Genomic DNA, 57671 nt, shown 5'->3' on the forward strand with positions numbered 1-57671 from the left:
CTTCGGCGATGCACAACGAAACACCTATCCCGGCAAAGTGACCTGGATTTCCGAAGAAGCCGAATTCACCCCGAAAACCATCCTGACCGATGACGAACGCGCCAACCAGGTCTATGCCGTCAAGATAGCCGTCCACAACGACGGCCACATCAAACTGGGAATGTACGGCGAAGTCAAATTCTGAAAGAAGCACATAAATGGAAACCCTTATTGAAGTCAGCCACGTAAGTAAAAACTATGGAAAGGTACAGGCCCTGCGCGACGTATCTTTCCAGGTGAAACAAGGCGAACTGTTCGGCCTCATCGGTCCCGACGGCTCCGGAAAGAGTACGCTCTTCCGCATCCTGACCACTCTACTGAAGCCGGACCAAGGAACGGCTCATGTACTGCATGCCGACGTACTGGACGACTTCCGCACCATCCGACGAAGCGTGGGCTACATGCCGGGACGTTTCTCCTTATACCAAGACCTGACCGTGGAAGAAAACCTGCGTTTCTTTGCCACCGTCTTTCACACCACTGTGGAAGAGAACTACGAACGGATTAAGCCGATTTACGAACAGATTGCTCCGTTCAAAGACCGGCGAGCCGGCGCCCTGTCGGGAGGTATGAAGCAAAAGCTGGCATTGTGTTGCGCGCTGGTTCATGCTCCCCAAATCCTGTTTCTGGATGAGCCGACCACCGGAGTAGACCCTGTATCCCGTCGGGAATTTTGGGAAATGCTGGCCCGTCTCCGTCAGGAAGGCATCACCCTCGTGGTATCCACCCCCTTCATGGACGAAGCCCGACGATGCGACCGCGTGGCCTTCCTGTATGAAGGAGAAATCAAAGGCATCGACCGCCCGGAAACCATTCTGACACGGTTCAGCGACATTCTGTGTCCTCCCGGACTGGAACGAAAAGCAGCAGTCGGAAACGCCGCCCCCCTCATTCAGGTAGACAATCTGGTCAAACGGTTCGGCACTTTTACTGCTGTCGACCATATCTCTTTCTCGGTACAGCGAGGAGAGATTTTCGGCTTTTTGGGAGCCAATGGGGCCGGAAAGACCACCGCCATGCGTATTCTCTGCGGACTCAGTCTGCCTTCCGAAGGGAAAGCGGAAGTAATGGGGTTCGACGTCCGGACACAGAGCGAGGAAATAAAACGACGAATCGGCTACATGAGCCAGAAGTTTTCGCTGTATGAAGACCTGACGGTCCGCGAGAATCTCCGCCTGTTCGGAGGTATCTACGGGGTCAATGCCAAAGAAATTACGACCCGCACCGAAGAGACCTTACGGCGTATCGGCCTCTACGAGGAGCAACATACCTTGGTCCGTTCCCTGCCGCTAGGCTGGAAACAACGCCTGGCCTTCTCAGTGGCCATTTTCCACCGCCCGGAACTGGTTTTTCTGGATGAACCGACCGGAGGTGTGGACCCGGCCACCCGCCGCCAGTTCTGGGAACTGATTTATCAGGCTGCCGACCAGGGAATCACCATTTTCGTCACCACGCACTACATGGACGAAGCAGAATATTGCGACCGCATTTCCATGATGGTGGACGGACATATCCGCGCCTTGGATACTCCCGACGGACTGAAAGCCCGTTTTCAAGCCCGAAACATGGACGAAGTGTTCCAGAAACTGGCCCGCGAAGCCCAACGGGGAGACGCGGCTTTTACTCACGCTCAAACCGAACGACCATGAAACAGTTTATCGCTTTTGTCAGAAAAGAATTCCATCACATTCTGCGCGACCGACGCACCATGCTGATACTGATAGGAATGCCGATTATACAGATTATCCTTTTCGGCTTTGCCATCTCTACCGAGGTGCGCAATGTCCAGACTGCCGTATTGGCTCCTTCCCTTCAGACGGATGTACGGAAACTGGTAGAGCAACTGGATGCCAGCGAGTATTTCACGGTGAAATATGTCGTCCAGTCCCCCGATGAGATTGAGCGGCTGTTCCGGCGCAACCAGATAGAGCTGGCAGTCATTTTCCCGTCCGACCTGCACCGTTTCCGCTTCAATTCTTCACAGATACAGATTCTGACCGATGCCACGGAACCCAATCTGGCAGTCACCCGGAGTACGTATGCTCAGACCATTCTCCGACAAGCCCTGCAAACCATCCGACCCGCTGACGCTTTCTCCTCCAAAGGAAGAACGGAAGGAATGCCGATTGTAGCCTACAACAAGCTGCTCTACAACCCGCAAATGAAGAGTGCCTACAACTTCGTGCCAGGGGTTATGGGACTGATTCTGATGCTGATTTGCGCCATGATGACTTCCATTTCCATTGTCCGCGAAAAAGAGACTGGTACAATGGAAGTGCTGCTGGTCTCCCCTGTCAATCCGCTGTTTGTCATTCTGTCGAAATCCGTACCCTATTTCGTACTCTCCCTGCTCAACCTGACTACCATCCTGCTGCTTTCGGTCTTTGTGCTCGACGTACCGATAGCCGGAAGTCTGACGGCCCTGCTGGGAGTCTCCCTGCTGTTCATCTTCGTATCGCTGGCACTGGGACTGCTGATTTCCTGCGTCACGCATACCCAGGTAGCAGCCCTGCTGGTCTCGGCCATGGTCCTGCTCATCCCGACCATTATCCTGTCGGGCATTATCTACCCGATAGAAAGCATGCCGGGCATCCTTCAGGCCATTTCCTGTCTCATTCCGGCACGCTGGTACGTGGCAGCAGTGCGACGACTGATGATTGAAGGCGTGCCCTTTATCTACGTCTGGAAGGAAGTAGCCGTGTTGTGCCTCATGGCCGTAATCCTGATTGCAGCCACCACCCGCAAATTCAAGAACCGACTGGAATAAACCGTAAGCTTATGATGTTACGCTATCTGATAGAAAAAGAATTCAAACAACTGAAACGCAACCGTTTTCTGCCCCGCCTCATCCTGCTGTTTCCTTGCGTGATGATGCTGGTGATGCCTTGGGCCGCCACACTGGAAATCGAGGACTTGCGCATTGCCGTCATTGACCACGACCATAGTCCCTCGTCCCAACGACTGGTACACCGCATCGAGGCCTCCCGTTACTTCCAGCTGACCGCCCTGCCTGCTTCCTATACACAAGGCCTGAATGCTATTGAAAAAGACCAGGTGGACATGCTGCTGGAAATCCCCCATGGATTTGAGAAAGACCAGGCCCGCGGCGTCAGTCCTTCCACCCTGATTGCCGTCAATACGGTCAACGGTACCAAGGGAGTACTAGGCAGCACCTACCTGCAACAAATTCTCAATCCGCAACCCTCACCCGCCTCCGTGCGCTACCAGTTCAATCCGTACCTCAACTACAAGGTGTTCATGGTACCCGCTCTGATGACCATGATACTGGTACTGCTCTGCGGCTTCCTCCCGGCCCTGAACGTGGTAAGCGAAAAAGAAGCTGGCACCATCGAGCAAATCAATGTCAGCCCGGTGAGCCGTTTCACCTTTACCCTCGCCAAACTGCTACCCTACTGGGCCATCGGCTTTGTGGTACTGAACCTGTGCATGCTGCTGGCCTGGCTGGTCTACGACCTGACACCCGAAGGAAACATCCTCACCATCTATCTGGCCACGCTGATTTTCGCGCTGGTCATGTCGGGGCTGGGCCTGGTCATTTCCAATTACTCTTCCACCCTACAGCAAGCCATGTTCGTCATGTGGTTCTGCATGCTGATTTTCATTCTGATGAGCGGACTGTTCACTCCTATCAGCAGCATGCCGGAATGGGCACAATACATCACGTACCTCAATCCGCTGCGCTACTTCATGGAAATCATGCGCATGGTCTATCTGAAGGGCAGCCACATCGGCGACATCGGCTTCCAGCTTTCCATGCTCTCCACCTTTGCCGTTTTGCTATATGTATGGGCCATCCGCAGCTACCGCAAGCAGCAATAAGCTATCCCGTACTTGGCTTCTTACCTTGACACGAACGTGCAGCGGTCTCGTCACGTCCGTGTCAAGGTATTCCCGCAAAGGAATTTCCCTAAAAATGCCCCTAGCGAGGTCCAGAATTGTAAGTCAGTTATTTCCACCTTACAGAATTATTCAGTAACTTTGCCCGAATCTCTTTTACATAGGACCCATTTGAATATGAGCGAAGATACTTTTGACAAGGACGAAAAGGAAATGGCAAATCTGCCTGAAAAAGAAGAACACTCTGACTACAAACCTGTATCGACCACCGACGAGGCGGTAAAGCACCAGCTGAGCGGCATGTACCAGAACTGGTTTCTGGACTATGCTTCATACGTGATTCTGGAGCGTGCCGTACCCCACATCAACGACGGACTGAAGCCGGTGCAGCGACGCATTCTCCACTCCATGAAACGCCTGGACGACGGACGCTACAACAAGGTGGCCAACATCGTGGGACACACCATGCAGTTTCATCCGCACGGAGATGCTTCCATCGGAGACGCCCTTGTGCAACTGGGACAGAAAGACCTGCTCATCGACTGCCAAGGAAACTGGGGTAACATCCTGACGGGCGACAGCGCAGCGGCTCCCCGTTACATCGAAGCCCGGCTATCCAAATTCGCCCTCGACGTAGTGTTCAACCCGAAAACCACGGAATGGCAGGCTTCCTACGACGGAAGAAACCGGGAACCGGTCACCCTGCCGGTGAAATTCCCGCTGCTACTGGCTCAAGGGGTGGAAGGTATCGCCGTGGGACTTTCTTCCAAGATTCTTCCTCATAACTTCAACGAATTGTGCGATGCGGCCATTGCCTACCTGCACGGAGAGGACTTTCAGCTCTATCCGGACTTCCAGACAGGGGGCTCTATCGATGTATCCCGCTATAACGACGGGGAAAGAGGAGGCGTGGTACGCGTACGGGCCAAGATTTCCAAACTCGACAACAAGACCCTATGCATCAGCGAGATTCCATACGGGAAGACCACATCGTCTCTGATTGATTCCATTCTGAAGGCCATCGAAAAGGGAAAGATTAAAGTTCGGAAAGTAGACGACAACACGGCTGGAAAGGTGGAGATTCTGGTACATCTGACACCGGGGGTATCGTCCGACAAGACACTGGATGCCTTGTATGCCTTTACAGACTGCGAAGTGAACATCTCTCCCAACTGCTGTGTCATTGACAACAAGAAACCGCATTTCCTCTCGGTGAGCAAAGTGCTGAAGAAATCTGTCGACAACACACTGGCCCTGCTCCGGAAAGAACTGGAAATACAGCGGGACGAAACGCTGGAAACCTTGCATTTTGCGTCCTTGGAGAAAATCTTCATCGAAGAACGGATTTACAAGGACAAGCAATTCGAACAGGCAGAATCCATGGATGCGGCCTGCGAACACATTGACGAACGGTTGACCCCGTTTTATCCGCAGTTCGTGCGCGAAGTGACCAAAGAGGATATCCTCAAACTGATGGAAATCAAAATGGCGCGTATCCTCAAGTTCAACAAGGACAAGGCGGACGAGTTCATCGCCCGTCTGAAAGCCCAGCTGGAAGAGATTGACAACCACTTGGCACACATCACGGAATATACCATCGACTGGTACCAGCACCTGAAAGAGAAATATGGCAAGAATTTCCCACGCCGTACAGAAATCCGCAACTTTGACACCATCGTGGCTACCAAAGTGGCAGAAGCCAACGAGAAGCTGTACATCAACCGAGAGGAGGGCTTTATCGGTACGGGACTGAAAAAAGACGAGTATGTGTGCAACTGTTCCGATATCGACGATGTGATTATCTTCTACAAGGACGGAAAATACAAGATTGTACGCGTGTCCGACAAGCTGTTTGTCGGCAAGAACATCCTGTATGTCAACGTATTCAAAAAGAACGACAAACGTACCATCTACAACGTCATTTACCGTGACGGAAAGGATGGGTATTATTATATCAAACGCTTCAATGTGACCTCCATCATCCGTGACCGGGAGTACGATGTGACACAGGGTACGCCAGGCTCCAAGATTGTCTACTTCACGGCCAATCCCAACGGAGAAGCGGAAGTCATCCGGGTCATCCTGCGTCCGACACCCCGCATCAAGAAACCGACCTTCGAGAAGGATTTCAGTACCATCCACATCAAGGGCAAGCAATCGATGGGTAACCTGCTCACCAAGGCCGAGGTACACAAAATCAGCCTGAAGCAGAAAGGCGGTTCCACCCTCGGTGGCAGAAAGGTGTGGTTCGACCACGACGTGCTACGGCTCAACTACGACGGCAGAGGACAATACCTGGGCGAATTCCAAAGCGATGAAAGCATCCTGGTGGTTCAGAAAAACGGAGAATTCTACACCACGAACTTCGACCTGAGCAACCATTACGATCCAGATATCCTTTGCATTGAAAAGTTCAATCCCGACAAGGTATGGACAGCCGTACTCTATGATGCCGACCAACAGAATTATCCGTACCTGAAACGGTTCACCTTCGAAGCGACCAACAAGAAACAGAATTTCCTGGGCGACAACAAACATACACAGCTCATCCTGCTAACTTGTCAGGTGTACCCGCGCATACAAGTCGATTTCGGCAGACACGACAGCTTCCGGGAAGCACTCGTGCTGGAAGCCAGCGACTTTGTGGGCGTCAAGAGCTTCAAGGCCAAAGGCAAGCGCCTGACCACTTATACCGTCGACCGGATTACCGAACTGGAACCGACCCGCATGCCGGAGCCGGAACCGGAAGAACCGGAAAAGGATGAGGAAGACGGAACAGAAGAAGAGGACATCCAGGAAGACGACGGACAAATGAAACTCTTTTAATCGCATGAAACGAATTATCTTTCTACTCTATGCCTGCCTGTCTGTCCTCATGCTCCATGCACAGGAAGACAGTCTGCGTGCGACCCGCTACGTGATGCGTTCCGTACTCTACGGAGCAGGCGTGAGCAACGTACTCGACACGTATCTTTCTCCACTGGAATACAAAGGGCCGGAGGTACGTATCCTGCGTGAGAATATGCGCATGACCCGGCTGATGAACGGAAACGTATCGGCACAGAATCTGTTGCAGGCCCATGTGTCGTACACGCACAATCCCAGCAAGACAGGCTACATGTATGCCGGACTGCTGAACTGGAGTTATACTCTCCATTATCAGTTCCGTCTCAGTGAACGACTGAAGTTGCTGGCCGGCCCGACAATTGATCTGAACGGGGGATTCGTGTACAATACGCGTAATTCCAACAACCCGGCACAAGCCAAGGCGTACGGTAGTCTGGGCATCTCCGGTATGGCCATCTACAAGTTCCGTATCGGCCATTATCCACTGGTGGCACGTTACCAGGCCAACCTTCCGTTGCTGGGTGCCATGTTCTCTCCCGAATTCGGACAGTCATACTATGAAATGTTCTCCTTGGGACACAAAGGAAAGAATGTCCTGTTTACCTCCCTCCACAACAGTCCTTCCCTCCGTCAGATGATAACCCTCGACTTCCCTATCCGGAAGGTCACGATGCGTGTAGCCTATGTCTGCGACCTCCAGCAGGCCAAGGTCAACCACCTGAAATACCATACTTACTCACATGATTTCATGATTGGCTTCGTGAAGAATTTCTACCTGCTGAAAGGCAAGAACCGAATCACCATGCCTTCAAACGTTACTCCCTACTGATATGAAGAAAATATATCATTTCCACTTATACGGCCTCCTGCTGGTGCTGACCTGCGCCTTATTCTCTTCGTGTATCCGTGAAGACATACAGGGCAATACACCGGAAGCCAATTTCGAATCGCTCTGGAAAATCATCGACGAGCAATATTGTTTCCTGGATTACAAAAAGGAAGTGTATGGTCTGGACTGGGACGAAGTACACACCCGATATGCGAAACGGATTTCTCCGTCGATGAGCTGGGAAGCACTTTTTGAAGTTCTTTCAGACATGGTCAACGAACTCAGGGACGGTCATGTGAATCTGAGCAGTTCCTTAGGCAGCTCGCAATACCGGGAATGGTTTGATGCCTACCCGCGCAATTTCAGCGACAGCATCCAAAGCAATTATCTCAAAAAAGACTATATCATCACTTCCGGACTCACCTACCAAATTCTGGACAACAACATCGGCTATGTGTACTGCGAGAGTTTCTCAGACGGCATTGGCGATGGAAATCTGGATCAGATGCTGAAGAAACTGGAAATCTGCGACGGAGTAATTATTGACGTGCGCAACAACGGAGGAGGAAGCCTGACTACCGCCCAAAAACTGGCCGCCCGGTTCACCAACGAAAAGGTGCTGGTGGGCTACATCTGCCACAAAACGGGCCCCGGCCACAATGACTTTTCCGACCCGGAACCGGTGTATCAAGAACCGTCTAACAGTATCCGCTGGCAGAAAAAGGCTGTGGTGCTGACCAACCGACGTTCCTACAGTGCCACCAATGACTTTGTCAATACCATGCGGCAGTTTCCTAACGTAACCACCTTGGGAGATACGACCGGAGGCGGTTCCGGACTGCCGTTCAGCTCCGAAATCCCCAACGGATGGTCCATCCGTTTCTCGGCTAGCCCCATGTTCGATCCGGACATGAACCAGCTGGAGTTCGGCATCGAACCGGATATGAAAGTGGACATGACTAGCGAAGACATGCAACGAGGAAAAGATACGCTCATTGAAACCGCCATCAAAATACTAAAGAATTGACCCGCAGATTTGGAGAATCGGGAAATTATTTCTACCTTTGCCTCCGCAAATGCAGAAATCGTTTTCTGTATGCGCCTGTGGCGTAATTGGTAGCCGCGCCAGACTTAGGATCTGGTGTCGTGAGACGTGTAGGTTCGAGTCCTATCAGGCGCACATAGTAAAAATGGATTTAATAAACACGTGTTTATTAAATCCATTTTATTTTGTCATACACATAAACCATGCAGACCAGTTGCACGAAAGACCTCACTTCGGGAAATATCACCCAAAGCATGCTTTGTCTGGCTTATCCGCTCATCCTTGGCAACCTGCTTCAGCAGGGATACAACATTGCGGATACCCTGATTATCGGCCAGGCACTGGGAGCCAATGCGCTGGCTGCCGTAGGCTCCTCCTACACACTCATGGTATTCATCACCTCCATCTTTATCGGTTTGTGCATGGGATGCAGTGCCTTGTTCTCCATGCGCTACGGAGCTAAAGATTATGAACTTCTGAAACGTAGCCAAGCAGCCGCTCTACTCATTACGGGCATCGCTACCTTCCTCATTTTCGCTTTCGCCATCAGCTGCATCCGTCCGATTATCCAATGGCTGCAAACCCCGGAAGAGTTAGAGGAAATGACCTACGACTACCTGAAAATTACCTTTATCGGCATTTGGTTCGTCTACCTATATAATTATTATGCCTACCTTCTGCGGGCATTAGGCAATTCCTTTACGCCCTTGGTTTATCTGGCAATCTCCGTCGTATTGAACATCGTACTCGACCTGCTGTTTATCCTTCGACTCGGCTATGGTATCGCAGGAGCGGCCACAGCTACGGTCCTTTCGCAAGCCGTTTCCGCCATCGGACTTTGGCTGTACTGCTGGAGAAAAATTCCGGAAACACGGCTTACACGGAAAGACTTCAAGATAAGCCGTCCCCTCGTCAGACAGGTATTTTCGTATGCCTCGCTGACTTGCATACAACAATCGGTCATGAACTTTGGTATTCTAATGGTACAGGGGCTGGTCAACAGTTTCGGAACCTCCGTCATGGCTGCGTTCACCGCCGCCGTCAAAATTGACTCCTTTGCCTACATGCCCGTCCAGGATTTTGGCAATGCCTTTTCTACTTTCACCGCCCAAAACTACGGGGCCGGAAAGAAAGAGCGTATCCTACAAGGATTCAAAAAAGCGTTCTGGATGACTACGCTTTTCTGCCTGCTTCTCTCAGCGCTTATCTTTCTGACTGCTCCTTGGCTAATGCAGATTTTCATTTCATCGGAAGAAAAAGAAATTATCCGGATTGGGGTAGAATATCTCCGGGTAGAAGGCAGTTTCTACTTAGGCATCGGTTACTTGTTTCTATGGTATGGCTTTTACCGGGCGGTATGCAAGCCGGAAATGTCCATCATCCTGACCATTCTGTCCTTGGGAACCCGTGTAGCCTTGGCCTACCTCCTAGCATCCATTCCTTCCATTGGTGTACACGGTATTTGGTGGTCTATTCCTATTGGATGGGCATTGGCGGATATCTACGGACAGGTATATTACTGGAAAAAGAAGCGTTCCTTACTTACCCCTCCCACTGTTTCACAATAAAAGACACACTCTCCATCCGACACTTTTCCATCAAAGACAGAAAGGCAAGACCTGTCTACCATACCCAATCCCACCCATTCTCATACTCCCTCAGAGAAGCCCTTCTGTTCCTACATGTCCAGAGAAGAAAATCCACAGAAGATTGCTCGTATGCCACACATCAGCAAGCCCTCTCCACAGAAAAACCAAATAACCTGCATACAATGGAACCCATCAACTCCAAGTCCCCTAAAGACATAAAAAAAGGCCGTCTCTAAAGAGACAGCCTTTTCTTGTAAGTATGAGAAACTATTACTGACGCTGAGTAGCTGAATAGTTAATCTTCAAAGCGTATGCCTGACGAAGAGCCTGTTTTACTTCTGTTACGATACCCATCTTGGTATTTGCATCTACCTTCAGGGAAACAGTCATAAACGGTTTATCTTCCTCTTTCATGTTTTCACGTTCCTGATAGATGTAGTCCTGTACTTCTGAAGATTCAGCGAACTTATCGTTCAACTGGATACGGTCGGTAGTACCCATCTTTTTCTGGAACTCCGGCATCGGCTTACCGATGTAGATGAAAGACACCAAAGACTTCTTTTCAAGCTTTTCCAATTCTGTAGCTTGCGGTACCTTAAACTGAACCTTCAATGTAACTTCACGCATGGTTGTTACAATCATGAAGAAGAACAACATGGTAAAGATAAGGTCCGGCAGAGAAGAGGTATTCAACTCCGGCATGCCACGCTTACCTGTCTTATTAAATTTTCCCATGATTATTTTCCTCCATATTTTTTAGGTTCTGCTTCAGAAATCTTCTGCGGATAATAGTCTGTAATAGCTTTCTGCTCGTCTTCAGAACATTCAGCGAATGATTTACCAAACTGAGACTGAGCCAGTTCGTTACGCAGCTCATTATAAGCCGCTACCAATTCGTTCTGAACCTGAATATACGCATTGTAGCTAGTACCCACGTCATTCTGCACAGAGATTACATGCTTTTCTGTAACCATTACGTCACCGAAGAACGGAAGATGTTTTGCATGCTTTTCAGGCAAGTTCTCATCGTTATTCGGGTTGGCAATGAATTCTTTTGCCTTTTGTCTCAACTGTCTGATATCAGACCATTCTCCACCGACCATCAGCTGGTCGTCCTTGTTCAAACGAACCTGAAGAACGTTTCTTTCCTTTACAATAATATCATCTTTCTGATCCTTGTTTTCAGGTGGAGGCGGCAAACGTCTCGCCAAACCACGGTCAGTATCCATTGATGTTGTAATAAGGAAGAAAATAAGCAACATGAAGGCAATATCGGCCGTAGAACTTGAGTTGATTCCAGGCACTGCTCTTTTCTTTTTTGCCATTTGACTTACTCCTTATATTTTAATTAAACTTCAATGATGATATTATTTCTTCAAAATTCCAGACAAGTTGATCAAAGTACCAAGGGCAGCCAAGCCGAACAATACGTATGTAGAGTACAACAGCATGTCTGTTACCTTCAGCATAGTGACATTGGTATATTCTGTACCGCCACCCATAACAACTGTTTCTGAAGAACCGAGGTTATAAGTAACAATCAGCAATACAACCAACAGAATCAATCCAATCAATGATTTGATAGCTCCTTTCGGATTATCTTTCAATGCTCCGCCAAACTGTGCAATAGCTCCTACAAGAGTCGCGATGACAGTAATTGCAAACATACCATACATCAGGTACATCAGGGCCGGAGTATTAGCCGGTTCAACCAAACCAGCTGCATTTGTTTCGCTGTATCCTACTCCGTAGAACATGCCCAGCACTACCAAAATCAGTGCGATGCATACATAGAATACGTAGTATGATACTTTATATGATAATTTAGCCATTGTTCTTATTATTTTTTGTATTTCAAGTTGTACTTCATGATCATATCAAGCAATGTGATAGAAGAATCTTCCATCTGGCTTGTAATAGCTTCAATCTTAGACAGGATGTAGTTGTAGAATACCTGCAGAATCAAAGCAACGATCAAACCGAAGATAGTAGTAATCAAGGCCACTTTCATACCACCTGCAACAACTGTCGGAGAAATATCACCAGCCTGCTGGATTTGGTCGAACGCCATAACCATACCGATTACAGTACCCAAGAATCCCAGAGACGGAGCCATCGCGATGAACAATGTAATCCAAGAGCATCCTTTTTCAAGGTAACCAGCCTGAACACCACCGTAAGAAACAACTGAACGTTCAACTACGTCCAAGCCTTCGTCGATTCTCATCAAACCCTGATAGCAGATAGAAGCAACAGGACCACGAGTGTTACGGCAGATAGTCTTAGCACCTTCTACATCACCTTTTTCCAAAGCGGCTTCAACTTTAGCCATCAATTTCTTTACGTCTACTTCAGCCAAGCTCAAGTAAATGATACGTTCAATACAGAAAGCCAAACCAAGTACCAATGCGATAGCAACCAAAGACATGAAGCCTGCATCACCTTCGATAAACTTAGTCTTTAATTCTTTGTGCAAACCACCTTCTTCTACTACAGCCGGAGCTGCTGCATCGTCAGCTGCTGCTACTTCTTCTGTCTGAGCCGGAGCTGCTGTAGCTGTAGAATCCTGAGCCATAGCTGTCTGAGTCATTCCAAATGAGAGGACTCCCATCACTGCAAGAATTGCAAATAACTTTTTCATTGTGTGTCTAATTTTTAAGATTAATTAATTAATAGTTTGTTAATTGTTTTTCTCTTATATTGCGGAGAGAACGGGATTCGAACCCGTGATACGCTTTTGGCGTATACACGCTTTCCAGGCGTGCCTCTTCAACCACTCGAGCACCTCTCCTTTTTCCAATATCGGGAACAAGTTTTAAACACCCAAACCCCTTTGATTGATTTCAGTCACAAATGTATTCTTTTTTTTCGTCTTACATAACATCCAAACTGCAAAAGTTTTCGTTTAGACTCGAAATTAATAAACTTTAAAAACTTTTCTCCGCATTTGTGAAGACTTTTAAAGCATTTTCCGAGGTTTGGGCCGCAATTTCCGACAAAGGTATGCCATAAATTTCGGAAAGACGTTCGGCCACCTTTACCAGATAGGCGCTCTCATTCCGTTTTCCCCGATAAGGCACCGGAGCCAGATAAGGCGAATCGGTTTCGAGCACGACCCGGTTTAAAGGCACATTTTTCAACACTTCCGGAAGGCTACTTTTCTTGAAAGTCACCACCCCATTAATGCCGAGCATGAACGAGTCATACTCCAACAAATGGGCAGCTTCTTCCGATGAGCCGGTGAAACTGTGGAAAATTCCCCGTAAGGTCGTCTGCTTGTAAGGCTCGAGAATTTCCAGCAGTTCCGGATATGCCTCACGGCAATGGATAATTAAAGGCAAATCGTACTCCAAGGCCCAGTTCACCTGTTCCTCAAAGGCTTCCATCTGCTCCTTGCGGAAGGTCTTGTCCCAATACAAGTCGATTCCCACTTCGCCGATACCATAAAAGCGGTGCGGATCAGATATCAGCCACTGTTTCACCGTCTGCAAACGCTCCTTCCAGTTTTCATCGACCGAAGTCGGGTGAAAGCCAATCATCGGATAGCAACAGTCGTGTGCATCACACAGAGCCAGCATAGCCTCTACCGTGGTATCGTCAATGTTCGGCATGAACAGACGGGATACTCCAGCTTCTATCGCCCGAATCACAGCCAGTTCACGGTCCGTCTCAAACTCTTCGGTGTACAAATGGGTATGGGTATCAATCAGCGCATTCATCATCTTACAATTTACGGTCCATCAAACGGCAGACAAAAGCTTTCAGTTCTTCCTTGCGGGCCGGTTCCACATCCACCTGCTCCAACAAAGCCAAACCTTCCTTATAATACACATCAATACGGGCATTGCAACTATCAGCCACCCCCACCTTATTATATATGGACGTCACAGCCTTAATCTTTTCTTCCGGCGCATAGTCTTCCACATGAAGCCAGCCCAGCAATGCTTCCTTGTCATCCTCCTGAGCCTGTGCCAACGCCGTAATCAGCATAAAGGTCTTTTTATTACAGAGGATGTCGCCTCCGATTTTCTTACCGAAAACAGCCGGATCGCCATACACGTCGAGGTAATCGTCCTGCAACTGGAAAGCCAGTCCCATCTTCACTCCGAAATCATAGAGAAGTTCCGCATCTTTTTCGGGCGCCCCTCCCAGGATGGCTCCGATTTTCAAGGCTGCTGCCAGCAGTACAGAAGTTTTCAGACGAATCATTTCAAGGTATTGCTCAACCGTCACATCCGTCAGCTGTTCAAATTCCATGTCCCACTGCTGTCCTTCACACACCTCCAGTGCGGTACGGCTGAACACCTCCATCACCTTTCCCACATATTCCGCCGGACATTGCTGCATCATGAACTGATAAGACAAAATCAACATGGCATCCCCCGAAAGGATGGCCGTGTTCTCGTTCCACCGTTTATGTACGGTCGGCTTGTTGCGCCGCATATCAGCCTTATCCATCAAATCATCGTGCAACAGCGTAAAGTTATGATAGGTTTCAATACCAGCGGCCTGCGGAAAAATATGCTCCACATCATCCTTGTACAGATTATAAGCCAACAGCATCAATACCGGGCGCAGACGTTTTCCGCCCAGTCCCAACACATACTCTATCGGTTCGTACAACCCCATCGGTTTCCGCTTGTAAGAAAGCTGGCCGATGTATTCATGGATTTGCTGCAACAGTTGTTCGCTTGTATATTGTTTCATGGGAATAAGTTTTAATAAAAAGGGAAAAAAGAAAGGCTGCAAAAATGCAGCCTTTACTTCAATTTATACTATCAATAGATTACTGCAACTTAAAGGTTACAGGCACGGTGTACTTCACACGTACAGCTTTACCACGCTGCTTACCTGGTTTCCATTTCGGCATCATCTTGATTACGCGGAGCGCTTCCTTATCCAAGTACGGGTCTACACTACGCATAACCACCGGGTCTACGATAGAACCATCCTGGTTAACGACGAACTGGATGATTACACGTCCCTGTACACCGTTTTCCTGTGCGATAGTCGGATACTTGATGTTCTTGCTGATGAACTTCAAACATTCAGCCATACCCCCCGGGAATTCCGGCATCTCTTCTACGACCTGGAAAATCTGCTGTTCTTCCGGTTCTTCTTCTTCTACTTCAACCGGCACATACTTGATTTCCACAGCCTGATTGTTTTCCTCACTTGACTGGATAGTAGATTCTTCTACATTTGCATCATTTTCTGCAATCTGCAATACTTCTTCTACTTTCGGTGCTTCAGGAGGAGGTGGAGCCTGCTTCTGTTCTTCCTGTTCAGTAATAGGAATCATTTCTTCCTCAAAAGTTGGTTCGGTGATACCGGTATCGGTAGTGACCTGCTTGTCACGTTCTGTCCATTCGAACGCCACAAACATCGCTGCCAAAATCAGTACGAAACCTACCAACAACCACGTAGACTTTTTGCCTTCGAGGTCCGCTTTCGGCGATTTCTTGACTTCCATAAATGTGTTTATTAAAGGTTAATACTCTATACGCAGCAAAGGTAACACAAATCTTCAGAAATTCACTCTCCCGAAGTAAAAATAATGTAAAACAATGATTTTTTTATTTCGAACCTGCATTAAACAGAAAATCCGATATAAATTTCTCTGTTTCACACTGTGGGATACAAAAACCACAGTGTGGGATATATATTTCACACTGTGGGATACAAATCCCATAGTGTGAAACAGAGTATATAAGGAAGGAATCTACTCTATACAAAGAAAGGTTTTAACGTTTATGCACATGCCGTTTCTTACTTATTATTAAATAGGAGAATTGCCAAAAACTTTACTCAAAAGCATCCACATACAAAGGATTTACACTATCTTTGCCCCTATTCCAATCAATTTTATTGCAACCAACACATGAAAAAGATTATCATTGCCATCGATGGTTTCTCTTCCTGCGGGAAAAGTACCATGGCTAAAGATTTAGCCAAAGAAATCGGTTACATCTATATAGACAGCGGAGCCATGTATCGGGCCGTCACACTTTATTGTCTGGAAAACGGATTGTTCAATGCCGACGGCAGCATCCGCGAAGAAGACCTGCGCCAGCAGATGGACCGGATTCAGATTTCCTTCCAACTCAACCCGGAAACACAGCGCCCGATGACTTTCCTCAACGGGAAAAACGTAGAAGAACGCATCCGCACCATGGAAGTATCCTCCCATGTCAGCCCGGTGGCCGCCCTCGGTTTCGTACGCGAGGCACTCGTACGGCAGCAACAGGAAATGGGAAAGGAAAAAGGAATTGTCATGGACGGACGCGACATCGGTACGGCCGTATTTCCCAATGCCGAACTGAAAATATTCGTTACCGCCTCTGCCCAGATTCGTGCCCAGCGCCGCTATGAGGAACTCAAAGCCAAAGGTCAGGAAGCCTCCTTCGATGAAATCCTGCACAACGTGGAAGAACGCGACCGCATTGACCAAAGCCGGAAGGTAAGTCCTCTGCGCAAGGCCGACGACGCCATCCTGCTGGACAACAGCGAAATGACGATTCCCGAACAGAAAGAATGGTTAAAGGAACAATTTGAAAAGGCCACTCATGCATCACATTGAAATAGATAAAGAGTCCGGGTTCTGCTTCGGAGTGACCACGGCCATCTCCAAAGCGGAAGAAGAACTGGCAAAAGGGGAAACCCTGTATTGCCTGGGCGACATCGTGCACAACGGACAGGAGTGCGAGCGTCTGAAAAAACTGGGACTGATTACCATCAATCACGAAGAGTTTGCCCACCTGCGGAACGTCAAGGTACTGCTGCGTGCCCACGGCGAACCGCCTGAGACCTACGAACTGGCCCGCAAAAACCAGATTGAAATCATCGATGCTACCTGTCCGGTAGTACTGCGCCTGCAAAAAAGAATCAAGCAGGAGTATGACACGACTCCCAGCGGCCGGGAACGGCAGATTGTCATCTACGGGAAGAACGGTCATGCCGAGGTACTGGGACTGGTAGGACAGACACAAGGAAAAGCCATCGTCATCGAAAAGCTGGAAGAAGTCACCAAGCTCGACATGACGAAAGACATCCGGCTGTATTCACAAACCACCAAGTCGCTCGATGAATTCCGCCAGATTGTATCTTACATCGAAGAGCATATCTCGCCGGAAGCCTCTTTCCAGTATTTCGACACCATCTGCCGGCAGGTGGCCAACCGCATGCCCCACATCCGGGAGTTCGCGGCCAGCCACGACCTGATTTTCTTTGTCTGCGGACACAAGAGTTCCAATGGAAAGATCCTCTTCCAGGAATGCAAGAAAGTCAACCCCAACTCCTATCAGATTGACAAACCGGAAGAGATTGACAAGAGCATTTTGTCACATGCACATTCCATTGGAATCTGCGGAGCCACTTCTACGCCTAAATGGCTGATGGAAGCGTGTAAAAAAGTTATAATGAACGAATAATAAGAAAGAAATCCACCGCAAAATAGCTACATATTTTGTACTTTTGCCTTATAAAAATCAAACTAACAACTAACAATTATGGGAACTATTAAATGTATCGGTATTCTAACCTCCGGAGGAGATGCACCAGGCATGAATGCCGCAATCAGAGCCGTCACCCGTTCTGCCATTTACAACGGGCTGAAAGTAAAAGGTATCTACAGAGGCTACAAAGGATTGATTACAGGTGAAATCAAGGAGTTTAAGACTGAAAATGTCAGTAATATCATACAATTAGGAGGTACAATCCTGAAAACCGCACGTTGTCAGGAGTTCCGCACCCCGGAAGGTCGTCAAATCGCTTACGAAACCATGCAGCGTGAAGGCATCGACGCCCTCATCATCATTGGTGGAGACGGCTCTTTGACCGGTGCCCGCCTGTTGGCACAGGAATTCGACGTGCCTTGTATCGGACTTCCCGGTACCATCGACAATGACCTGTTTGGTACAGATACGACCATCGGTTATGACACTGCCCTGAACACGATTCTGGATGCAGTGGACAAGATTCGTGATACCGCAACTTCCCACGAGCGCTTGTTCTTCGTGGAAGTGATGGGACGTGATGCCGGCTTCCTGGCATTGAACGGTGCCATCGCTGCCGGAGCAGAAGCAGCCATCATTCCGGAATTCAATACGGAAGTAGACCAGCTGGAAGAATTCATCAACAACGGATTCCGCAAATCAAAAAGCAGTTCCATCGTACTGGTAGCCGAAAGTGAAATCACCGGAGGAGCCATGCACTATGCAGAACGTGTGAAAAACGAATATCCGCAATATGATGTACGTGTCACCATTCTGGGACACTTGCAGCGCGGTGGACGTCCGACGGCTCACGACCGTATCATCGCCAGCCGTATGGGTGTAGCCAGCATCCAGGCTTTGATGGAAGGCCAGCGCAATGTCATGATCGGTATCGAAAACGACCAGATTGTGTACGTACCGTTTACCAAGGCCATCAAGAACGACAAGCCGATTGACCGTGAACTGGTGAATGTATTGCATGAATTGTCTATCTGATATTCCCTTTCATCACATAAAAAGAAACCTCCTTCCCGGGCGCACCCGGAAAGGAGGTTTCTTTTTGGTTCTCTCAATTTGTTACTCACTTACGGCGAAGCTTCCGGCGCGAACGCTTGTAATGGCTCCGCTTGTAGTGCAGCCAGCGGCGACGAATTTGCCACGCACTCAGTCCGACAAACACCAGCAGAATCAGGATGACCAGCCCACTGTTCAGATTGTCTCCTTTCACCCGCGACCAGATTTCCAGCACATCTACAGTCTTATCGCCAAAATCGCGTATCATGGCGCAACGGGCTATCACCGACTTGTCGGGATACTGGGTGTTCCGCAATTTCACGTGCCGGGCTTCCGGGCCGAAGAAGTAACTGGCATCCACTTCCTTGTCCAACGTGGAATCAATGCAGGCCTCCATAATTTCCGGAGCGGCAATGGAACTGACGTACCCGTTTTCTTCCATGTTCCGCAAAGCGATATCCGGACGGCACAGGAAGTTGATGAAATAACTGGCAGCCTTCGGATTCTGGGCATACTTGGGAATTACCCATCCGTCGTACCACACGTTGCTTCCTTCTTCCGGAATGGTATATCCCAAATCCACTCCTACTGCCGAAGCTTCTTCAATAGCCCACTGGGCATCGCCGCTCCAAGTCATGTTCATCCATGCCTTTCCCTTGGTCATCATCTCCTTGCCAAAATCGGCTTCCCAACCTGCCACATTGGGCTTCAGCAGTTTCAAGTATTTTTCCACCGAGTCCATAGAAGCCGGTGAATAGTCGTTCATCAGGCTGGTCACACTGCGGGTGCTGTCTTTCAAGTCTTCCCGATGAGCATACAGCAGTGCCATGCCATACGCATCACGGTAAGAGTCCTTCATCAGAATTTTTCCTGCATACCGTTTGTCCCACAGACACCCCCAGGAACGTAAATCCTGAGCAGACACATATTTCTTATTGTACAACAGTCCGGCCGTACCCCACATGTAACAGACCGCATACCGGCTGGCCGGCTGGTCGCCCGGCACCGTCAGTTTGTCTATCTGCTGGCGGATGTAGGGGGCCACCCCCTTCATGTAATTGGGTGAGTGGGCAAAAACAGTGTCGATGGGCAGCAGCAGTCCTTTGTGCAGCATGCGCTCAATGATGTATTCCGACGGACAGACCACATCAAAATCCTCATGCCCCTTTTCAATCTTGGTCAGCATGATTTCGTTGATATCGAAAGTCTGATAAACAATCCGGATATCCTCTCCCGTCTGTTCCTTATAGTATTGCTGGAAATCTTCCAATACCCCTTCGCCAATGTAATCGGCCCAGTTGTACACCTTCAGCACATTCTCGCGCGACTCTCCGACATTGTAACAGCTCGTCAGCAGGGAGCATACACAGAGCATCGCCCACCAGCTCCACCTTTTCATCTTCTGTTTCATTTGTTCTTTGCTTTGTCAGCTCTACGGTTAATAATTATCAGCAGCACCAGAATCACCACAAAAATCACGGCAGACAGCGGACGAAGTTCCGGTGTCAGACCGCCCTTGCGGGCATCCGCATAAATATAAGTAGAAAGTGTCTCCAGTCCCTGGTTGCCGATGGTAAACACCGTCACGGCAAAATCATCGATGGAGATGGTCAGTGCCAGCAGGAAACCGCTGATCATTCCGGGACGGATTTCCGGGATAATCACCTTCCACAGGGCCTGCATAGGAGTAGCCCCCAAATCAAGTGCCGCCTCATACAGATTCGGATTCATCTGCTTCAGGCGCGGCAATACGCTCAACACCACATACGGCGTACAGAAAGTGATGTGGGCCAACACCACGGTCGTGAAACCTTGAGTAATACCCAATGACACAAAAAGCAGGAACAAGGAAATACCGGTAATGATATCTCCGTTCAAAATGGGGATGGTATTGATAAACCCCATGGCTTTCCGGCTCCGGGCCTTCAGGTTGTAAATGCCGATGGCGGCCACACTACCCAGCAGGGTGGAAACCGTAGCGGCAATAAAGGCGATAGCAATCGTATTGACCAGTGCATTCATCAGGGAATGATGGGCCCCCGTATTACACAACGAACGATACAGGTTGAACGAGAAACCCGTCCAGTTGCCCAGCACCTTGGCCTCGGTAAACGAATAAATCACAATAATCAGAATCGGGGCATACAGCATCAGCAGTAACACCCACAGATAGGTCTGCATCAATATTTTCTTTACCATACCTGTCCTCCTTTCTCCGACTCGTTCTTATCGTCGGCACTGAACAAGGAAGTAGCGGCAATCAGGAAGAGCATAATCAATGAAAGCGCGGCACCATAGTTCCACAAACTGTTGTTGATATTCTCCTGAATAGTGGTACCAAACAGTTTGATGTTGTTCATGGTGAGCAGTTCCGCAATGGCAAAGGTCGAGATGGTAGGCATGAACACCATCATGATGCCGCTCACCACCCCCGGCATGGACAGAGGGAAGACCACTTTCCAGAACACCTGAAACGAGTTGGCCCCCAAATCTTGGGCCGCTTCCACGTAACTGGGATCCATCTTCTGGAGCGTATTGTAAATCGGATAAATCATAAACGGAATGAAATTGTAAATCATTCCGAAAATCAAGGCGCCTTCCCCCAACGGAAGACTGGCAAAATCGAACAAGGCCACTGTAGCCAGCGTACGTATCAGAATATTTATCCACATGGGAAGGATAAACAGCATAATCAGCGTACGGGAATAGCTGGAACGGCTCCGGCTCAGAATCCAAGCTGCCGGATACCCCAACACGATACACCCGATGGTAGTGAGCAGAGCAATACCGATGGAATACACAAAGGTATTGACGGCTTCCGGATGCGCCAGAAACTTCCGGAAGTTATCCAAGGTAATGCGGCCCGTGTCATCCGTAAAGGCATAAATCACAATCAGGACTAGCGGAATAATCACGAAAATGATTGAAAAAATCAGGTAAGGCAAAGTCCAGCTTCTCCGCGACAGAAAAAACAAACGCAGCTTGTTCATCGTTCCTCCCGTTTTACGCGTACCCGGATGTCTTCAGGAGCAATGGATATCCCCACATGGTCTCCGTCATCCCATACGTCGTTGGTATCGACAAACACATTCTCATCCCAGTCCGACCAGACGGTCAGGTGATAATGGTTCCCTTTATAAAGAATGAATTTCACTTCTCCCGTCAGCGTACCATCTTCGGCATCGTCCTGCAAGTCAATCTTGTCGAAATCCACTTCCACCTGTACTTCTCCCAGAGGCACTTGCTGCAAATCGACCGGAGCACATTCAAATGTACAGCCCAGAAACTCCACATGCGTTTCATCCAGCAGTCTTCCGTCGAACGTGTTGCACAAGCGCTCCTTTTTCATGATATGGATGTCGTGAGGCTTCACCAGCAGGCCAACCTCCGCTCCTGCTTCAAACGCATGATAATCCTGCACCACGAACTCATAGTCCTGACACAGCACCACCATTTCATAATGTACGCCTTTGAAGATACACGACTGTACCACGCCGCGAAGCTGTGCCATGTCCGACACAGGAAAGATATACAGGTCTTCCGGACGGATCACCACATCCACCGGTGTCTGTTCACCGAAACCTTCGTCCACACACTCGAAATCCCGGTCGCAGAAATGCACCAGTCTGTCTTTCACCATCACCCCGTTCAGGATATTGCTTTCGCCAATGAAATCGGCCACGAACGAATTGATGGGTTCATTATAAATATCAGTAGGAGTACCAATCTGCTGAATACGCCCCTCGCTCATCACCACGATGGTATCGCTAAGGGTCAAGGCTTCTTCCTGGTCGTGAGTGACATACACAAAAGTGATGCCCAATGACTTGTGCATCTCCTTCAGCTCCATCTGCATGTCCTTGCGCATCTTCAGGTCGAGAGCTGCCAGCGGCTCGTCGAGCAACAATACTTCCGGCTCATTCACGATGGCCCGCGCAATGGCCACACGCTGTTGCTGTCCACCGGAAAGGGAATTCACGTCACGATACTCATAGTCGGTCATACCTACCATTTTCAAGGCAGCCTTGACCTTTTTCAGCACTACGTCTTTCGGAAGTTTCTTCAGTTTCAGTCCGAAAGCAATGTTGTCATACACATTCAGATGGGGAAACAATGCGTACTTCTGGAACACCGTGTTCACCGGACGCTTGTGGGGCGGAGTCTGGGTAATCTCTTTACCTGCAATGCAAATCACTCCTTCGGAAGCCGTCTGGAAACCGGCAATCAGGCGCAGCAAGGTAGTCTTACCGCAGCCTGAAGGTCCCAGTATGGTTACAAACTCTCCTTTTTTTATGGACAGATTGATATTATCCAAGGCCGTTTTTTCACCAAAAAACTTCGATACGCCCTTTACCTCTATAATCGGTTTGGTTTCACTTTGCATGATTTCTTAAAAATTAGTCCGCAAAGTTACATATTAATTCATTTTGCAGGATGATATCGCCGGCTTTTCTTCTTTATTTTTATCCAGTCCACAAAGAATGTAAAAGAAACTACATATTTATGCAACATTTTCATTTCAAACCTGAAAAATACATATCGAGCAGTTTCCTAGCCGCAGAGAAAGAAGTGGCTTTTCCATCCAACACTTCTTCTTCCTGCAAAGGCAATAAAGAGGCAATCTGCGGATTCTGATAAAAACTGTCGCGCAGATGCTCGTTGATGGTTTCATACATCCAGTATTTGGCTTGTTCATTCCTGCGACGTTCAAAATAACCGTTTTTGCGGACAAAATCAATGTAGGCATAAATCATATCCCAGATTTCCTTGATACCGATATTGTAAAAACCGGAATAAGTCAGCACCTGAGGCGTCCAGCCCGATTCGGGAGCTGGGAAAAGATGCAAGGCATTCCGAAAATGGGTAGCTGCCAGCTTGGCTTTCTCAATATTGTTACCGTCGGCCTTGTTAATGACAATGCCGTCGGCCATTTCCATAATTCCTCGTTTGATGCCTTGCAGTTCATCACCTGTACCGGCCAGCTGAATCAGCAGGAAAAAATCGACCATGGAATGGACAGCCGTCTCACTCTGCCCGACTCCGACCGTTTCCACAAAGATTTTGTCGAAACCGGCGGCCTCGCACAAAATGATGGTCTCACGGGTTTTGCGGGCTACTCCTCCCAGCGAACCGGCTGAAGGACTCGGACGGATAAAGGATTTGGGGTGTACAGACAGTTTTTCCATACGGGTCTTATCGCCCAGAATACTTCCTTTGGAACGCTCACTGCTGGGGTCGATGGCCAACACGGCCAGCTTTCCACCCTTTTCTTCCAGTACATGCAAGCCGAACACATCGATTGACGTACTTTTTCCGGCTCCCGGCACTCCACTGATGCCGATGCGGATGGAATTGCCGGAATATGGCAGGCATTTTTCAATCACCTCCTGTGCCAGCACCTGGTGTTCCGGTTTCACACTCTCCACCAGCGTCACTGCCTGGCTCAGCATAGTCACATCGCCTTTCACGATGCCTTCCACATACTCTACAGCCGTGTACTGACGACGTTTGGGTTTCTTTCTCAGTTTCAGATAAGGATTAACAATGGAGGGCTGTTCCACTCCTTGATTGACAGTTAACCCCTTATAAGCTTCGTTGTTCTCGGGGTGTTCCATACTTCATTTATTTATCGGACGATTTCAGCCGGGCTTTCACACGGATGGTAATCATCGGTTGGTTAGGGTCATTGGTAATCATCAAGACACGTGGAGAACCTTTCACACGGGGAAGATTCTGTGCCAACACGGTAATCTTCATTTTGGTAGATTCTCCCGGTTTCAGCACCCTCTTGTTCAGTTTCACGGCCAAAGCCATACTGAACACCTGCATATCCTGAATATTCAAATCAGATTTTCCTGTATTCGAAATGACAATGGTCTGCGACTTTTTCTGTTTGGGTTTCAAGTCTACAAATTCCAGTTCCTTGGCCGACAAGGTAATCTGAGGCGGATTATTCTTCTGCTGTTCTGTCAATTTGGAGAAATCGGGCAACAGTGCTACGGATACCGGAATTTCATTTTCACTTCCCACCTTGTCACCCGGGAAACGGGACAGATACACGGAAGCACGTGTAATACCCAGTTTCGGGAGTTTCTCGGAGTCCAGTGTCACCCGTATTTTTCCCGTCTTTCCACGTCCCAGCTTCTCCGGCTCAGCCGTAGCTTCCAGATAAGGAGGAAGATGCATCAGCACAGGAGAGTAAGCCTTATTGGAAGTATTGGCAACCAGCAACTCAATCACCGGATGGTCACCTTTGTTCACCGATTTAAAATCCAATTCATCCAGGTTCAAGCGAATAGCTCCCACGGCATAGGGATGCGTAAAGGAGAAGTTCTTGGCATCGGCTGTCACCTCTCCGTTGAAATCCAGATAAATCGGCATAGGCGAAGCATTGCAGTAGACACCCACATCTTTGTAGAAATGCCCGATGGCTTCCGCATCAAACACCACCGTAATTTCTCCCTTTCCTCCTGCCGGAACAGGCTCTTCTGTCCATTTCGCTTTGGCGCAACCGCAAGAGGTCGTCACATTGGAAATGACCAGTGGTTTGTCGCCCGTATTGGTAAACGAATAAATAACAGTGGCCGGATTTCTCCATAAGACATATCCCAAATCCTTTGTCTGCATGTCAAAAGTGATTTTGGGCTGTGCAAACAAAGAAAAACAGGCAGCCATACACAACAGGAAAAAAGTATATATACGTTTCATTGATTTTATTCTTTCTAAATTACGGAAACAAAGATAAAGAGAAAACGGAAACAAGCAAAATCAAGCCTGAAAATTTATTCCGTCCAGACTTCTGTAAAAAAAGTCCGGGCAGGACTTACCCACCCGGACTTACTTATTCCACTTGAAGGCTACACCCTTCCGTATGACTTCCGAACTCCGGCGCATATACCGACTGTAGGATGGCCGTTCCGGCCTGATAGGTTCCTGTACGGTCTACGTAGACTTCGTATTCTATCACGTAACTGCCTTTCCGCAGGTGGTCGATAAAGAATGAGGTGGCCGCATCTCCCGGAGCCTGATAATATCCCAGCCCGTCTTTCCACACATAGCCGGATAATTGTTGCACAGGTTCCATGCAGGCAGCCCGTTCGTCTTTCAGGCTGACAAAATCCATATCCCGGTCGGTACGGAAGGTCAGACGGACGGTCAACCGGTCACCCACATGCAAGAGGGACTTCCGGCCCAAGGTCTTACCTTTATATATATACTCACGTGACACCTTCAAGCCGTCACCTTCAAACTGCTGAACCCGGTCCATATCTTCCAGGTATTGAGTATAAACCGCTCCCCATCCAGCCCCTTTTCCCGTATGGCTTACTGTCAGTTTCTTCACATGGGTATCCTGCCCTGTCCATGTCTGACGGATATATCCCAGTCCGTCGTCCGGCGTCTCCAAGTGGATACCTGTCGCCTTTGCCTCCATCTTCCCCGTTTCTTGCAAAGCGATTCCATCGGACAACAACGCATAGAGGGCATCTGCCGTAGCCAACGGAGTGCTCCAACACTGCACCTGCTTCTGCTTCAGCAGCCAGTGCTTCATCTCGTTCAACATCGGTTCATCCTTTTCCATCAGCTGAATAGCCTCCATGGCAGCCACCTGCGTCGGAATCCGGTAACCGTTCCAGGCATACAAAGCTTTCGGTGTATCGAAATAACGTCCCATTTCCGGAGTCGCTACAGTGTATTCCTTAATGGAATGTACCAAAGCTTCTGCCTGCGACTCCTTTCCCTGCGCCTGCAGAATCCGGGCAATCAAGGCCTTCTCATAGATGGAGTATTCACTGGAACGGTTTTCCAGTTTTGCCACCATATATTCCTTGGCTTCCTGCTGTACCCGGGCAGCTGCCGCTTTATCCAGCGAAACAATATACAAGTATCTCACGGCCAGTTCACTGGGCAATTGAACTCCATTCTTTTTCGATTCATACTCCTTGAGTTGCCGATATTCCTCACAGAATGCCGCCTCCAGGCAATTTAAGGCTTTCAAATACATATCCGACACACGCACTTCGCCCATCACTTGCATGGATTTCAGACGGGCCAGCAGTTCCGTCACCTGAGTGGTCACCATCCGGCTTCCCACCATGCCGCCAAACCAGCTCCAGCTTCCATCCGACTTTTGCAAGGAGCTCAGTTTCGTTACAGCCTGCTCCATACGATACTTCATCGCATTCAAGTCGAACAGCAACCCTATCCGTCGCTGTTGTTCCTGCTCACTGGCCGCTTCAGCCAACCAAGGAGTTTCCGCCAGCAACAAATTCTTCAAATCCGGATTCTGTTCCAGCTCACTCCATAAAGTTTCTTTCTTCACGCCCTGCTTCCGCCAAGTGTCAAACACCGTCTGAATCTGCGGATTCAATTTCACAATCTTCTGTGCCAGCGCCTGAGCATAATAAGCCGCAGCCCAAGAAAACGCATCGTCCTGTTGCGGATTGCCAACTACCGGAAGTGCCTGCACAGCATACCAGATAGGGTTGGCAGTCAATTCAATGGTCAGCCGACGGTTTTCGGCCGTCTTGCTCTGTCCGTTAAACCTGCCCTTCAGGTCCACCTGCTGGGATTGTCCGGCTTCCACCTGCAACGACTGCGTCTCGGTCATCCATTGCTTATCGGTCAGTACAGGCAGGTAGTGCTGTTCACCGTCACTGAACTCACCCGCTTCGGCCTGCATCCGGCAAATCAAGACCTCACAATCCGTTTTCACTGGAAAAGCAAAACATACACTGCCCGTTTCTCCGGCCCTTACAAAGAAGTCCTGAGCCGACTGATAGATTACAGTTCCATCCACCGGATTCACCAGCTCCAACCGGGCCTTTCCTTTCACCTCCTCGGTGGATAAATTCATCAACGAGGCTGCCAGTGAAGCCTCATCCCCCCGCCGAAGGAAACGAGGCAGGTTCGGCTGAAGCATAAACGGTTTTTCGGTACGAGTTTCGGACTGCATGAGTCCATAATCCATGTCACGCGTATGCGCAAATCCCTGGAACTTCCACTGAGTCAACGCATCCGGCACGGTAAAGACCAGCCGTACGGTACCAGTTGAATCAGTCCGCAAATCGGGATAGAAGAAAGCGGTTTCCGCGAAATTTTCCCGTAAAGTCAAATCCGGCTCTGCTTTCAATTCAATTTTCGCAGACTGAAGTTCCACGAGCAATGCCCCCTCATTCTGCGAGAATCCCTCTTCCTCCAAAGCCACATCCTCTTTCATCATCACATTCGGTGCCGCCGCAGCTGCCTTCATCATGATTCCCGTACCTCGAATCATCTGCACATTGCGGGTCAGACTTTGATACAGCTGCAAAGAAGGAATCCACAAGCGACTGTACAACTGCCAGTTATCCGGTACATAGACGGAAGACAGAGAATAGGTATAGAAGGGAGAGTAAGCCATTGCCACACTGTTCATCTGCTGGATGAACGGCATCACCGAAGGTGTATAACGCCTGAAAGTCAGATAGAAGTTCCATGGATTCTCCCACAAACGGTCGAGAGAAGCATCGTACAAAGTAGCCAACAGACGGGCATCTGCCGGCCTACCGGAGGCATCCAGAATCCGCATTGTCCAAGTTTCCTCTGTACCCGGACGCAGACGGTCGCGGAAAGTCTCCCATTGCAATTTCAGTTTCTTCTCGGGAACCGGACGCTTCAGAGCCACCTGTTTGGAATACCAGATACCCTCCTTCATAAATCCGAAGCTGATGGTGATTCCATCGCCATACTCCGGCTTCCAAGTATAGGAGAACGGGCGGATTTCCTCGTTCAACATCTGAGCCTCAGACACCAGCATCCGATTTCCGCTATATACATGATAAAACAGATGTACATTCTTCTCACTGCTACCCACGTACAAAGTCACCGGCCGGTCGGCCTGCAGTTCCATACCGTCCTGATAGAACCATTCCACGGTCTTTATCGGAGGAACGCTGTCACTCAAAGAGAAGAGTACCAATTCCTGTTCCGCGCGACAAGGGCGTCCGTGCTCATCACGGGCAGATACTTCCAGCACGTATTTTCCGGAAGCCAGCTGTTTCCACGCCTCCGGCAAGAAAGGCTGGCCAGACTTCACCGTATCCGACCATACAGTCCGTCCTTTCTTTCCAGCCTCACCCAAGAGGTAAAGATGACAAGCCACCTCCAAGGCCACCGGCTGACGTTGCAGATTCAAGGCTTGCACCTGAATCTGCTCCAGCTTCTCACGGGCCACTTTCCCAGCCAATCCCTTTATCTGTAATCCGACAGCATGTTCCCCTACCGGAAGTACCAGTACCCCTTTCTGGGTTTCTCCAGCCACATCCGTCACCTCCGCTTCTATCCGGTAACAATAGAAGCCGTCCCATCCCAAGGAAACCTCCGTATCCGGACGCTCCAAGCAGACTTTCAAGGCAAAAGTCCCGTCTGCCTGCGCCATCAGTTCTCCTTCGGCCAACAGCTTCTCTTCCGCATCCATACGCCAGAACCAAGCTTTCGAGCGAGTCAAAGTATAACGTATCTTACCGCCCTGTACCGGCGCACCCGAGAACTTCTTCGCCGTTCCCTCCAACGTCAGAGAGTCTCCCATGGTATAGGCCTCCTGCACCTCCTTCCAAATCACCTCAAACGTCGGACGTTTGTATTCTTCCACCCGAATAGCACAAGAAGTCTTCTCCGATTCTATGCGGAACGTTCCGGCCAATGTTTCCGTCGGCAACTGGAACTCTGTGGAGAATGCACCAAAATCGTCGGTTGTCAACTCCTTTCGGGCGATTTCCTGATTGTGGGTATCCCGCAAAGCCAGCCACACAGCCGCCTCCTTACGAACCTGCACCTCATCCCCATTCTGCGTATAAGCCACTCCCGATACGTACACCGTCTGTCCTTTACGATAGAGTGCACGGTCAGTAAACAAATCCATCCGGTCGATAGCCTTCTGCATGCTGTTTACGGTAGACAAGATTCTTCTGGACCAATAGGATACCTCCATAAAATCATCTTTCGCAGTCCGTGCATGCATCCACAACTGTGTATTCATATCCGGAACCACTACCTTCCCTTGCTTGTCTGTACGATACGTCTTATACACCGTATAATTACCCGGTACCGGTATTGAATAGAACACCAGTTCGGCTCCTGCCACCGGCAACCCCGTTTTCCGGTCTACCACGTGACATTCGGTCTGCTTTCCCTCCATCGGGAAAGAAACTACCTGAAGCGAAGACAGATGCACCACATCGTATCCTGTCTTATCCTTATAACCATCGGGAATGGACTTCAACACATAAATTCCAGCTTCCGGCATCCGACAAGTCAAAATAGATACCGAGTCCTTATAATCAGGTGTTTCCGGCAAGTCCAGCCGCACCTTATCCATCAGTGTGCCATATTTCTTAATTAATGCTGCATGGTCCACACTATTGGCAAACACAGAAGAAGACGCCTTGAGATTCAATTTATACCATTCCAACGTAGCCCCTGCCAGGTTCTTGCTAGTGACACGAAGTTCCGTTTCCGCCTGTGGATAAGGCCGAGTCACCTGTACCGAAAGCGAAGGCATGCACACGATACGCTGCTTGTCTTTCAGGTCAGCGGCAAACTCCGAATCGGGATAACGCTTCAGTCCCTCTTCAATCACCTTTATTTCGGATACGAAATCCTGCTTCCGGTGATAGAAATCCGCCCAACAGATATACACCGCCGCACAGGCATCCAATCCAACATAGGTTTCCGCCCACGACTTCCACAAATCCACCGCCTGAGTGTCCGACACCGGTTGCGGATATCGCCATCCCCTGCGTTGCCAGCAGCTCAACCGTTCCAAACGGGTCAGTAACTCAGCCTCACGATTGTGCACAGCCTTGTATTGTGCCAGTAACATTTCATAATCCTCATACACGGCACATTGCACCTCCTTACTGTCCTGCCCGCTCATCTTCAACCGATAAATGACCTGCCGCAACAACAGGTCGTACATATTGTCACCGAAATAACGCTGGCTCCATTTTCCAATCTCCGTCATCGGACGAAAATCTACGGCCGATACAGACGACAAGGCCTCTTTTTCTTTTACTGCCTGATTGAAATAATACAGTACGCTATCCATCTTCTCAGGATGAAGCTCCAACTTATAATATCCCGTAAGGAACATCAGTACGGCTTTCTGCAAAGGGTCGCTCTCCTTCATGGCCCAATCTTCCATATACTGAAGTTCCTTCTGCAGACTGTCTGGCGTAAGTTCCACCTGACATTCCACCCGTGAAAAATACGCCTTCAGCATCTGCGGAGTATTTTTCTCCTTCCTGGCCTTTTCATAAATCTGATTCACCTGCACAATCAATGTCTGTGGCAAATCCTTTTTCCGACTCTCTTCCACATCCTTCCACAAGCGTTCGTAACTTTGAGCCACTCCAGCCAGTGGGAAAATAAAAGTCAGCCATCCGATGGCACATAGTAAGAATAGTCTGTTCATATTCTTCAAATTAAAATTCCACTTCGGTTGTTTCTTATAAAGATAAAGTAGATTTCTTAAATTACTGCATAGTTTTTAATTAAAAGAAGCAAACGAAGCCACCTGAGGGTATAAAAAGAGAGAGAACCAGATTCTCCACGAATCCGGTTCTCTCTACATCTGTATTTTAGGTCTAAAAGTTTATTTCTTCGGCGTATTCTCCAGTGTGGCAATCAAGAAATCATAGAATTTCTTCACTGACGGCACGTGGCAACGTTCTTCCGGAGTATGCGGGCACTGCAATGTCGGACCGAATGAAATCATATCCAGCCCCGGAACCACTGCCCCGATGATGCCACATTCCAATCCGGCATGAATCACCTTCACTTCCGGTGCTTCTCCAAACTGCGCCTTGTAAGACTCCTTCATGGCATGCAGGATTGGAGAATTCACATCCGGTTCCCAGCCAGAATAGCTGCCAGAGCGTTCTACGTGCATTCCTGCCATAGAGAAGCAGCTTTCAATGGCTGTATTACGGTAATCTTTCATCGATTCACGAGAACTACGTGTCAGCACTTTGATGACCGCTTTTCCCTTGCCGATTTCCACAATAGCCAGGTTGGAAGAAGTCTCTACCGTATCCGGAATGGTCGGGATAAAACGCTCCACTCCATCCGGACAAGCATAAATGGCATCCACCAAGTTATCCCGGATTTCATCGGGCACCATCATCTTCGGCAAATCGATACGTTCTGCCGTAAAGCTCAGGTTGTCTTCGATGGTAGCGAACTCATCGCGCCATACTTGCTCACATTCACCCACGAATGCCAGCACATCGTCCACCTCCGAAGCCGGTACGGTAATCACAACCTCACAGTCACGCGGAATGGCATTGCGCATGTTTCCACCTTCCCATGATACCAAACAAGCCTCATCGTAGGCAATCACCTGATTCATGAAACGTGCCATCAGCTTGTTGGCATTGGCATGTCCCCAGCCAATCTGAATACCGGAATGTCCACCTCGCAAACCTTTCAAGGTCACCTTCAGCGCCACGTCTTCCGGATCGGTTTCCACTTCCTTGTATTCCAATGTAGCAGTCAGGTCTTCCCCACCCGCGCAACCTATATAAAGTTCACCTTCTTCTTCCGAATCCAGGTTCAAAAGGATATCTCCTTCCACAGTGCCCTGCTTCAAGCCGAAAGCGCCATACATACCCGTTTCCTCATCGGCCGTTATCAAGGCCATCAGCGGACCATGTTTCAACGACTTGTCCTCCATGACTGCCATGATGGCTGCCACTCCCATGCCGTTATCCGACCCCAAGGTCGTGCCTTTGGCCTTCACCCATTCTCCGTCCACATAAACCGGAATAGGGTCTTTCTCAAAATCATGCTGCGAATGTTTGTCTTTCTGAGGAACCATGTCCATGTGAGCTTGCAAGATAACCGCCTTCCGGTCTTCCATGCCCGGAGCAGCCGGCTTGCGATAGATGATGTTTCCAGCCTCATCCTGAAACGATTCCACACCCACCTGCTTACCGAAATCCAGCAAGAAGGCCTGAATTTTTTCCAAATGTCCCGACGGACGGGGAATTTGAGTCAACGAATAGAAATGCTTCCACACATTCTGCGGAGCCAAAGAAAGAATTTCGTTCATATTATTATCTGATTTTATCCGAAAAGCAAATCACTTTCCGGCTTGTTTCTTGTTTACCAGCGGTAAAGCCACAAGGCCATAAATACCTAGCAAAATTAATAAAAAGGTTTGAATACCGTGCACCAACAGGGCAAATATTCCTGCATCATCCTTATCTACCCCATACATCATCATCATGGTGATGACCGCAAAATGCCACGGACCCGCCCCATTGGGAGTAGGCACAGCTACGGCAATACTTCCTACCACGAACATCACCAGCCCCGGCATCCAGCCCAGCGAGGCGGAAAAGTCAAAACAATAGAAGCTGACATAGAACTGCAAGAAATAGCAGCCCCATATACCTATAGTATATAAGGTAAAGAGCCAAGGCTGTTTCACATGACGGAGAGAGAGGCATCCGGCCCACACATCGTTCAAGATGCTCCGTACTTTCGTGAAAATAGCTAGTTTGCGTATCAGGAAGAAAACCAACACTCCTGCCGCCAACAAGCAAGTCAAGGTAATATAAAAGTTGGTGGAAGTAAAAAGCCCCGTAAAGAACCCCATGTTCGTACCGGTTTTCTCAAAAAAAGCCGCAAAAATACGCGACTGGAGCAATAAGGTCACCACCGTGATAAGCACCACACAAATACTGTCGATGAGCCGTTCAGTGACTACCGTACCCAATGACTTGGAAAAAGAAACCCCGTCGTATTTTGCCAGGACACCACAACGGGACACCTCCCCCACACGAGGCACCACCAGATTGGCGGCATAAGATACAAACACCGCATACACACTGTTCGAAAGTTTAGGGTATTCCCCCAACGGAGCCAGTGTCAGGTTCCAGCGCCACCCGCGAAACAGATGTCCAAACACGCCGAACACCAGCGAAAAGGCCATCCAGCCGTAATTCATTCCCCCATCGAGTACACTCCACACTCGCCGAAAATCGAAATCATGGTAAGTCCACCACAGAATGGCAGCTCCCAGCACCAGTGGAAGCGCGATTTGGCAGGCTCTATTTATTATTTTTTTTAAACCTGTTCGTTCCAAAATCAGTCGGTATATAAAGATTTATGTTTAACTTTGCAAGATACAAAGATAATACGAACATTTAAAACCTGAGGCATGAAATTAGTAAAACCTAAAAAGTTTTTAGGACAACACTTTCTGAAAGACCTGCAAGTGGCACAAGACATCGCCGACACGGTGGATGCTTGTCCGGCACTTCCCGTCCTCGAAGTGGGCCCCGGAATGGGAGTTCTCACCCAATACCTGCTGAAAAAAGAGCGTCCGCTCAAAGTCGTGGAACTCGACTTTGAATCGGTGGCTTATCTGCGCGAGAATTTCCCGCAGCTGGGCGACCATATCATCGAGCAGGACTTCCTGAAGATGGACCTCCGGCAGCTTTTCGACGGCCAGCCTTTCGTTTTGACGGGAAACTACCCCTACAACATATCCAGCCAGATATTCTTCAAGATGCTCGAGTATAAGGACCTGATTCCCTGCTGTACGGGTATGATTCAGAAAGAAGTGGCCGAGCGTATTGCAGCTTCTCCGGGCAACAAGACCTACGGCATTCTGAGCGTACTGATACAAGCCTGGTATAGTGTAGAATACCTGTTTACCGTCCATGAACATGTGTTCAATCCTCCCCCCAAAGTGAAGAGCGCCGTCATCCGCATGACACGCAACGAAACACAGCACCTAGGCTGCAACGAGCAGCTCTTCAAACAGATAGTCAAAACTACGTTCAACCAGCGGCGCAAGACACTCCGCAATTCCATTTCGCCTATTCTGGACAAAGGAAATCCGCTCAGTGCCGACCCTATCTTCAACAAGCGCCCGGAACAGTTGTCCGTACAAGACTTCATCGACCTGACCAACCAGGTGGAGCAAGCCCTGCGTACTTCTTCCACCCATGCGGAATAATCCTGCACACGAGACTACAGACTACAATAAAAGAACTCATCTGAAACTTACAAGATGAACAGTGAAGATATTAGAACCGTCACCGAACTGATTGAGAAGAAAGACTCCGACCAGTTAAAGGAAACCCTCAAAGACTTGCACCCGGCGGACATTGCCGAATTGTGCAACGAACTGGACGCAGAAGACGCCCGCTTCATCTATCTGCTGCTGGACAACGAAACGGCAGCCGACGTGTTGATTGAAATGGACGAGGACGCCCGAAAGAAGTTCCTCGAAATCCTCCCTCCGGAAACCATTGCCAAACGCTTCGTGGATTATATGGATTCGGACGATGCCGTCGACATCATCCGTGAAATGGACGAGGACAAGCAGGAAGAAGTGCTTTCGCACATCGAAGACATCGAGCAGGCAGGCGACATTGTCGACTTGCTGAAATACGATGAAGACACCGCCGGAGGTTTGATGGGTACGGAAATGGTGATTGTGAACGAAAACTGGAGTATGCCCGAATGCCTGCGCGAGATGCGTCTGCAAGCCGAAGACATGGACGAAATCTATTATGTATATGTGGTGGACGACGACGAACGTCTGCGGGGAGTATTCCCGTTGAAAAAAATGATTACCAGCCCGTCGGTATCCAAGGTGAAACACGTGATGAAAAAAGATCCGATATCCGTCCACGTAGACACCCCTATTGAAGAAGTGGTGCAAACCATTGAGAAATACGACCTTGTGGCCGTCCCTGTGGTCGACAGTATCGGCCGCTTGGTAGGACGAATCACCGTCGACGACGTGATGGATGAGGTACGTGAACAGGCCGAACGAGATTACCAGTTGGCATCCGGTCTGTCGCAGGACGTAGAAACCGACGACAACGTGTTCCGCCAAACCACCGCCCGTCTGCCGTGGCTGCTAATCGGTATGCTCGGAGGTATCGGTAACTCCATGATCCTGGGAAATTTCGACACCACTTTTGCCGCCCATCCGGAAATGGCTCTCTACATTCCCCTGATTGGAGGAACGGGCGGAAACGTAGGGACCCAATCGTCTGCCTTGGTGGTACAGGGACTGGCCAACAGTTCGCTGAATGCCGAAAACACGTTCAAGCAGGTATTGAAAGAATCGGTAGTAGCTCTTATCAACGCCACCATCATCTCCATGCTGGTTTATATCTACAATTTTATCCGCTTCGGAGCCAGTGCCACCGTGAGTTACTCCGTGTCTATCAGTCTGTTTGCCGTCGTCATGTTTGCCTCTATCTTCGGTACCCTGGTACCCATGACTTTAGAAAAGCTGAAAATCGATCCGGCTATCGCCACCGGACCGTTCATATCCATTACCAACGACATCATCGGCATGCTGATGTACATGGGAATCACCGTATTACTGGCCTAAAGATTTGTTAAAAAAAACGCAAGTGCGTTTGGAGAAAAACGTAAGTACATTTTCTTCCAAACGCACTTGCGTTTTAATCAAAACGTCTAAGCGTTTTTACTCAAACGCAAAGGCGTTTTTTTCAATTCCTCAAAAACCGACAGAAAATCTTCCTATTTCTTCATATCTCTTCAAAAAATCAGCTACATTTTGTAGTTTTTGTCTGAAAAAGTATGAAAATCAGATTTTATTTCTTTAATTTGTGAGAGTCTTTCTAAAAACAGACATACAAACAAAAGAATTATACTCTTTAAAATCTATATACGATGGAAGTAAATGAAACCAACCGCCCATTAACCGAGGCACCAATGGAAAATCCCGTTGAAGCTCTGGTTCCTACTGTGGAAGAAACCGAAAAGGAAACATACACCCCGAAACAGACATTGGAAGAAGTGGTGCAACGCCTTAAGGAAATCAACGAAAAAAATGACCTGACCGATAAACAGGAAATTGACGTACTCAAACAAACATTCTACAAGCTACAAAAGGCCAAAGTAGAAGCGGCACGGAAAGCTTTCATCGATGAAGGAGGAAAGGCAGAAGAATTTACCCCGGAAACAGAACCTGCGGAAGAGGAATTCAAAACAGTCATGAACGCCATCAAGGAAAAAAGAAATGCCTTGGCAGCTGCCCAAGAAAAGGAGAAAGAAGAGAACCTGACCAAAAAGCTAGGCATTCTGGAAAGAATGAAATTCCTGACCGAATCACAGGAAGATACCAATAAAATTTACGACGATTTCAAGAAACTCCAGCAGGAATGGAACGAAATCGGACAGATACCTGCGGCCAAAGTCAATGAAATCTGGAAAACGTATCAGCTTTACACCGAGAAATTCTACGACATGGTGAAGCTGAACAACGAATTCCGCGAATATGACTTCAAGAAAAACCTGGAACAAAAGACCCGTCTCTGTGAAGCGGCAGAAAAACTGGCCGATGAACCCGATGTCATTTCGGCCTTCCACCAACTGCAGAAGCTCCACCAGGAATTCCGGGCCATCGGGCCGGTAGCCAAAGATTTGCGCGAAGCCGTCTGGACACGCTTCAAAGCCGCTTCTACAGTAATCAACAAACGCCATCAGCAGCATTTTGAGGAATTGAAGGAAAAGGAACAGAACAACCTGGACCAGAAAACCGTGATTTGCGAGATTGTGGAAAGTATGGAATACGACACCTTTACCACTTTCGCCGACTGGGAAGACAAGACCAAGGAAATTCTGGCCTTGCAAGCCAAATGGAAAACCATCGGCTATGCACCGCAGAAAATGAACGTCAAGATTTTTGAACGCTTCCGTGCGGCATGCGACGAATTCTTCCGCCGGAAAGCGGCATTCTTCAAATCGGTCAAAGAAACCATGGCCGCCAACCTGGAAAAGAAAAAGGCGCTCTGCGAAAAAGCGGAAGCGTTGAAAGACAGTACCAACTGGAAAGAAACGGCTGAAATCCTGACCAAGCTCCAGAAAGAATGGAAGACCGTCGGTCCGGTGGCCAAAAAACATTCGGATGCCGTGTGGAAACGTTTCATCGGTGCGTGCGACTATTTCTTCGAGCAGAAAAGCAAGGCTACTTCTTCACAACGCACGGAAGAAGTAGAGAATCAGGCTAAAAAAGAAGATGTCATCAAACGGATGGCTGCCTTGGAAGCTTCCGGAGCAGCCGATGAAGCCACAGCCGAACAGGTACGTGCCTTGATGAAAGAATGGAACTCCATCGGTTTCGTTCCTTTCAAAGAAAAAGACCGCCTGTATAAGGAATTCCACGGACTGGTGGACAAACTGTTCGACCGTCTGCACTTGTCGGCCACAGAGAAACGTCTGAACAACGTACGTACCAGCGGCAATAAAGAAAGTAACCTTTATCGCGACCGCGAACGCTTGGTCCGTACGTATGAAAGCTTGAAGAACGACATCCAGACCTACGAAAACAATCTCGGTTTCCTGAACTCGTCTTCCAAGAAAGGAAACACACTGGTGGCAGACATCACTCGCAAAATCGAACGCCTGAAAAAGGATATGGATTTGGTGCTGAGCAAAATCAAGGCCATCGATGAAAACTTGAAAGAAAAAGAATAAAAAAACAGAAGATAATTTTCAGCCAAGCCCTCTTCTCTTCTACTGGGAATGAGGGCTTTTTTATGCCAGCTCCAGCCGTATCCCCCTGGCTATCGACTTCCGTTTCCCTCTCCCGCATCCACAGGCTAAAAGCTAACTTTCTGTAAAAATATTCAGGAAATTTTCACTGTTCAAAGAAAAAGCATAAATTAAACCCAAAATTTAAAAACGACACTAAAACAGACTACGGCACAGGCATTCTCTTCCATACGAGAACTGTCTCTACTGGCAAAAGCTAAACAAACAGATAGTGCATTTTGCTCCACTAAGCCCGGAAAGGACTTTTAAAGGAACAATATGTAGACACACTCAATCTTGTTTCCACAAGACTTAACACCTAATTTCAAAAATATGAAAAAAATCAACTTGTTCAAGTTATGGCATGGACTGTTGTGCATGCTCATGACGGTTTCGTTTATCGCATGCGTAGACGACAATGAAGACACAGAGGCACCTTATCTGGAAGTCAATCCCGCTACCCTCACGTTTGAAAACGGGGGTACGCAGACCTTGGAAATCTCGACCAACCGCACCTGGAAAGCCAGCGTGGAAGATGGCAGCTGGATGTCACTCTCCCAAACGGAAGGAGAAGGCTCTGCCAGCATCCAGGTGAGCGTACCGGAAGGAACCGTGGGAGAAGCTAAAATCAACATTGTCATGAGCAACCGCTCCGGAATTCTGAAAAGCGCCACAGTAGCTGTGAAAGCGGGTTCCGTGGCCGAATCCAAACTGATTTATCATGAAACGGCAGGCAATGCGGATGCATCCCAAAAACCTTACGTTTCCAATTACCAAGGATGGGACAAATCGGGAGACGGAGCTGCTACCGTAGAATATGCAGGTTCCAACACGTCTGTCCGTTCTTCCGGTCTGACCAATACGGACGCTTATGAAGGTGCCTCAGGCCCCAATATCATTTTCTTCGGCTCCTCTCCTGCCACCTTCGATATCCGGAAAATTACATTGGCAGAAGGACAAACCCATCTGAAACTGACTTTTGGCGCCAGCCGTTCCAAACAAAATGAGGACAAGAGTTATGACAACTCTTTCACCCCTGAAACATTCAAGCTGGCAGTTAGCTCCAACGGCACGAGCTGGAAAGAAATTTCTTACGAAAAGAATAAAGGAGACGCCGACCGTCCTTACTGGATATTGGCCACGGCCCAGTTCAGCTTAAAGAAAGCGACTCCAACACTGTACATCCGGTTCACAGCCATGGAAAGTTCCGTATTCCGTCTGGACGACATAACCCTTTCTACAGGAAACGGAGGCCAGGAAGTGGATTTGGAAGAAGGTAGCAGCACTCCGGAAGAAGGAGGTGGCACAGCCATCAGCCGCATCATCAAACTGCAAAAGGGCGGACAGACACAACTGACTGAAAACATGGAGTTTGAAGCCCTTGTGTGTGGAGACCCCAAGGTGAATAATGCTTCTGCGGGTACCCTCAACCTCATGACTCCCGATGCCACAACGGCCAATGAAGGGATTGTATTATATAACAGTAAACTCCACGCACAGATAAAAGAGACTTTTGCATTGGGAGACAAGGTTAAAGTCTCACTAAAGGCAAATAAAGTGAAATTGGGAGCCTACAACGGCATTACCCAAGTAACCGACTGGGAAATCAGTGATGTGACCGTTGTCAGCCACAAAAATACAGTGAACCCGATTCTTACCACCGCCGACAAACTGGCTGAATATGCTGGAATGCCTGCCATAGTAAAAGACGTAAAGATTGACGCTCCGGGCACATGGGAGGCCAAGACCTATACTTTCGGCAACGTGACCGTGTTTTTCAACAAAAATGCGACTTCCCTTATCGGCCAGCCTTACAAAGCCGGAAGCGGTTCTATCACAGGTATTGTCACGGTATTTAAAGAGAAGGCACAGTTAATGCCACGTAACCTGGAAGACTTGAAGGACTTCGCTTCGAGTGAACCTGCTATCACGGAAGTCACTCCACATTCACTCAGTTTTACTGAAGCCGGAGGAGAGCAGAGTATCAAGGTCACTCTACAGAATGCGGAAGGAAAAAGCCTGAAGGTGTCTGGCTTGTCAGGTATCCTGTCGGCCCAAATAAATGGCACGACTGTCACCGTTCATGCAAAGGCTAACAATACAGGAAGCGCTGTCAAACAGACGCTGTCCATCCAAATAGACGGAACTGAAAGCAAGATAGAAGTCCCTGTAACCGTGGCCGCAAAAGCCGCAGCAGGAACAAAATTGGTCATGAGCGGTTTCGATATCACCAAAGGGAAAGATGGTTCCGTGGAATTACCTACCGATGGATACAACACGCAAAATACCCAAGATGCTTCCACATGGTATAGCTGGACCTATAATTCCATCCAATTCAAAGGTGCCAAAATCTGTATCGCAAACGAAAAGAACGGTGGCGGAATACAACTGCAGGGCAATGCATCCGATGCCAAGAAACAAGGATTCATCTTCAATGCGACAAAAATTGAAAAAATCCAGTCCATTGAAATCACTCTGAGGGTAGCAGCCAGTTCGAACTATGCACCTGCCTACCATCTTTACGCAGGTACAAGCGAACATCCAAATACAAACACCATTGAACCTGCGTCCTCAATGAAAGAAGAGAACGGGTTCAAGGTATATACCCATACCTTCAACCTGTCAGGCGGTGAATATGATTACTTCACCATCAAGAATGATAAAGCAGGTGCTTTATACATCGACGCAATCATAATTACCAAAAAATAAGAACTGAATGCCTTTGAAAATGACACTCCGTTATCTCATTCTATTCACGCTCTCTGTCCTTCTTCTTTCCTGTCGGAAAGACAATGAGTCACCCCTTTCCACCGGAACAGCCGAATGGAAAGATGCACCGGTGGTTTCTTCTCAGTCTGGAAACACCGTCATACAAATTCAAGGTGTCCAGGGAATTAAATGGAACGCCCGCATCACGGAAGGGGCAGCATGGTGTTCCTTCTCTTTGGCCAACTCCATTCCTGAAAAGGATGGAGTTTTGACCGAAGGAATCAACGCGTTGTATGTATATTTCTCTGAAAATACCGATAAAGAAGACCGGAAAGCCAGCATCTCGATTCAAATAGGAGAAGGAACCCCCATCTCCTTGGTGCTGACACAGAATGGAAAGATTTCCGGAACGGATGCCGAAACAGACACCAAGCGACCGAACAAGGCTTGGGCGGAAATTCCGGACTACCAGGCAAACCCTGCGTTCCAGTATGTGACTCATTATACTCATCTAAACGGTAAATCTGTCCGTAACTACTCTATATGCTACGACCAGTCGCATAAAGCGGCACTGTGGGTGGCTTATCCGCTCCACAAATGTTATTTGGGCAACTTAGACCGCACAGATGAATGGACATACGACCCGGACATCGAAAGCCAGTACCAAATCTATGTGAAGAGGGCCTATAAAGAACACCCCAAATACGACCGGGGACATCAGATTCCATCCGCCGACAGGACCCAGACACGGGAGATGAATGCACAGACATTCTATTTTACCAACCAGACACCACAAGTCGGCAAAGGACTGAATCAGGATATCTGGCAAAAGCTGGAAGAAGTAATCCGCAAAAACTATATCTGCGCGGATACACTCTATGTGGTAACAGGTGCCTATTTTGCTCACTCCAATACCAAGGCAACAGACAATAAAGGAGTAAAAACGGACGTTCCGACTCACTATTTCAAGGTCTTGCTGCGAACCAAATCCGGTATGACAGGCAAATGGGTAAGACAATGTGACGCCTCACAGCTGCAAGCCATCGGTTTCTGGCTGGAAAACAAAGCCTATTCCAGCACACAGATTACCAAGGATATATGCAAGAAGGTATCTGAGATTGAAGCAATTACCGGGTTCACATTCTTCCCGGGTATTCCCTCTCAAGTAAAAAATGATTTCAACGCCATAGAATGGAATCTCAATTAAAATGAACAAAAGATGAAACCTATATTTACGATTCTATTTGCAATTTTATCGTTTTACACGTCAGGACACGCTCAAAAGCCTTATAAAGTGGTATTCTATAACCTGGAAAACTTTTTCGACTTGGAAAACGACCCAGACGTATTAGACGACGAGTTTACTCCTGACGGTCCCAAGAAATGGACACAGGACAAGTATGACAAGAAACTGAGTAACATCGAGAAAGTATTCTTCGACATAGCCACCATCGACAAGAGCTATCCAGTTGTCATCGGCGTATGCGAAGTGGAGAACCGCAATGTGCTGGAAGACATCGTAGCTACCAGGAAGCTTTCTCCTGCCAACTATCACATCGTGCATTACGACTCCCCGGAAATACGAGGGGTGGACGCCGCCTTCCTGTACCGTCCGGATGTACTACAGCTGGAAGGCTCCAAGGCCATACGCACGGTGATTCCCTCATTGCCTAACTTCAAGACCCGGGATATCGTCACCATGTGGGGAAAAATCGACCATGAAGATTTCTTTTTCATGGTGGCCCACTGGCCTTCAAGACTGGGAGGAAAGGAAGTTTCTGCATTTAAACGTATTGCAGTAGGAAGACAGATGAGACATATTGCCGACTCTGTAAGAGCACTCCGCCCCACTACCAAAGTCGTCATGATGGGCGACTTCAACGATGACCCGACGGACGAGAGTGTGGCCGGAGAAAAGGGAATAGGAGCCAAAATCAAAGCCAAGGAAGTCAGACCGGAGGACTATTATGCCCCTAATGCAGCCTTATTAAAAGCCGGATATGGAACCCTGGCCTATGGAGATGCCTGGAACATTTTTGACAATATGATTGTCAGCGGGAACCTGATAGACGGGAATTCCGACGGACTCAAGCTGAGAAAGGCAGAAAAATCGAAATTCTACGGCAACATTTTCAAACGGCATTACATGGTACAGAAAGAAGGGCAGTTCAAAGGATATCCCTTACGGACCTATGTGGGTAACAACTTTCAGGGAGGATTCAGCGACCACTTCCCCGTATATATTTATATAGGCAAGTAATATTAAATCTTTATCTTATGAAATTAAAAACATTATTGATACTACTGATATCGATGTGGACACTAAACGGTATCGCACAAATCGGCGGAGGCATCAAAGGACGTGTCATATCGCGCACAAGCCGCATGGCCATCGATCACGTACACATCCTGCTGACTCCTGGCGACCGAACAGCCACAACGGATGAACAAGGTGAGTTTTTATTTGAAGAGGTCGGCCCCGGAGAATATGAACTGCATTTTGAAACAGCCGAATTTGAAGAACTGACTCTCCCGGTAAGAGTAGGCAAAAACATGCGTGAACTAAAAGTGATCATGGTTCCGGCAAACAGGTCGCAGACGATGGACGACGCCATTTTTGCCGAATTCGACACGGAGACCATGGGAGATGCACCATCTTTGCCCACCTCACTTTCCGCCTCAAAGGATGTATTCAACAACATCGCATCCTATCAGTTCAGTGAAATGAGATTCAATGTCAGAGGATATGATTCCCAATTCTCGGATGTCTATATGAACGGCATCCAATTGAACGACGCCATGACCGGCTATACCCCCTGGTCGCTCTGGAGTGGCCTTAATGATGCCACCCGGAACCAGGAGGTTACCACGGGACTGCAGATGGGAGAAATGGGGATTGGCGGCATTGCCGGTGTGACCAATATCAACACCCGCCCGTCACAAATGCGGAAAGGTTTCAGAGCCAGCCTGGTCAATACCAACTCGATGTACCGGTTCAGAGGGATGCTGACTTATGCATCGGGCGCACAGGACAACGGATGGTCGTATGCTTTCTCCGTCTCCACGCGACAAGGAAACAATGCCTATGTGAATGGAGTATTTTACAATGCCTTCGGTTATTTTGCAACCGTTGAGAAACAGTTCAACTCCCGTCACCGACTGGGGCTGACCCTTCTTGGAGCCCCCACGGAAAGAGGAGCGCAACAGGCATCTACCCAAGAGGCTTACGATTTGGTGGGAAATAATTACTATAACCCCAACTGGGGATGGCAAAGCGGCAAACGACGTAACGCAAGAGTCCGCAATTACCATGAACCGCTTGCCTTGCTGAACTATACTTTCGACATTTCCGAGCGGACCCAGCTCAATGTAGCCACGTCATTGCGATTCGGGAAAAATGGTTACTCTGCACTTACATGGTACAGCGGGCCTGACCCACGCCCTGATTACTACCGGTATTTGCCGAGCTATTACCAAGGCACTACTACCGGTGCATGGCTGGAAGAGGCATGGCTGTCCAATACAGACAATATCCGCCATATCAATTGGGATAATCTGTACATGATTAACCGCAACCAGCCTGCCAACACCAATTATGGAGAAGGACACCGTTCCATCAACATGATAGAGGAGCGCCATACAGACCAGACGGACTGGAATTTCTACACACAATTCTCACACCTGTTCAAGAACAATACCCAACTGAACGGAGGAATCAACATCCGTCGGAACCGGACTGAATATTACAGCCAAGTGAAAAACCTGCTGGGAGGAGACTATTGGGTGGATATTGATAAATTTGCAGAAAGAGACTTGGGCATAGACATCGTTTCGTACCAGAACAACATGGATTATTACGAAAAATATGGCAAAGCACCCATTGTCCGCGAAGGAGACAAATATAGCTATGACTATTACGGCAATGTGTTCCATACCCGCGGATGGCTGCAATATGACTTTCATCTTCTCCACAATCTGCAAGTGAAACTTGGTGGAGAAATAGGCTATGCCTCTTTGTGGCGACACGGTATCTGGAAAAAGGGATTGTTCCTGAACAATTCGCAAGGAGATTCCCAAAAGCTGGATTATCTTACGTACAAGGCCAAAGCCAACCTCAGGTATATACTGTCATCGGCTCATAACTTTGAAGCGAATGTCGTATACATGCAGGATGCACCCTCCTTCCAGTCGGCATTCGTATCTCCCCGCACCCGTAATGACATTACGCCCGGGGTAACCACGGAAAAGATTTTCGGGGTAGACGCATCTTACAATCTGCGTATCGGTGACTTCAAGGCTCGTCTCTCTGGCTATTACACCACGTTCAAGGACCAGACCAAGGTGATTTCCTACTATGATGATGTGGAAGCTACCTTCTCCAACTTTGCAATGAGCGGCATCCGCAAACAGCATTTCGGACTGGAAGTGGCTGCGTCCATTCCTTTGTATCAGGGACTGGCACTGAAAGGCGCATTCAGCTGGGGACAATATATCTATTCCAATAACCCCAACTATGTACAGATTCAAGATAACAGTGCAGCCATTATCAACCAGGGAAAAGTGTACTGGAAGAATAAACGGGTGGAAAGTACCCCACAGACAGCTGCCAACATCGGTCTGTCTTATCGCAGCAAAAGCAACTGGTTCCTGTCGTTAGACATGAATTACTACAACCACATGTACTTATCCATGAGTCCGCTTTATCGCACAGACGCTGTGCTGACCAAACCGATGCTTGAAAACCCGGAAATGCTCCGCGCCATCCGGGGACAAGAGAAATTTGATGCAGCCTATGTCATGAATGCCAGTATCGGTAAAAACTGGTATATCCATCGTGCCTATACGCTTGGCTTCAGCCTGAGTGTGGATAATCTGCTCAACAACCAAGGCATCAAAACCGGAGGTTACGAGCAAATCCGACTGCTGAAAAACAAAGAAGCCAGCACACTCACTTATCAGCCTTTCGACGCCAAATATTTCTATATGATGGGTACGAACTATTATTTGAATGTGTATTTCCGTTTCTAACTCTCCCAAAAGATACTATCATGAAGAATAAACTATTGATTCTTGGAATAATGCTGGCTATGACCCTCGGTACCACCAGCTGCTACAACGACTTTGATGAACCCGCTTTGGCCAAAGTCTGGAATGATTCCGACTTTACGACAAAAGGGGGTGAGATTATTACCATAAAATCTCTTAAAGAAATGTGTGCCGGCGTAGGACTTGCCCAATATAAAGAGATTACCGAAGACTACATCATAAAAGGAAAAGTGATATCCAGCGACCAGGCAGGAAACGTATATAAATCGGTATATATAGACGATGGAAGTGCCGCCATCGAATTAAAGCTGATGGTGAGCAATTATGTGTATTATCCGATGGGACAAACCCTCTACGTAAAATTGAAGGGACTTGCCATCGGGAACTACAGGTATATGCTCAGCGTGGGAGGTGTGCCAAGCGAGAAAGACATTGCCAAGAATTATGCCAATAGAAATCTCGAAACGCAGATAGAACGGGATGCCCATATTTTTATGGGACCCGCCGGGCAGCTTACAGAGGAAAATCTGCCCGTTGTCACCTCCGAAAATTACAAAACCGAATTGACGGATGAGTGCCTGGGCCGTCTTGTCCGGTTCGAAGGACTGACCTACAAAGAAGGTACGTTTGACGGAGACAGATATCCGCAATACTTGGAAACCGTGAATCTCAACAATGCCACGGAAGCCACTTACACAAACAAATATTTTAAAGATGAAGGACTAACCCCTACCTTTGCCTATAATTATCAGAACCAAAGATATTACGGTTCCTCCTTGTTCACGTATAATGCCACTGACGAAACCGACAAAAAGGGGAACTTGATTGTACGAGTAAGCGGATATGCAAATTTCGCCCTTGATGCACTTCCTCAAAATGGAGCGAAAGGAACAATCACGGCAATTTACACAAAATATTCTGCCAAGTCTGGAGGATATATAAAGTATCAGCTGCTGGTCAACAAACGTACAGATATCGAATTCTAGCCCTAAAATCGAACAACCGTCTGCCCTTCACGGGTACGACGGTTGTTTTTTGTCTTCAGAAAGCGTTTCTGTTACCGCATAATCACCACTTCACCATCCTACAGCAGAATCTCTTCCAAATCATCCGGTACATAGACTTTTCCACCGAACTGTGAGGCGGCTTCTGCCGTATAACGCATCTTTCTCGTAGCCAGTGTCTTGTCTTCCGTGTGATACAGCAACAGATTTTTTACACCAAGCTGGGCAGCCAGCCGTCCGGCATCAAGCGCCGTGCTATGATGCTTTTCGTAGGGCTTGAAACGTTCCCGGTCTTCATACAAGCAGAAAGCCTCACATAACAACCAGTCGGCTCCTTCCACATAATGGCGGTTGCATTCATTGTAAGGCTCATCGCCCAGGCAGACCAGCGACTGTCCGTCGGGCAGCGTAGTCCGGAAACCAAACTGTTTTTCCTTAGTAGAAGCAATGTCAAAACATTCCATCTCCAAGCCGATGGCTTGAAAACATCCTCCAGTCTCTACTTCGCACAACAGAATATCCTCTCCCAAACGGGCAACAATCTTTTTCGGTAAAGTCATCCGGCAAATCCAGTCGAGCACCTTCACCACCTTTTCATGCCCATACACACGCAACTTGCCCTCGTATTCTCCTTTTTGAATGGCCTGTGCCACCACACGAATCATCCAAATTACTCCCAGAATATGGTCAGTATGCGCATGAGTCACAAAAATCTCATGAATCCTGTTCAAAGGTATATGGGCTTTCTGAAGCTGCTGCAGGATACCGTTGCCTCCTCCCGCATCCACCAGAAAAAATTTTTCACCTCGACAAAGTGCGAAGCACGTATTGTAACAATTCACTACGGCAGCATTGCCCGTGCCCAACATGATTAATTTCATTGAATTCTCCATAATTATTTCCTCTAAAAAACCGATGCAAAGGTACATTTTTTCTCTTTTAGATTTTTAACATATAAAGAAAATTACCATTATCCCCCACTATCTACCCAACAGCAGCCCTATAAAATCCCTAAGATGTAAAATACAATAAGTGAACAATACTCATCACTTCATCCGCACGACTTAAATCCTTGAATATTAGCCACTTCAATTCTACCATGACTTTAAAAAAATCCAAAAGGAAAATCACCCCGAATACATATTGTACGAGATACAAAAACAGCAAATTATGATATTGTATGAAAGAAGATATTTATTTCATTGAACAATAAGCTTTTATAATTAAATTTCTCCTATTGCACAATTCAATTAAAAAGACGTTCTTTGCAGAGTAGACAGAAAAATGCTTATGGAATACACAAGACAATTAGCCAACAATCACATCTCGGTCGACTGCGTAGTAATCGGATTTGATGGAGAAAAACTGAAAGTATTACTCGTCAAACGTATGGGAGAAGAAAGTGGGGAAATTTTTCACGATATGAAGCTTCCGGGAAGCCTCATCTATATGGATGAAGACTTGGACGATGCAGCCAAACGGGTCCTTCATGACTTGACAGGCCTTAAAAACGTCAATCTGATGCAGTTTAAGTCCTTTGGTTCAAAGGATCGTACCAAAAACCCCAAAGACATACACTGGCTGGAGAGGGCAGAAAAGGCCAAAGTGGAACGGATTGTTACAATTGCCTACCTCGCCCTTGTCAAAATAGACAAGACACTCAATAAGAATCTGGATGAATACAAGGCCGAATGGGTTGCCCTCGAAGAGATAAAGGATTTGGCTTTCGACCACAACTTGATTATCGCCGAGGCCATGCGGTTTATCCGTCAGCATATTGAATTTAATCCGTCGTGTATTTTCGAACTGCTTCCACGCAAGTTCACGGCCTTACAACTCCGCATGCTCTATGAGGTAGTATATGGAAAACAACTTGATGTACGCAATTTTCACAAAAAGATTTCCATGATGGAATACATTGTACCCTTGGAAGAATACGAGCAAGGCGTTTCCCATCGTGCTGCACGTTACTACCGCTTCGACCGGAAAATCTACAACAAAACAAGAAGATAATTAAAAACAATATAAAAATATGTATTTATTAGGTTATGACATAGGAAGCTCGTCAGTCAAGGCGAGTCTGGTCAATGTAGAGACCGGAAAGTGCGCAGCATCCGCCTTTTTCCCGAAGACAGAAGCTGCCATCATTGCAATAAAACAAGGGTGGGCCGAACAAGACCCGCAAAACTGGTGGGAAAACCTGAAACTGGCTACCCAAGCCGTATTGGCAAATTCAGGAGCCAAAGCAGAAGAAATCAAAGCCATTGGTATTTCATATCAAATGCACGGGCTGGTATGCGTAGACAAGAATCAGCAGGTACTCCGTCCCTCCATTATATGGTGTGATTCCAGAGCCGTACCCTACGGGCAAAAGGCCTTTCAGGAGTTAGGAGAAGCACAGTGCCTTTCCCATCTGCTCAACTCACCGGGTAATTTCACAGCTTCCAAACTGGCATGGGTAAAAGAAAATGAACCGGACATCTATGCCAAAATTTATAAAGTGATGCTTCCGGGCGACTACATCGCCATGCGCCTGACCGGAGAAATCTGTACCACTGTATCCGGATTGTCCGAAGGAATGTTTTGGGATTTCAAGGAAAACAAAGTGGCCGACTTCCTGCTGAATTATTACGGTCTTGACGCTTCCCTTTTGGCCGATGTCCGCCCCACCTTCTCCGAACAGGGGAAACTGACTGAAAAGGTAGCGGCCGAATTGGGATTGAAAGCAGGTACTCCAGTAACCTACCGCGCCGGTGACCAGCCCAACAACGCACTCTCATTGAACGTATTCAATCCAGGCGAGATTGCTTCTACCGCCGGTACATCCGGAGTAGTATATGGCGTGAACGGCAGTGTGAACTATGACCCACAGTCACGTGTCAATACCTTTGCACATGTCAATCATACCGCTTCACAAACCCGTTTGGGCGTCCTGCTCTGCATCAACGGCACAGGTATCCTGAATTCCTGGATGAAGCGTACACTCGCTTCCGACCTAAATTATGCAGAAATGAACGAAGTGGCAGCCCAAGCTCCAATCGGTGCGGACGGCATCAGTATTCTCCCGTTTGGTAATGGCGCGGAGCGTATGTTGCAAAATCAGGAAACAGGCTGTTCCATCCAAGGTATCAACTTCAATCTTCACAACCGCAGTCATCTGTTGCGTGCCGCACAGGAAGGAATTGTATTTTCTTTCCGCTATGGCATCGACATCATGAAAGGCATGGGGATGGAAGTCAAGAAAATCCATGCCGGACACGCCAACATGTTCCTGAGTCCGCTTTTCCGTGACACTCTGGCCGGAGTAACCGGAGCGACAATTGAACTGTATGACACCGACGGCTCTGTAGGCGCCGCAAAAGGAGCCGGAATGGGAGCCGGTATCTACCACGACCACGTAGAAGCGTTTGCCACACTCGACAAACTGGCTGTCATCGAGCCGAAAGCATCCGATGAGACCGCCTACGCCGACGCATACGCACGTTGGAAAGAATATCTCGAAAAATCTACAAGAAAATAAATTATTCATTAACTTCTAAAACAAAATATTATGGCAACAAAAGAGTACTTTCCGGGTATCGGAAAAATCAAATTCGAAGGTGTAGAAAGCAAAAACCCGATGGCTTTCCGTTATTACGACGCAAACAAAATCATCATGGGCAAGCCGATGAAAGAATGGTTGAAGTTTGCAATGGCTTGGTGGCATACATTGTGTGCTGAAGGCGGCGACCAGTTCGGCGGTGGAACCAAGACTTTCCCTTGGAAAGGAAATCCGGACAAAGTACAGGCTGCAAAAGACAAGGCAGATGCAGGCTTTGAGTTCATGCAGAAAATCGGTATTGAATACTACTGCTTCCACGATGTAGACTTGTGCGACGAAGCAGCAACCATCGAAGAATACGAAGCCAACCTGAAGGAAATCGTAGCCTATCTCAAGAAGAAACAAGAAGAAACAGGCATCAAACTGTTGTGGGGTACGGCCAACGTATTCGGCCATGCACGCTATATGAACGGTGCGGCTACCAATCCTGATTTCGATGTAGTGGCTCGTGCTGCTGTACAAATCAAGAATGCCATCGATGCAACCATCGAACTGGGTGGTACAAACTATGTATTCTGGGGTGGACGTGAAGGTTATATGTCACTGCTGAACACCGACCAGAAACGTGAAAAAGAACACTTGGCACAGATGCTGAAAATGGCTCGTGATTATGCCCGTGCAAAAGGCTTTAAAGGAACTTTCCTGATTGAACCAAAACCTATGGAACCGACCAAACACCAGTATGACGTAGATACAGAAACCGTAATCGGCTTCCTGAGAGCACACGGACTGGACAAAGACTTCAAAGTAAACATCGAAGTAAACCACGCCACACTGGCCGGCCATACCTTTGAACACGAACTGGCTGTCGCTGTCGACAACGGCATGCTGGGCTCTATCGATGCCAACCGCGGTGACTATCAGAACGGATGGGATACCGACCAGTTCCCTATCGACAATTATGAACTGATTCAGGCCATGATGCAGATTATCCGTGGCGGTGGTCTGGGCAACGGCGGTACCAACTTCGATGCCAAGACACGCCGTAACTCTACCGATCTGGAAGACATCTTTATCGCACACATCGCCGGAATGGATGCCATGGCACGTGCATTGGAAAATGCAGCCCGTCTGCTCGAAGAATCTCCTTACAAGAAGATGTTTGCCGACCGCTACGCTTCATTTGACAGCGGAAAAGGAAAAGACTTTGAAGAAGGCAAGCTGACTCTGGAAGATGTTGTAGCATACGCAAAGACCGCAGGCGAACCGAAACAGACCAGCGGAAAACAAGAATTGTACGAAGCTATTGTAAACATGTATTGCTAATGCGTTAAGAATGCAGCGCTCAGCCGGCATGCCCGTCGGTGAAGTTTATCTTCCCCGGCCGGGTATGCCGGTTTTTCTTTTCCTCTAAAACTTTTTATTATGGATTACACAAAAAAAGGAAGCAGAGTCTATCTGTTCTCCATCGTACTTGTCGCTGTCCTCGGGGGATTGCTGTTCGGTTATGATACAGCCGTCATTTCAGGTGCCGAAAAGGGTCTACAAGCTTTCTTCATGGGAGCAGATGATTTCATTTATACAGACAGCTGGCACGGAATCACCTCTTCAAGCGCTCTTTTAGGCTGTATCATCGGTAGTGCCCTTTCCGGATTCTTTGCTTCCCGTTTTGGGAGAAAGTTCTCTTTGTTGTTTGCAGGCATTATGTTTTTCCTCTCCGCTCTTGGGTCATACTATCCGGAATTTCTCTTCTTCCCATACGGAGACCCTTCCTATTCTCTTCTGCTGGCATTTAATTTTTACCGGGTAATTGGAGGCATAGGCGTAGGACTGGCTTCGGCCATCTGTCCGATGTATATTGCAGAAATCGCTCCGAGCAATATCCGAGGAACTTTAGTCTCCTGGAACCAGTTTGCCATCATTTTCGGACAGCTGGTAGTGTATTTTGTCAACTTCCTCATCTTGGGTGATCACCTGAATCCTGTCGTGGAAATCGTGGACGGGGTGAACCGCATCATGAATCCGGAAGAAGCAGCCTGGACCATTGAAAGCGGATGGCGTCTGATGTTTGTCAGCGAAGCAGTACCTGCCGGACTGTTTACCCTTTTGGTACTGTTTGTCCCTGAAACGCCCCGTTATCTGGCCATGACCGGACGTGATGAAAAAGCCTTGTTCGTGTTGAGTCGAATCAACGGACTGACACAAGCCCAAACTATCCTAAGCGAAATCAAAGCCACAGCGAACGAAAAAACCGAAAAGCTGTTCACTTACGGCTGGATGGTTATCTTCATCGGCATCATGCTGAGTGTCTTCCAACAAGCCGTTGGTATCAATGCCGTACTCTATTTCGCCCCTCGTATCTTTGAAAGCATGGGCATGGGCAATCCGATGGTACAGACCGTATTCATGGGTATCGTCAACATCCTGTTTACTTTACTGGCCGTCTTCACAGTAGAAAAATGGGGACGCAAACCACTGCTGATTTACGGCTCTGCCGGTATGGCTATCGGCGCACTCGGAGTGGCTTTCAGCAATGCCGTTGCAGGACTCTCCCCCATGATACCAGTCATCAGCATCATGGTCTACAGTGCCTCGTTCATGTTCAGCTGGGGCCCCATCTGTTGGGTTCTCATTGCCGAAATTTTCCCCAACACCATTCGCGGGGCTGCCGTAGCCATCGCCGTAGCCTTCCAATGGATATTCAACTTCATTGTTTCCTCTACCTTCCTGCCTATGTATAACATGAGCGCCGGAGATATGGGGGATAAGTTCGGCCACATGTTCGTGTATGGACTCTACGGAGTAATCTGTATCCTTGCAGCCCTCTTTGTATGGCAGCTGGTCCCGGAAACCAAGGGCAAAACACTGGAAGACATGACACGTTTATGGAAAGAAAGGAAGAAATGACCCCTTGCATACCTACAAAAAAAGACATTCAGATAATTTCTGAATGTCTTTTTTTGTAGCGGGACCCGGGATTGAACCGGGGACCTCATGATTATGAATCATGCGCTCTAACCAGCTGAGCTATCCCGCCATTCCATTAAAAAAACCGCCAGGCGTGGAAGCCACCCAACGGCTAAATCATTCTTCGTAGCGGGACCCGGGATTGAACCGGGGACCTCATGATTATGAATCATGCGCTCTAACCAGCTGAGCTATCCCGCCATCATTTCGTGATTGCGGGTGCAAAGATAGAGTAACTTTTCGAATTGCGCAAATTTATCTCCTCTTTTTTACTGTTTTTTCTACAGAAGCGTATATAATTCCTGCTTTTAAATGCACCTAACTCACTGTAAACAAAAACATTCTATCCCATCTGGAGAGAATCACCCTGTATCACCTTTATTCTCTCCCGATTTTTATCTGAGGTCTCCCCCACGGAAAAAGTTCTAAAAAAATTTCTTCAATCACTATGGAGTGAACAAAAAAATACTTTAATTTGCCGCCGTTGCTGAAAAATACAAATAAAAACACCAAAAACGTCATGAAAAGGAAAACACAAATTGAATATCCACTGAACCCTTCTTCAAGTGTCATTATATGGAATGCCATCAGTACCACGGCAGGCCTGCAACGCTGGTTTGCCGACCAAGTAACCAAAGAAGGGAAAACCTATACTTTTCAATGGGGAAAAACAGAAACACGGCAAGCCATCGTAGTCAACAGCCGACCGGAATTCTTTATCCGTTTCCACTGGCTGGACGATGAAGAAGCCAAGAGTTATTTCGAAATGAAAATCCACTATAACGAACTGACCACCGACCACACATTAGAAATTACAGACTTTGCCGAACCAGGAGAAGAAGAAGATGTACGTAATCTATGGGATTCCCAAATAGAGACCTTAAAAAGAGTTTTCGGAGTATAAATCTATAAAATATACAAAACTTTATTTTGCTGTCCGTTTTTTGTGCTACTTTTGCATGCTGATAATATGATACAGGAATGCTACGCATAAAAAAACTTGATATATTCGTTTTAAAGAGTTTTCTACTACTCTTTTCGGGAACATTCTTTATCTGCCTTTTCATTTTCATGATGCAGTTTTTATGGAGATATGTCGACGAACTGGTAGGGAAAGGTCTGGAGATGAGCGTGCTTGCCCAGTTTTTCTTCTTGTCGGCACTGACTCTGATTCCTCTGTCTCTTCCGCTGGCCATCCTGCTGGCTGCCCTAATGACATTCGGTAACTTTGGAGAGCGTTATGAGCTACTGTCCATGAAAGCGGCAGGTATCCCTTTGCTCCGCATTATCCGCCCGGTCGTCCTTTTCTGCGTGTTTCTGGGTGTTATATCGTTTTTTTTTCAAAACGTAATCGGACCGAAAGCGCAGAAAGAGCTGTGGACTTTATTGGTATCCATGAAACAGAAATCCCCGGAAGTCGATATTCCGGAAGGAGTATTCTACAGTGACATTGAAGGATACAACATCTATGTGAAGAAAAAAGACCGGGATACAGGTATCCTGCAAGATGTGTTAATCTACAATTTTTCAGAAGGATTTGAAAATGCCCATATCATTTGGGCCGCAGAAGGGAAACTGGAACTGACCGCCGACAAAAAACATTTGTATCTGCATTTGTACAACGGAGAACAGTTCGAAAACCTGAAGTCCCAGTCCGTCATTTCACGCAATGTCCCCTACCGTCGGGAAACCTTCAAAGAGAAACATACCCTGATAGCCTTCGACACCAACTTTGAGATGGTCGATGGCAACTTCCTGAACCAACGTTCGGACATCAAGAACATGCGGGAGATTTCACTGGCTATCGACTCACTGAACATGTATGCCGACAGTGTGGGGCACGCCATGTATTCGGATGCCATGAAAACCGTTTACCGGAAGCCTGTACTTTCACAAACGGATTCCACTAAAATAGAAAAAGAACATCTGACCTTCATCAATACCGACAGCATCCTGAACGGAATGACATCGGCACAGCGATTGAAAGCCATCAACAGCACCGAAATGCGCCTTTCTTCCCTCATCTCGGAATGGAGCATGAAGAGCTATATGACAAGGGAGGCCGACGGGAACATCCGCCGGCACCAATCGGACTGGCACAAGAAAATCACTTTGTCACTGTCCTGTATCATCTTTTTCTTCATCGGAGCCCCGCTGGGTGCCATCATCCGAAAAGGAGGACTGGGTATGCCGGTGGTCATTTCCGTACTGATTTTCTTACTCTACTACATCATCGACTCCGGAGCTACCCGTGTGGCCAAAAGTGGAGAAATGAACATCATACTGGGAACATGGATGAGTACGATTATCCTGGCTCCACTGGGCGGATTCCTGACCTACAAATCCAATAAAGATTCTGTGGTATTCAACATGGATGTCTATGTAGCTTTCTTCCGGAAGATACTGGGCATCAGAGTATCGCGTCACATTTTCAAGAAAGAAGTCATCATCCATACCCCCGACTACAGCAGAATCTGTCAGGAGCTGGACAAGCTCTGCCTGGAATGTGAGACTTATGGCAATACCCACAAGCTGCTGGGACCACCGAACTACTATCAGGTGTTCACCAACAACAAGCACGATGATGCCATAAAGGAAATCAGCCAACAAATGGAAGGACTGATAGAAGAATTGTCCAATTCAAAAGACAGCGTATTGCTGAACTTATTGAACAATTATCCGTTCTTATCAATAAAGGCACACAAGAGCATATCGGACAACCGCTGGCTCAACCTGCTGATTGGCATCATTGTCCCGGCCGGGCTACTTATCTGGCTGAATATCTGGCGTTACCGGGTACGTCTGGACAAAGACTTGAAAACCATCGTCAAGACCAGCCGTGACATACAAGAAAGAATCAAGAAATCATTCTAAACTATCATATCATTATGGAGAAAATCAAACTGAATACAATTGAAGAGGCAATCGAAGATTTCCGCAAAGGAGAATTCGTCATCATCGTAGACGACGAAGACCGCGAAAATGAAGGCGACCTGGTGGTAGCTGCAGAACTGATTACCCCGGAAAAAGTAAATTTCATGCTGAAACATGCAAGAGGTGTACTTTGCGCCCCTATCACCATATCCCGCTGTGAGGAACTGGATTTACCACACCAAGTATCGAACAACACGTCGGTATTGGGCACACCGTTCACCGTAACCATCGACAAACTGGAAGGATGCACCACCGGCGTATCGGCTGCCGACCGTGCAGCCACCATCCGTGCGTTGGCCGACCCGACTTCCAAACCGGAAACCTTCGGACGTCCCGGACACGTGAACCCTCTGTATGCACAAGACAAAGGAGTACTCCGCCGTGCCGGACATACGGAAGCCTGTGTGGATATGGCCCGTCTGGCTGGACTCTATCCTGCCGCAGCCCTGATGGAAGTGATGAACGAAGACGGCACAATGGCCCGTCTGCCGGAATTGAAGAAGATGGCCGACGAATACGGCTTCAAACTGATTTCCATTGCCGACCTCATCGCTTACCGCCTCAAACAGGAATCATTGGTAGAAAGAGGAGTGGAAGTAGACATGCCGACCGAATACGGCCACTTCCGTCTGATTCCTTTCCGCCAGAAAAGCAACGGACTGGAACATGTGGCCTTGATTAAAGGTACTTTCTCTGAAAACGAGCCGATACTGGTACGTGTACACTCATCTTGCGCTACCGGCGACATCTTCGGCTCCATGCGCTGCGACTGCGGAGAACAGTTGCACAAGGCCATGCAGCAAATCGAGAAAGAAGGAAAGGGAGCCATCATTTACCTGAACCAAGAAGGACGCGGCATCGGCCTCATGGAAAAAATGAAAGCCTACAAGCTGCAGGAAGAAGGCATGGATACGGTAGACGCCAACCTTTGCCTGGGACATCAGGCCGACGAACGTGACTACGGAGTAGGCGCACAGATTCTTCGCGAAATCGGCATCCACAAGATGCGTCTGCTCACCAACAACCCGGTCAAGCGTGTGGGACTGGAAGCTTACGGACTGGAAATCGTAGAAAACGTACCTATCGAGGTGACTCCCAACAAATACAACGAGCGCTACCTGCGTACCAAAAAAGACAGAATGGGACATACCTTACATTTTAATAAATAATCAAGACGTATGGAAACA

The 57671-nt window shown here is 48.0% G+C and carries 44 protein-coding genes and 4 tRNA genes (2 of these 48 running past the window's edge); 28 read left to right on the plus strand and 20 right to left on the minus strand.

The window, feature by feature from the left end:
- The 9 genes from BQ7480_RS14470 to BQ7480_RS14510 all read left to right on the plus strand — a co-directional run.
- Nucleotides 1-184: the 3' portion of an HlyD family secretion protein gene (locus BQ7480_RS14470; RefSeq protein WP_072544066.1), read on the plus strand. Its footprint begins 707 nt before the window's first position; 184 of the gene's 891 nt are visible here — the last part of the coding sequence; the start codon falls outside the window, past its left edge; its stop codon occupies nt 182-184.
- Between the two features lie 13 nt (nt 185-197).
- Nucleotides 198-1688 carry an ATP-binding cassette domain-containing protein gene (locus tag BQ7480_RS14475; RefSeq protein WP_072543424.1) on the plus strand — a complete coding sequence of 497 codons (1491 nt, stop codon included), beginning with the start codon at nt 198-200 and terminating at the stop codon, nt 1686-1688.
- Nucleotides 1685-2806 carry an ABC transporter permease gene (locus BQ7480_RS14480; RefSeq protein ID WP_072543425.1) on the plus strand — a complete coding sequence of 374 codons (1122 nt, stop codon included), beginning with the start codon at nt 1685-1687 and terminating at the stop codon, nt 2804-2806. Before BQ7480_RS14475 ends, BQ7480_RS14480 begins: the two co-directional genes overlap by 4 nt.
- A 14-nt stretch (nt 2807-2820) precedes the next feature.
- Entirely contained in the window at nt 2821-3879 is a 1059-nt protein-coding gene (locus BQ7480_RS14485; RefSeq protein ID WP_072544067.1) for an ABC transporter permease, read from the plus strand.
- Between the two features lie 195 nt (nt 3880-4074).
- On the plus strand, nt 4075-6723 hold the full coding sequence (locus BQ7480_RS14490) for a DNA gyrase/topoisomerase IV subunit A (protein ID WP_072543426.1): 2649 nt from the start codon (nt 4075-4077) through the stop codon (nt 6721-6723).
- Between the two features lie 4 nt (nt 6724-6727).
- Nucleotides 6728-7573: a DUF3316 domain-containing protein gene (locus tag BQ7480_RS14495; RefSeq protein ID WP_072543427.1), complete on the plus strand. Its 846-nt coding sequence runs from the start codon at nt 6728-6730 to the stop codon at nt 7571-7573.
- Nucleotide 7574: 1 nt separating this feature from the next.
- On the plus strand, nt 7575-8600 hold the full coding sequence (locus BQ7480_RS14500; protein ID WP_072543428.1) for a S41 family peptidase: 1026 nt from the start codon (nt 7575-7577) through the stop codon (nt 8598-8600).
- Between the two features lie 71 nt (nt 8601-8671).
- A tRNA-Leu gene (locus BQ7480_RS14505) sits at nt 8672-8753 on the plus strand.
- A gap of 68 nt (nt 8754-8821) precedes the next feature.
- The gene (locus tag BQ7480_RS14510) at nt 8822-10186 is read left to right on the plus strand and encodes an MATE family efflux transporter (RefSeq protein WP_072543429.1); all 1365 of its coding nucleotides are present in this window, start codon (nt 8822-8824) and stop codon (nt 10184-10186) included.
- A 291-nt stretch (nt 10187-10477) separates the two neighbouring features.
- Here the strand turns inward: BQ7480_RS14510 and BQ7480_RS14515 are convergent, their stop codons facing one another.
- From BQ7480_RS14515 to BQ7480_RS14550, 8 genes are all read right to left on the minus strand, one after another.
- Nucleotides 10478-10942 carry an ExbD/TolR family protein gene (locus tag BQ7480_RS14515; protein WP_072543430.1) on the minus strand — a complete coding sequence of 155 codons (465 nt, stop codon included), beginning with the start codon at nt 10940-10942 and terminating at the stop codon, nt 10478-10480.
- Between the two features lie 2 nt (nt 10943-10944).
- Complete coding sequence (locus BQ7480_RS14520; RefSeq protein WP_072543431.1) at nt 10945-11532, minus strand: ExbD/TolR family protein; 588 nt, start codon at nt 11530-11532, stop codon at nt 10945-10947.
- A 42-nt stretch (nt 11533-11574) separates the two neighbouring features.
- Nucleotides 11575-12039, minus strand: coding sequence for a hypothetical protein (locus BQ7480_RS14525; protein WP_072543432.1), 465 nt, complete (start codon nt 12037-12039; stop codon nt 11575-11577).
- Between the two features lie 8 nt (nt 12040-12047).
- On the minus strand, nt 12048-12848 hold the full coding sequence (locus tag BQ7480_RS14530; protein ID WP_072543433.1) for a MotA/TolQ/ExbB proton channel family protein: 801 nt from the start codon (nt 12846-12848) through the stop codon (nt 12048-12050).
- Between the two features lie 62 nt (nt 12849-12910).
- A tRNA-Ser gene (locus tag BQ7480_RS14535) sits at nt 12911-12998 on the minus strand.
- Between the two features lie 136 nt (nt 12999-13134).
- Complete coding sequence (locus tag BQ7480_RS14540) at nt 13135-13926, minus strand: TatD family hydrolase (RefSeq protein WP_083581897.1); 792 nt, start codon at nt 13924-13926, stop codon at nt 13135-13137.
- Between the two features lie 4 nt (nt 13927-13930).
- Entirely contained in the window at nt 13931-14914 is a 984-nt protein-coding gene (locus BQ7480_RS14545; RefSeq protein WP_072543434.1) for a polyprenyl synthetase family protein, read from the minus strand.
- A gap of 79 nt (nt 14915-14993) precedes the next feature.
- Nucleotides 14994-15680 (minus strand): energy transducer TonB, encoded by a 687-nt coding sequence (locus BQ7480_RS14550; protein WP_072543435.1) that lies wholly within the window; start codon nt 15678-15680, stop codon nt 14994-14996.
- A 408-nt stretch (nt 15681-16088) separates the two neighbouring features.
- On the opposite strand from BQ7480_RS14550, the gene cmk reads away from it, so the two are divergent.
- The 3 genes from cmk (at nt 16089) to pfkA (ending at nt 18696) form a co-directional block, all read left to right on the plus strand.
- Nucleotides 16089-16787: a (d)CMP kinase gene (gene cmk, locus BQ7480_RS14555; RefSeq protein WP_072543436.1), complete on the plus strand. Its 699-nt coding sequence runs from the start codon at nt 16089-16091 to the stop codon at nt 16785-16787.
- Nucleotides 16774-17637 carry a 4-hydroxy-3-methylbut-2-enyl diphosphate reductase gene (locus BQ7480_RS14560; RefSeq protein ID WP_072543437.1) on the plus strand — a complete coding sequence of 288 codons (864 nt, stop codon included), beginning with the start codon at nt 16774-16776 and terminating at the stop codon, nt 17635-17637. The genes cmk and BQ7480_RS14560 overlap by 14 nt, the downstream gene beginning before the upstream one ends.
- Before the next feature lie 78 nt (nt 17638-17715).
- Nucleotides 17716-18696 (plus strand): 6-phosphofructokinase, encoded by a 981-nt coding sequence (gene pfkA, locus BQ7480_RS14565; protein WP_072543438.1) that lies wholly within the window; start codon nt 17716-17718, stop codon nt 18694-18696.
- 85 nt (nt 18697-18781) lie between these two features.
- Here the strand turns inward: pfkA and BQ7480_RS14570 are convergent, their stop codons facing one another.
- The 9 genes from BQ7480_RS14570 to BQ7480_RS14610 form a co-directional block, all read right to left on the minus strand.
- Entirely contained in the window at nt 18782-20125 is a 1344-nt protein-coding gene (locus BQ7480_RS14570; RefSeq protein WP_394332633.1) for an ABC transporter substrate-binding protein, read from the minus strand.
- A complete protein-coding gene (locus BQ7480_RS14575) occupies nt 20122-20913 on the minus strand; it encodes an ABC transporter permease (protein WP_072543439.1) in 792 nt (263 codons plus the stop codon). Before BQ7480_RS14575 ends, BQ7480_RS14570 begins: the two co-directional genes overlap by 4 nt.
- Nucleotides 20907-21704, minus strand: coding sequence for an ABC transporter permease (locus BQ7480_RS14580; RefSeq protein ID WP_072543440.1), 798 nt, complete (start codon nt 21702-21704; stop codon nt 20907-20909). Before BQ7480_RS14580 ends, BQ7480_RS14575 begins: the two co-directional genes overlap by 7 nt.
- A complete protein-coding gene (locus BQ7480_RS14585) occupies nt 21701-23098 on the minus strand; it encodes a polyamine ABC transporter ATP-binding protein (protein ID WP_072543441.1) in 1398 nt (465 codons plus the stop codon). The genes BQ7480_RS14580 and BQ7480_RS14585 overlap by 4 nt, the downstream gene beginning before the upstream one ends.
- Before the next feature lie 130 nt (nt 23099-23228).
- Nucleotides 23229-24329, minus strand: a complete 1101-nt coding sequence (meaB, locus tag BQ7480_RS14590) for a methylmalonyl Co-A mutase-associated GTPase MeaB (protein WP_072543442.1) — start codon at nt 24327-24329, stop codon at nt 23229-23231.
- A 7-nt stretch (nt 24330-24336) separates the two neighbouring features.
- Nucleotides 24337-25422 (minus strand): DUF1573 domain-containing protein, encoded by a 1086-nt coding sequence (locus BQ7480_RS14595; RefSeq protein WP_072543443.1) that lies wholly within the window; start codon nt 25420-25422, stop codon nt 24337-24339.
- 133 nt (nt 25423-25555) lie between these two features.
- The gene (locus tag BQ7480_RS14600) at nt 25556-31165 is read right to left on the minus strand and encodes an alpha-2-macroglobulin family protein (RefSeq protein ID WP_072543444.1); all 5610 of its coding nucleotides are present in this window, start codon (nt 31163-31165) and stop codon (nt 25556-25558) included.
- A gap of 180 nt (nt 31166-31345) precedes the next feature.
- The gene (locus tag BQ7480_RS14605; RefSeq protein WP_072543445.1) at nt 31346-32803 is read right to left on the minus strand and encodes an aminoacyl-histidine dipeptidase; all 1458 of its coding nucleotides are present in this window, start codon (nt 32801-32803) and stop codon (nt 31346-31348) included.
- 30 nt (nt 32804-32833) lie between these two features.
- Nucleotides 32834-33841: a lysylphosphatidylglycerol synthase transmembrane domain-containing protein gene (locus BQ7480_RS14610; protein WP_072543446.1), complete on the minus strand. Its 1008-nt coding sequence runs from the start codon at nt 33839-33841 to the stop codon at nt 32834-32836.
- A gap of 75 nt (nt 33842-33916) precedes the next feature.
- Here BQ7480_RS14610 and rsmA point away from each other — a divergent pair, with 75 nt between their 5' ends.
- From rsmA to BQ7480_RS14650, 8 genes are all read left to right on the plus strand, one after another.
- On the plus strand, nt 33917-34720 hold the full coding sequence (gene rsmA, locus BQ7480_RS14615) for a 16S rRNA (adenine(1518)-N(6)/adenine(1519)-N(6))-dimethyltransferase RsmA (protein WP_072543447.1): 804 nt from the start codon (nt 33917-33919) through the stop codon (nt 34718-34720).
- Between the two features lie 54 nt (nt 34721-34774).
- Complete coding sequence (gene mgtE / locus BQ7480_RS14620; RefSeq protein ID WP_072543448.1) at nt 34775-36115, plus strand: magnesium transporter; 1341 nt, start codon at nt 34775-34777, stop codon at nt 36113-36115.
- Between the two features lie 305 nt (nt 36116-36420).
- Nucleotides 36421-38226 (plus strand): DUF349 domain-containing protein, encoded by a 1806-nt coding sequence (locus BQ7480_RS14625; RefSeq protein WP_072543449.1) that lies wholly within the window; start codon nt 36421-36423, stop codon nt 38224-38226.
- Nucleotides 38227-38616: 390 nt separating this feature from the next.
- Nucleotides 38617-40992, plus strand: coding sequence for a DUF5689 domain-containing protein (locus BQ7480_RS14630; protein ID WP_072543450.1), 2376 nt, complete (start codon nt 38617-38619; stop codon nt 40990-40992).
- A 19-nt stretch (nt 40993-41011) separates the two neighbouring features.
- The gene (locus BQ7480_RS14635; protein ID WP_235816746.1) at nt 41012-42199 is read left to right on the plus strand and encodes a DNA/RNA non-specific endonuclease; all 1188 of its coding nucleotides are present in this window, start codon (nt 41012-41014) and stop codon (nt 42197-42199) included.
- A 12-nt stretch (nt 42200-42211) separates the two neighbouring features.
- Nucleotides 42212-43252: an endonuclease/exonuclease/phosphatase family protein gene (locus BQ7480_RS14640; RefSeq protein WP_072543452.1), complete on the plus strand. Its 1041-nt coding sequence runs from the start codon at nt 42212-42214 to the stop codon at nt 43250-43252.
- Nucleotides 43253-43269: 17 nt separating this feature from the next.
- On the plus strand, nt 43270-46020 hold the full coding sequence (locus tag BQ7480_RS14645) for a TonB-dependent receptor (protein ID WP_072543453.1): 2751 nt from the start codon (nt 43270-43272) through the stop codon (nt 46018-46020).
- A 20-nt stretch (nt 46021-46040) separates the two neighbouring features.
- Complete coding sequence (locus BQ7480_RS14650) at nt 46041-47024, plus strand: DUF5689 domain-containing protein (RefSeq protein ID WP_072543454.1); 984 nt, start codon at nt 46041-46043, stop codon at nt 47022-47024.
- Nucleotides 47025-47122: 98 nt separating this feature from the next.
- On the opposite strand, the gene BQ7480_RS14655 is transcribed toward BQ7480_RS14650, so the two are convergent.
- Nucleotides 47123-47935 carry an MBL fold metallo-hydrolase gene (locus BQ7480_RS14655; protein ID WP_083581839.1) on the minus strand — a complete coding sequence of 271 codons (813 nt, stop codon included), beginning with the start codon at nt 47933-47935 and terminating at the stop codon, nt 47123-47125.
- Nucleotides 47936-48326: 391 nt separating this feature from the next.
- Between BQ7480_RS14655 and BQ7480_RS14660 the strand changes: the two genes are divergently transcribed.
- From BQ7480_RS14660 to xylE, 4 genes are all read left to right on the plus strand, one after another.
- Nucleotides 48327-49055, plus strand: a complete 729-nt coding sequence (locus BQ7480_RS14660; RefSeq protein ID WP_072543455.1) for an NUDIX hydrolase — start codon at nt 48327-48329, stop codon at nt 49053-49055.
- 19 nt (nt 49056-49074) lie between these two features.
- A complete protein-coding gene (locus BQ7480_RS14665) occupies nt 49075-50562 on the plus strand; it encodes a xylulokinase (protein WP_072543456.1) in 1488 nt (495 codons plus the stop codon).
- A gap of 30 nt (nt 50563-50592) precedes the next feature.
- Nucleotides 50593-51909 (plus strand): xylose isomerase, encoded by a 1317-nt coding sequence (xylA, locus tag BQ7480_RS14670; RefSeq protein WP_072543457.1) that lies wholly within the window; start codon nt 50593-50595, stop codon nt 51907-51909.
- Nucleotides 51910-52008: 99 nt separating this feature from the next.
- Nucleotides 52009-53490, plus strand: a complete 1482-nt coding sequence (xylE, locus tag BQ7480_RS14675; protein WP_072543458.1) for a D-xylose transporter XylE — start codon at nt 52009-52011, stop codon at nt 53488-53490.
- Between the two features lie 56 nt (nt 53491-53546).
- On the opposite strand, the gene BQ7480_RS14680 is transcribed toward xylE, so the two are convergent.
- A tRNA-Met gene (locus BQ7480_RS14680) sits at nt 53547-53620 on the minus strand.
- 57 nt (nt 53621-53677) lie between these two features.
- Nucleotides 53678-53751: transfer RNA gene (locus BQ7480_RS14685), tRNA-Met, on the minus strand.
- 319 nt (nt 53752-54070) lie between these two features.
- Between BQ7480_RS14685 and BQ7480_RS14690 the strand changes: the two genes are divergently transcribed.
- The 4 genes from BQ7480_RS14690 to BQ7480_RS14705 all read left to right on the plus strand — a co-directional run.
- Entirely contained in the window at nt 54071-54454 is a 384-nt protein-coding gene (locus tag BQ7480_RS14690) for an START-like domain-containing protein (protein WP_072544071.1), read from the plus strand.
- Nucleotides 54455-54531: 77 nt separating this feature from the next.
- The gene (locus BQ7480_RS14695; protein WP_072543459.1) at nt 54532-56424 is read left to right on the plus strand and encodes an LptF/LptG family permease; all 1893 of its coding nucleotides are present in this window, start codon (nt 54532-54534) and stop codon (nt 56422-56424) included.
- A gap of 14 nt (nt 56425-56438) precedes the next feature.
- Nucleotides 56439-57653, plus strand: coding sequence for a bifunctional 3,4-dihydroxy-2-butanone-4-phosphate synthase/GTP cyclohydrolase II (locus BQ7480_RS14700; RefSeq protein WP_072543460.1), 1215 nt, complete (start codon nt 56439-56441; stop codon nt 57651-57653).
- 9 nt (nt 57654-57662) lie between these two features.
- Nucleotides 57663-57671, plus strand: the 5' end (the start) of a protein-coding gene (locus BQ7480_RS14705) for a Bax inhibitor-1/YccA family protein (RefSeq protein ID WP_072543461.1). It continues 693 nt past the right edge of the window; the window shows 9 of its 702 coding nt (coding positions 1-9); its start codon is at nt 57663-57665; its stop codon lies beyond the right edge, outside the window.

Origin of the sequence: Bacteroides mediterraneensis, from assembly GCF_900128455.1 — a bacterium.
GTDB lineage: Bacteria > Bacteroidota > Bacteroidia > Bacteroidales > Bacteroidaceae > Phocaeicola > Phocaeicola mediterraneensis.

What these genes read in the sequence shown, in the direction of transcription:
- BQ7480_RS14475 (WP_072543424.1), top strand. Translation starts at nt 198, where the DNA reads ATGGAAACCCTTATTGAAGTCAGCCACGTAAGTAAAAACTATGGAAAG.
- BQ7480_RS14480 (WP_072543425.1), top strand. Translation starts at nt 1,685, where the DNA reads ATGAAACAGTTTATCGCTTTTGTCAGAAAAGAATTCCATCACATTCTG.
- BQ7480_RS14485 (WP_072544067.1), top strand. Translation starts at nt 2,821, where the DNA reads ATGTTACGCTATCTGATAGAAAAAGAATTCAAACAACTGAAACGCAAC.
- BQ7480_RS14490 (WP_072543426.1), top strand. Translation starts at nt 4,075, where the DNA reads ATGAGCGAAGATACTTTTGACAAGGACGAAAAGGAAATGGCAAATCTG.
- BQ7480_RS14495 (WP_072543427.1), top strand. Translation starts at nt 6,728, where the DNA reads ATGAAACGAATTATCTTTCTACTCTATGCCTGCCTGTCTGTCCTCATG.
- BQ7480_RS14500 (WP_072543428.1), top strand. Translation starts at nt 7,575, where the DNA reads ATGAAGAAAATATATCATTTCCACTTATACGGCCTCCTGCTGGTGCTG.
- BQ7480_RS14510 (WP_072543429.1), top strand. Translation starts at nt 8,822, where the DNA reads ATGCAGACCAGTTGCACGAAAGACCTCACTTCGGGAAATATCACCCAA.
- BQ7480_RS14515 (WP_072543430.1), bottom strand. Translation starts at nt 10,942, where the DNA reads ATGGGAAAATTTAATAAGACAGGTAAGCGTGGCATGCCGGAGTTGAAT.
- BQ7480_RS14520 (WP_072543431.1), bottom strand. Translation starts at nt 11,532, where the DNA reads ATGGCAAAAAAGAAAAGAGCAGTGCCTGGAATCAACTCAAGTTCTACG.
- BQ7480_RS14525 (WP_072543432.1), bottom strand. Translation starts at nt 12,039, where the DNA reads ATGGCTAAATTATCATATAAAGTATCATACTACGTATTCTATGTATGC.
- BQ7480_RS14530 (WP_072543433.1), bottom strand. Translation starts at nt 12,848, where the DNA reads ATGAAAAAGTTATTTGCAATTCTTGCAGTGATGGGAGTCCTCTCATTT.
- BQ7480_RS14540 (WP_083581897.1), bottom strand. Translation starts at nt 13,926, where the DNA reads ATGAATGCGCTGATTGATACCCATACCCATTTGTACACCGAAGAGTTT.
- BQ7480_RS14545 (WP_072543434.1), bottom strand. Translation starts at nt 14,914, where the DNA reads ATGAAACAATATACAAGCGAACAACTGTTGCAGCAAATCCATGAATAC.
- BQ7480_RS14550 (WP_072543435.1), bottom strand. Translation starts at nt 15,680, where the DNA reads ATGGAAGTCAAGAAATCGCCGAAAGCGGACCTCGAAGGCAAAAAGTCT.
- cmk (WP_072543436.1), top strand. Translation starts at nt 16,089, where the DNA reads ATGAAAAAGATTATCATTGCCATCGATGGTTTCTCTTCCTGCGGGAAA.
- BQ7480_RS14560 (WP_072543437.1), top strand. Translation starts at nt 16,774, where the DNA reads ATGCATCACATTGAAATAGATAAAGAGTCCGGGTTCTGCTTCGGAGTG.
- pfkA (WP_072543438.1), top strand. Translation starts at nt 17,716, where the DNA reads ATGGGAACTATTAAATGTATCGGTATTCTAACCTCCGGAGGAGATGCA.
- BQ7480_RS14570 (WP_394332633.1), bottom strand. Translation starts at nt 20,125, where the DNA reads ATGAAACAGAAGATGAAAAGGTGGAGCTGGTGGGCGATGCTCTGTGTA.
- BQ7480_RS14575 (WP_072543439.1), bottom strand. Translation starts at nt 20,913, where the DNA reads ATGGTAAAGAAAATATTGATGCAGACCTATCTGTGGGTGTTACTGCTG.
- BQ7480_RS14580 (WP_072543440.1), bottom strand. Translation starts at nt 21,704, where the DNA reads ATGAACAAGCTGCGTTTGTTTTTTCTGTCGCGGAGAAGCTGGACTTTG.
- BQ7480_RS14585 (WP_072543441.1), bottom strand. Translation starts at nt 23,098, where the DNA reads ATGCAAAGTGAAACCAAACCGATTATAGAGGTAAAGGGCGTATCGAAG.
- meaB (WP_072543442.1), bottom strand. Translation starts at nt 24,329, where the DNA reads ATGGAACACCCCGAGAACAACGAAGCTTATAAGGGGTTAACTGTCAAT.
- BQ7480_RS14595 (WP_072543443.1), bottom strand. Translation starts at nt 25,422, where the DNA reads ATGAAACGTATATATACTTTTTTCCTGTTGTGTATGGCTGCCTGTTTT.
- BQ7480_RS14600 (WP_072543444.1), bottom strand. Translation starts at nt 31,165, where the DNA reads ATGAACAGACTATTCTTACTATGTGCCATCGGATGGCTGACTTTTATT.
- BQ7480_RS14605 (WP_072543445.1), bottom strand. Translation starts at nt 32,803, where the DNA reads ATGAACGAAATTCTTTCTTTGGCTCCGCAGAATGTGTGGAAGCATTTC.
- rsmA (WP_072543447.1), top strand. Translation starts at nt 33,917, where the DNA reads ATGAAATTAGTAAAACCTAAAAAGTTTTTAGGACAACACTTTCTGAAA.
- mgtE (WP_072543448.1), top strand. Translation starts at nt 34,775, where the DNA reads ATGAACAGTGAAGATATTAGAACCGTCACCGAACTGATTGAGAAGAAA.
- BQ7480_RS14625 (WP_072543449.1), top strand. Translation starts at nt 36,421, where the DNA reads ATGGAAGTAAATGAAACCAACCGCCCATTAACCGAGGCACCAATGGAA.
- BQ7480_RS14630 (WP_072543450.1), top strand. Translation starts at nt 38,617, where the DNA reads ATGAAAAAAATCAACTTGTTCAAGTTATGGCATGGACTGTTGTGCATG.
- BQ7480_RS14635 (WP_235816746.1), top strand. Translation starts at nt 41,012, where the DNA reads ATGACACTCCGTTATCTCATTCTATTCACGCTCTCTGTCCTTCTTCTT.
- BQ7480_RS14640 (WP_072543452.1), top strand. Translation starts at nt 42,212, where the DNA reads ATGAAACCTATATTTACGATTCTATTTGCAATTTTATCGTTTTACACG.
- BQ7480_RS14645 (WP_072543453.1), top strand. Translation starts at nt 43,270, where the DNA reads ATGAAATTAAAAACATTATTGATACTACTGATATCGATGTGGACACTA.
- BQ7480_RS14650 (WP_072543454.1), top strand. Translation starts at nt 46,041, where the DNA reads ATGAAGAATAAACTATTGATTCTTGGAATAATGCTGGCTATGACCCTC.
- BQ7480_RS14655 (WP_083581839.1), bottom strand. Translation starts at nt 47,935, where the DNA reads ATGGAGAATTCAATGAAATTAATCATGTTGGGCACGGGCAATGCTGCC.
- BQ7480_RS14660 (WP_072543455.1), top strand. Translation starts at nt 48,327, where the DNA reads ATGCTTATGGAATACACAAGACAATTAGCCAACAATCACATCTCGGTC.
- BQ7480_RS14665 (WP_072543456.1), top strand. Translation starts at nt 49,075, where the DNA reads ATGTATTTATTAGGTTATGACATAGGAAGCTCGTCAGTCAAGGCGAGT.
- xylA (WP_072543457.1), top strand. Translation starts at nt 50,593, where the DNA reads ATGGCAACAAAAGAGTACTTTCCGGGTATCGGAAAAATCAAATTCGAA.
- xylE (WP_072543458.1), top strand. Translation starts at nt 52,009, where the DNA reads ATGGATTACACAAAAAAAGGAAGCAGAGTCTATCTGTTCTCCATCGTA.
- BQ7480_RS14690 (WP_072544071.1), top strand. Translation starts at nt 54,071, where the DNA reads ATGAAAAGGAAAACACAAATTGAATATCCACTGAACCCTTCTTCAAGT.
- BQ7480_RS14695 (WP_072543459.1), top strand. Translation starts at nt 54,532, where the DNA reads ATGCTACGCATAAAAAAACTTGATATATTCGTTTTAAAGAGTTTTCTA.
- BQ7480_RS14700 (WP_072543460.1), top strand. Translation starts at nt 56,439, where the DNA reads ATGGAGAAAATCAAACTGAATACAATTGAAGAGGCAATCGAAGATTTC.